We start from the raw sequence: 56546 nt of genomic DNA, 5'->3' as shown, positions 1-56546 counted from the left end.
GCCTACGGCCCCGCGCCGTTCGCGCCTGACCGAGCGCGACGAAGTGGTCATCACCGGGCACACCCTTGCCGCCCTCGACTCTACGTCCCAGCCCCGGCTACCGAGCCTGTTTCGTGGCCGATCGGCCAAGAGCCCGCCGTCCTCGGCAGGGCCAGCGACGCCCTGGACGCCATCGCCTGTCGCAGCCGCACCCCGCTGGTGCGACCCCTGGCCGGCGCGGTGGCGAGGAGCCCTGCGACTGCCCTCACCGTCGCGCCTTCTACCTCTCCGCTCCAATCCGCGCGATCCACCCACTGGATGGAGACAGGTGACCGACCAACTCGCCACAATGACGGCCACCGCTGAGAACGCCATCGACGTGCTTCTCGGCAACTTGCCGCCTCAGGCCGTGGCCGCCGACCGCCGCATCAACTCCCACAGGTGGACACTTGGTCGTGGCTATGAGCAGATCGACACCAACCCGTTCGGTGACAAGCGTGAGGCTTTGGATGCGATGGACTACCTCGCTCCGCTACTTCGGGGATGTGTGCGAATCGCTCACGCCATCGCCCGACACAATGCGGCGTGGGAGCTGTGCGAAGCGCTCGCGAGTTGGTTGGCGCGGCGCCAGGAGCTGGAGAAGTGGGAGAAGACCCATCTCCTGGGCCTTGCTTCGGCGGAGGCCTGGGGACCAAGGCCTCGCAGGCCTACATGCCCGTCGGCCTTGGCCGGTGCCTGATGTGGCAGGAACACCTCGCCGACTCTCGCTTCCTCCACGCCCAGGCGCTGTGGGCGGCCGTCCGGTACGAACTCGTGATCGTGCAGGCCGTGGAAGCGCTGCTCTTGGTACACCTCGAGATGGGCGAGGTCCAAGAAGCCGAGGTGCGCTACCGCGAAGCCCGCGGCGCCTTCGCCCGCCTGGAACGCCAGCAGGGGATCGCGCTGATGGACCGCCACATCGCCGACTGCCGCCGCGAACTCGGCGACATCAACACCGCTGAAGCACTGGGACTCCAGGCGAGGGAGTGGTTCCGCTCCCACGGCGACACCTACCAGGAGGTGCACGCGCTGCGCGGGCTCGCCCTGACCTACCGCAAGGCGCAGCGGTTCCACACCGCGCGCGAAGGGCTCCGCCTGGCCCAGTCCATCGGCGCCACGGGCGACGTGACCGAACTAGGACGCCTCATCGCCGACATGCCAACCGTCCGAGAGGAATAATAGTTCTCCGATCTATTCTCACCTATCTCGTCAGGTCCGTACCCTTCAGCAACCTGGGACGTAGAAAGTCACCACAACCTCTACAGAACCTCGTAGAACCAGAAATGACATAGATGAAGTTCTCGTCTGCGCCCATGCTGAGCACTCGCGCAGACACGTCCATGGGACTTGACTTAAGGAAGCGCTGTTCATGACTCGCGGCGAGACCAACACAGAACCGCAGGTGGCACCAGACGTCAGAGATCTTCTACCTCGGTCCGCGTCTATCATCGAAGCATTTTTCGACACCACCGAACAAAACGTGTCTCGATGTTTGGTGTTGACGACCGCATGCGCTCTGGCAGGTCTACATCAGCAGCAGTGGAACGCCGAGGAATCAAGCCGAAGGCCCGGTGCATCCGCCGATGAGATCGCTGTAAGCAAGCGCCGTATCGACGCATTCAATGCGCGCCGGATTTCTCTTGTAGAACAAATCGACACATGGGCAGGTAGCAGGGTCGCCAACGTGACAGAAGAAGCATCACTGCACACGGAGACTCTGGGATCAGTCGTTGACCGCCTGGCTATCGCGTGGGTCCGCGCTAACAACATCAGGGAATCCGGGAACCGGGACCGTGCCCGCCTCGCCCTTCGTCAGCTTATGGAGTTAGCTGACGCCTACGACGATCTCGTCCGTGACATCGGGACCGGCCATCGGCGGCTTCCGGTATGGCGCTCGCTGAAGACCTACGGTGGTGAGGCGCAGTGACGGAGAGTATCACCCCGGCTTCGGTATCGCTGAACGGTGTGGACAACATCGGCAAGACGACGAACCTCGCGTGGCTGCAACGCGGGATGCCGGCAGCGCAGTTGGTCGGCACCGTTGACGCCTGGGATTCCCGCTGGCAGGAGGTGGCGTCGGAGGATTTCGCGCATTGGTGGTTCGTCAGCTCCAGCACCGCCGAACACGTTGATCTGGTGATGCGTAGCCACGCCGCGCGTAGGGCCGGCAGCGGTACGTTCGCCTTGGAGGACCGCGGATTGCCGATGCTTCGGGCCGTCTGTGCAGCGACCTCCGTCATCAAGGACGGGCTCACCCCTGATGAAGCCTTGGCGTTGGTGGACCATATGGCTGCTGAACACGTGCCGCCTCCGGGGCCGCGCCGAGAGGTACACGTGCTACTGCGACGGTCTGCCGTTCCGGCTCACGAGGCCGATGAAGCGCTGAACCGCGAGGCAGGACCGGCGGGCGAGCGGTACCGCGCCTACCAAAGAGCACTCGCCGAGATCATGCTCGTCCAGGCTGAGCGCGGTGACTACGACGTGGTGCTCGACATCGCGGGCGCTGCCATTCTCGACGTACAAAGGCTCCTGCGGGATCGGCTCCAGGAGCACGGTTTCACCGTCCTGCCCTTACCCCAGATCCCGCTTGAGCGTCTTTGGGTGTTATCCGGCATGTCGGAGAGCGGCAAGAGCACGGTCGGCGAACTGCTGCGTAATGAGCACGGTGTGACGCGGCTGAAGATCGGCTACCTTCTGGAAATAGCCGCGCTTCGTGCCGGCGTATCCGACCCCTACCGGGTGTGGTCAGAGGTCGAGCAGGCCGAACGCCTCACCGAGGAGATTGTTCACTTCACAGCGAGCAACAAGGCTCGCAGTATCAGCGTGGAAAGCGCGCACCGCTTCGAAGCGACCGCACACTTAAAGCGTATCTGGGGCGAGCACTGCCGCGTCGTCTTCATGCAAGCAGACCTACCGGTTCGCGTCAGTCGCGCGACGGAAACGGCGATACAAGTGAAAGAGCGCGACACCATAAAAATCAGGCGAGGAGCCCATCGGATCGCGGACATCGCCGATTACGTACTCGATAACTCTGGTCCTCTGAGTGCGTTGAAGCTTGGATTGGATCGGTTAGCGACCACAACGGAACTGCGCCATATCACACCACCTACCGGTTGGCCAGCGAAACAAGACAGGTGGCTACAAAAAGCCACCGAGCATTTGTGTGATGAGGAGACCGCTCTCGTGCTGGCCACCGGAAGTACCGGAAGCCCGCACTGGCGCGAGGGGTGGAGCGATATCGATCTGCTCGTTGTCCGCGAGACTTTGCCACTGGAATGGCTGCGCGGCACGCTCGGAACCCTTCCGGCCCCGCAGGGGGTCAAAGTCGGCGTCAGCGCTTTCACCAAGGGTGACATTGCAGCGCTGCGGATACCGCCGCGTGTCGCACAATCCCTTCGACGCGCCGCGGAGGGCTTCGGTGTCCTCTATCGGCGTGTGAATTACCGAATCCCAGTGCCTACCCGCGCACATGTCGACCGTCTCAGCCGCGGAGAACTAGGGCTCGTGGCAATGACAACGCGGCGGCTGCTCACCGCCGAACAGACCGATGTCCGAGCCGTGTACAAGCACCTCGTGCTTCTGGCGAAGATCTTGCTGCGCGCCGACGGCCACCACCTCGACGCCGCCGAGGACATCCTCGCGGCGTTCACCCACCATCACCCAGCGGCCGGCTGCACGCCACCCGCCCTCAAAGACCTCATCCGCGACCCCCTCGACACCGAATCGGACCACCAACTCACCACGGCAACGCTGCGGATGCTGGCATATCTCGACAGTCTCGACCACATCGCGAGAGTGAACTCATGACGACCACGCCACACGTCCTCGGCTACCACGCGCGTCGCGTCCGCCGTCTGAACGTCGCACCCCAGAGCCGGGACGTCCGCATCGTACATGCGCTCGACGGTATTGATCGGCAAGTGGAGCCGGCAGCACTGCTGCGTGCTGGTAGCGCCCTGTGGCGAGGCTGGTGCCGTCACCCCGCCTTCGCCACCCCGGAGATGCTGCTGGGACTGGACGCGGGCGGCATCCTGCCCACCATCGCCGTGGCGCTGGCCAGCGGTGTGCCCTACCGGCTGGCCTGGAAACTCGACCTCGACCTGCCCGTCAAGCATCGCTTCACCGAACCCCATGCCCAACGCAGCGATGTCTTCGCCTATGGCGACCTCACCGAGAAGAAGGTGTTGTTGATCGATGACGAAACCACCACCGGCAACACACTCGCCAATCTTGTGACGGTGCTGCGGGGCGCGGCCGTCGAAGTGGTCGGCGTGGTCTGCCTGATCGAGGACACCACAGGCGACGCTCGATCGCTGCTGGAAGACTCACTGGAGGTGCCTCTGTGCACCCTCACCCGTATATGAACCCGTGGAGGGTCGGCGCTGTCACCACGCGCCGTGGCGGACGCGTTGTCGTCCCCCGCACATACGCACCTCTGGCTCCCTGCCTGCCGTACCGCCGCGCAGATGGGCAGCATCCACCGACAGCCGACGGCGCATCCGAAATCCAGCGACGTGGATGGTCTGTTGTCCTCGGCGAACGTGGGCTCGGCGATTCTTTGCTCGCCTTGGGGTTGCTGAATGGCCTCCTCGACGGCACGGCCAAGGGGGATGAAGCGCATTACACGGGGCCACGTCCCCGCCTGATGCAACGCTGTCGCCTCGGCCTGACCACCGACTTCACCGAAGGGCCGCACACTGTTCGCAGTACGAGAAAGGGAAACGGTGTCGTTTTCCGCGCTGTTCCCGAAGAGCCCCTGCCATGGCTTGACATCCTCGACACCATAAACGTCGAAGTCCACGATGCCCTGCCCATGCGCTACTACTTGGATGTGGAGCAGCGGCTCGGCATCCGCCTACCCGCTGATCGGTCGCCCCTGCCGTCGTTCGCCTCGTCCCAACAGGCACGCCCTTTCCACGTGGTGTTCATCATCGCGACCAGCTGGCCCACCCGCAAGGACTACAGTTCGGAACGCTTCGCTCACCTCGCAAGCCTGCTTACCACGCGGCGTGCCGCGCCTTGGTCGTTCACTCTGATCACCGGCAAGGAGACCCGGCCGGCACCACGCGCCGACATCGACGTCCTTGCCGGCATCGATGCCGTGGACTGCCTGGACGTCTTCGCTTCTGCAGAGGTCGTGATCGGGAACGACACGGGGCTGACCCACCTGGCTGCACTAACCGAACGTTCCGACGGAACCGCACCGCAGGTGGTCGGCCTCTACGGACGGCACTCGCACACCAAGTGGACCACGGGACGCGGCAATCACCACGCGATCGCGACCCCTTTTTCACAGATGCTCGCCGCCGCCGACCGCTGCCCGGTACGCGACCAACTCGACGACGCACTGTGGGGCGACGAGGGCCTGAGTCAGATTCCTGTGACGCTGATTGCCGACTTCGTCGGCCACGTGGCCAAGTGGTGGTGAGCTGATGCTGCGGATCGCGAACCATCGACGTTTCACGGCCAACCACACCTGGCACCTGGACTACCGCAACGAACGATTGTTCGTTAAAGCCAACCCCCACCAAAACGAAGCAAGGGCCGAGCGCACCGGACACGCTTGCCTACGCCCGTACTTTACGGTTCCCAACCTCCGCAGAATAAGCAGGATCGGCCGGTGGACGCTTCTCTTCTATGACCGCTGGCACCATCTTGCAACCGACTACGGTTTACTGCTGGACGAGATAACCCGTGCCGACCGTACCGGCAACCGACGGCGTTTGGACATCTGCCTCACTGAGATCTTCACGCTCTACCGGCGCATCATCGATCGGACATTGAAGCGTGTGACCAACGCCGAGACCATCAGCAAGCTCTACGGCGACCGTGCTCGAACTGGCGGACGGGTCGACTGCTACTATCGGCCAGATACGCCGTGGTCTGTGATGTATGAAGGACAGCGAGGACTCCGGCCTTCGCAATGGGCACAGACCACGTTCGCCGTCAACGGCCGCGACCATCAAATGGACTTCGATGCGCTACTGACCTGGCTGCGGGCACATTTCGCACCCCACAAGCCTGTGTGGGCCGCCATCACCCAAGGCGATCCCACCGACGTCAACATCGGCTGGTCATCCGAAGGCGGCCCGGTGTGGTTCGACTATGACACCGGAGGCCTCAACGCCCTCCCAGGCGAGTTCGCCTGCTTCCTGATCTACCAACGTCTACACGGCGCCTGGCTCACTCCACACCAGGCACCAGCCGCGTTTCGCGATCACCCCGCGGCTCTCGCCCGAGCCTCGCTTGCCGAGCCTGCAGTGCGGATTCACTACCGAGGCTCCACGCTCGTCATCCACTACTGCCATTCACCCAGTCCTGCTCGCCAGCATGTGCTCCGTCGCTATCTATCCGAGATTGTTCTCCCGCTCGCTCGACTGCTCGGCATAGAAGACCTCATGAGCTGGCTGCGCCCCTACCTGGTGATGCGGCTGTTGGCCGTCTACAACCTTGCGGAACTGAACCCACGCGAAACTGCGCTTTCTGTTGCTTTGCTCGCGGAAACCCTCGACCCTGCCACCCGGCTCGCTGATCTCCTCGCGCTGACCCCGGATCCAATGGAGGCCACCTGACATGCCACGTCCCATCGCCCTCATCACCGGAGCCGGGTCCGGGATCGGGGCGGCGATCGCCACACGCCTGGCTGTACGACACGATCTGATCCTGACCCACCTCGCCAACGATGACGGCCTCCGTCATGTGGTCGGCCAGGCGCAACAGGCGGGAGCCGACGTCGTCACCGTCATCGGAGACCTGACCCGACAGTGCACCATCGACTCGCTGGAACGCGCGATAAACCAGGTCGGCGAACACCTGGCAGTCCTTGTCTCCAATGCCGGCGCCTATCCACGCACACCATGGAACGACCTCGATCTCACTACTTTCCGCCACCAGATCGAGACCAACCTCATCACTCACGCCGCGTGCGCCAAGTTCGCCGCTCCCGTACTCACCCGGCGTGGCAACGGCCGTATCGTCGCCGTCTCCTCGGTGCTGACCCAACTCGGCCGCATCGATCTCGCCGGGTACATCGCGGCCAAGAGCGGACTAGAAGGACTCGTCCGTGCCTTGGCGCGGGAACTAGGTGTACATGGCGTCACCGTCAACTGCATTCGCGCCGGCTCCATCGAGGTCCCCGCCGAACGAGCCGTCGTCGGCGATCCCGAAGCCATGGCCGGTCGCCAACTCGAGCGCCAGTGCATCAAAAGACGCGGGCGTCCCCAAGACATCGCCGCCGCCGTCGAATTCCTCGTGTCCCCCGACGCCGGCTTTATCACCGGCCAGTGCCTCACCATCGACGGCGGCTGGTGCATGACATGAACTCAGCCATATTGTGGATGCGTCACGGCACCTGCGAAGACGGGCTGAAACGCCCGCACGCCCACCCTCGCCCGGACAGCCCGCTGATCTTCAAGGGCGCCGTCGAAGTCGAAATGACCGCACACAGTCTGCGCAGCCACTATGAACCGCCCGCTCTCGTCATCCCCAGCCCGCTACGCCGAGCCCGCCAGACCGCAGCGATCGTCGCAAGCACACTCGGTGCCCGTTTAGGCGCGCCCATAGGCGCCTTCACCGAGTGGATCGCCCCGAAATGCGTGCTCGGACGCACGCCCGAGGAGTACCCGGACGACTATCGCGCCTGGCGCAACCAGCGTGCCCAGAACACGCAGTGCGCGCTTCCGGGCGGGGAAAGCCTGCACGCCTTCAGCTCGCGGGCACAAAGCGCTGCGACCATCGCAGGTGACCTCGCATTCAGACACGGTCCAGTCCTGATCGTGTCCCACCGGCTCCTTATCGGTGCTGTGGCCGCCCTGCATATTGGAAGCCGAGATCCCGTAGCAGTATTCGATTTCGCCAAGGACTTCCACCTGGACCCATCCCGTTTATGGGCACCATTACAGGCGATCACATACGGAGATGAGCCACGTCTCTGACTGCGCTGTGCCACCTCGCGGCTCGAGCCACTTGCTCAAACCAGGGGTGCCACCTCGGCCAGGAGCGCTACGTCGTTGGCAAGGATGAACTCCTTCAAGGCCGTCGGCTTCAGATCGATCGACGCCAACTCCTGGCTCCGCAGCGGCACCCGTTCCAGCACATACCCCCCTCGAGCAGGGTCATCGAACTCCGGTCCACTGCGGGCGGACTCGTCCAACGCCGACAGCCTGGCCACGAAGAAGTGCTGCACAGCCACACCGGCATCGGATGACGAACTGAAGAGGAAAACCTGCGACGCCCCTACAGCCGTCGCCCCCAGTTCCTCGGCCAGTTCGCGGTGCAACGCCGTCTCGACGGAATCGTCGTTGGCTTCGACTCCACCGCCCGGGGTGGTCCAGTACGGCGGTTGTCCCGGCTTGGTTCGCTTTATCAGCACTAGGCGTGCCTGATCGTCGATCAGAATCGCTCGTGCCGCACGCCGCTGCACTGCCACGAAGGACTGTTCCGTCATGGCTGCACCCTACAGGGGTGACCTACTCCAGCGTCGAACTATCTCTGAGCATCGCCGCAAGCAGATGCCCCGCCGAATCAGACCTCGGACGAAGGAGCGCCAATGCCTCCTATGGGCGTGTGACATGCCGCGGTTTCCGGTTCCCCCGCTGGCGCACTTTCTTAAGCGCTACCGCAAAACCGGCCAGGCATCCTCCCCCCGTGCTGGTGTGGACTCCTGAGCAGACCGCCACTTTCCTGGAGAGGGCGCGCCGCCCCGGCATGGGTGACCGACCAGTTCACCCGGCTCGCCGCTGAGGCCGGACTGCCCCCGATCACCCTGCACGGGCTGCGCCACGGCGCCGCATCACTCAGCCTCACCGCCGGAGTCGACGTCAAGGTGGTCTCGGCCGAACTGGGCCACTCGACAGCCTTCTTCACCCAGGACACCTACCAGACGGTGTACCCCGAGGTCGCGCGGGCCGCCGCCGAGGCCACCGCCGCGCTGATCCCCCTGGACCACGCCCCATCAGGGCGTCCCCACCGGGGCGGGGAGCGAGCACGGAGCACAGAAAAGGGACGAAACAGGCGAACAGTCTGCCCGATTCGTCCCTGCATCGCGTTTGACCTGCGTTTATATGTGTGCGCCATCAGGGACTCGAACCCCAAACCCGCTGGTTAAGAGTCAGCGAACCCGAGACGGGTCGCGCCGGACTTGTTACGCAGCAGCTTCAGCTTGTCGGCGGGGAGGTTGAAGGCATCCAGGAGTTCATCCAGGTCCAGATCACGCGCCACCCCTACCGCTCCTCACCGGCCGGTCGTCTTCCCCGGGCCGTCCGCCCGGCTACCAACGATCTTCCGTGGGATCGGAGTCGGTTGTCCGAACACGGCGGCCAGGTGCAGCGGATCCGGTCCGCGAGTGAACGCCTCGTCAAGCTGCCGGTCGGTGCGGAGGCGTTCGAGCGTGGCGTTGAGGCCGCGAAAGGCCGATGTGATCCAGGCCTTGCTGACAGGCCCGGCCTCCACCGCTGTCTGTTGGTTGACGATCAGGCGCGGGTTTGCGGTGTTCGGCCAGCGGGTCCGCCGGTAGCCGAGCCATTCCATGAGCGTCTGCCGGGTCAGGTCGTCCAGTGGATGGAGTCGACCGGCGATCACCAGGCGGCGGTTGCCGGGATCCACATCATCCAGGCGCATGTGGCGAATGGCGGTGGGGTGGGCGGGTCGGTCCACCGGGAGGAGGCCGGGACGAAGTCGGCGATCTCAAGCTGCTCGGCGAGGTAGACCACGGCGTTGTTGGGGATCTCGCCCAGGTCAATGGTGAAAATACCCCATGCGCGGGCGGTGCACAGCTGTACGGCGAAGCCGAGGCGGTTGACACCGCGCCGCTTGGACGCGATCAGCTCCCAGTCGGCGCCATCGAGATGGAAGAAAGGGTCCAGGTGAGCGTGCGAGGGCGGCTCGGCATAGCGACGGTAGCGAGCCGCCTGCTCATCAGTGAGGAACTCAGCCGGCATATCCCCAGACGGTACGAGTAGAAGCGAAACGCTTAGAGCGGGGTTTCGTTCTGATGTTCCTCAGCCCCAGACCGGCGGCGCTTTCGACCGAGTGCGCACCCGCACGGGAGTACCTCGGTCGGGCGAGGCCGTACTTTCAGCCGAGGCGCGGCCGGCGCCCCTCTCCCTAACGTCGTGGCATGCGCCGAACCGCGGGCGAACCCCCGCCCCCTTCCCCGTCCTCCTCCCACCGGGCACCGGCCCGCGCGGGCGTGCGCGCCGACGAGCGCGCCCTCGCCCCCGACCTGGCCCGGGGCGTGATGCTGCTGCTCATCGTCGTCTCCAACACCGCCTTCCACCTGTGGGCCGCCGAGCACGGCCCCTCCGGTTGGCACCCGATCGACGGCGGCACGGCGGATCGCGTCGTCCAGTTCGCGATGATCGTGGCGCTGGACCTGCGCGCCTACCCGCTGTTCGCCTTCCTGTTCGGCTACGGCATGGCCGGGCTGTACCTGCGCCAGACCGCGGCCGGCACGCCGGCGCGCCGGGCGGTGGCGCTGGTGCGCCGGCGTGGTCTGTGGCTCGTCGTCTTCGGCTTCGCGCACGCGGCGCTGCTCATGGCCGGTGACATCATCGGCTCCTACGGGCTGACGAGCCTGGTCCTGGCCACGCTGTTCCTGCGGCGCGGCGACCGCCTCCTGCTGGCGGGCTGCGCGGTGGCCGCGGCGCTGGTGGCCATGTCCACGGCGCCGGCGGTGGCGGCGGTGTTCAGCGGTGACCTCGCCGGACTCGGCGCGCCCGCGGCGCAACCGTCGTTCGTGGCCTATGCGGCCGGTGAGGACGACGCCCTCGCCGCCGTCGGCACCCGTCTGGTGACATGGACCTTCGTGACACTCGGCGGTGCCGCGCTGTCGTTCGGCGGGCACCTGATGATGCTGCTGGGGATCTGGGCGGCGCGCCGCCGCGTCCTGGAGGAGCCCGGCCGTCATCTGGTCCTGCTCGCCTGGACCGCCGCAGCGGGGATCACGGTGGGGTGGCTGGGCGGTCTGCCGTCGGCGCTGGCGCACGTGGGCCTGCTGCGGGTGCCGGCGGCCGCGGTCGGGGAGCAGGGGGTCCTCCAGGTGCTCCAGAGCACCACCGGCCTGGCCGGCGGACTGGGCTATGTGGCCCTGTTCGGCCTGATCGCCCACTGGTGGTCGACGCGGTCCCGAGGGGGACCGGTGGTGACCGCGATCGCGGCGGCGGGGGAGCGGTCGCTGTCGTGCTACCTGACCCACTCGTTGTTGTTCTCGCCGTTGCTGGCCGCCTGGGGATTGGGGCTGGGCGCCTACCTGGGCAGCGCCTCCATGGCCGCGCTGGCCACGGCGATCTGGCTGGTCACGGTCGCGGGCGCCTACGCCCTGCACCGCGCGGGACGTCCGGGTCCGGCCGAGGCCCTGATGCGGCGCCTCCTCTACAATTCCCTCCGGGGTCGCTGACCCCTTCCCCACGGCCTTCCCATGTTCCTCCCCTGGGGAAAACGGCCTGGCCGGAAGCGGCGGCGCGGTGCTACTTGATCGGCGCGTGGGAATATCCGCAACGGCCGTTCAGGCGAGGAGTGGGAGGTTTCCCGTGACAACGACGATCCCTGGGCGAGCGGACGACTGGCGCCTGGAGTACCCCCGGCTGGATCGTGCCGCCGGCGCCCTGGCCGGGGCGGCGATGGCGGCCTGCCTGGCCCGGCTCCCCGACTCGGAGATCGGCGCGCTGGAGCGGCCCGACGCCGACGGGACGGGTTCCTCCTACCTGGCCTGGCTGGTCATGACCGCGCTGCGGCACCTGGACGACCCGCGGGCCGTCGCCGAGGCCGTCGACACCGAGGCCGAGCTCGCCTGGGCGCTGGCCCTGTGCCGCGCGGTCGAGGAGGGGGTGCTCATACCGGCCGCGTCCACGTCGGCCTACGGTCCGATCTCCGCGGCCTGGCGGGCGGTGACCACCACACCGGTGCCCCGGCTGGATCCGGCCCGCCGGACGTTCCCCTGCCGTCACCTGGTCGACGCGATCCGGTCGGCCCGCGCCTCTGGGGGGCCGGAGGCCGCGTTGTACGCCGGTGCCCTGGCGGGGGCGCGCTGGGGCGTCTCCGCGGTCCCGCTGGAGATCCAGCGCAGGCTCGCCGACATCCTGCCGCTGCGCCGTCTGGTCACCGGCGCGGCGGTGGCCCTTCGCGGATCCCGGCCGGATACGTGGCCCGAGGTCGACTGCGCCTCCTCCCTGCCCTTCAACCGTTACGCCCCCTTCCAGGTGCCGCACCCCCATGACCCCGGCGTGATCCTGTGCAACCTCCCCTACGTTCCCACCGCCGCCGATGCCCAGGCCGTGGTGTCGCTGTGCCAGGTCGGTGCCGGGGACATGCCCGCCCATTTACCGGCACGCGACACCGTCGAGGTGTGGCTGGCCGATACCACCGGGATCAACTCCAATCTGCACTTCGTGCTGGACCAGGCGGCGCGCGCCGTCGCAACGCTGCGGGCCGAGGGCAAGCGGGTGCTGTTGCACTGCGCGGCCTGCCAGTCGCGGACGCCCGCCGTGGCGGCGCACTACGCGGTGCTGGCACGCGGTGTCGAGGTGGTGACGGCGCTGCGTGAGGCCATTCGCGCGGTGGGCGGGCATCTGAACAACGCCGAACTGGCGCGGACCGTCGCCGTCCTCAACGGGGTCGAACTGACCGACCCCGCTGCGGTGCTGTTCCCCGAGGGCATGCCGGAGGTGACCCGCCACCGTCTGGGCTGACCTTCCGGGGCGGCCATCGGCCCACGCGGGCCGGTACCCAATGCCCTGGGGACGGGCACCGACGTCCTTCCACCGGGCGGCGTCCCCGAGCGCCGCGTCTCCCCTCGGCCCTGGCGAGGCGGCCGTCCCCGCGGCTCGCCGCGGCCGGTCCGGATCCGCTGAGCGCGGGCCGGCCGAGGAGCCCACGTCCGGGGGTCGAGGGCCACACGGTGCCGGCGCGGCGGTTGCGCGCGGCCGTCCTGGCCGTCGACCCCGCCCGGAGCCGGCCGACCTGGGCGGGGCCGGATCGCTGCGAGGTCCGGCTGTCACGGCGGGCGCTCACCCCGGGGAGGTGCCGGGGTGAGAGACGGCCCGCGCTGGAGGCGGGGGAGGCCGGGGGTCGGGGGCGTCCCTGGCCCAGCGCGCCGGAGCCTCGCTTCGCTGCTGGGCGGTGGCGCTGGAACGCGGTTCTCCTGTGCCGGGTGCGCGGGATATCGCGTCGCCGCCCCGTGGCGAAGCTGGGATGATCCCCTGCATGTCGATGCGTGAACTCGTCGTCTTGGGGACCTCCAGCGCCGTGCCGACCCGACGGCGCAACCACAACGGCTACTTCCTGCGCTGGGACTCCCACGGTCTGCTGTTCGACCCGGGGGAGGGGACCCAGCGCCAGCTCCGGCTGGCCGGGCTGGCCGCGCACGACCTGACCCGGATCTGCGTGACCCACTTCCACGGCGACCACAGCCTGGGGCTGCCCGGGGTGGTGCAGCGGATCGCGCGGGACCGGGTGTCCCACGAGGTGCGGGTGGCGTTCCCCGCGGCGGGGGAGCGGTACTGGCGCCGGCTGCGCCACGCCACCGAGTTCGCCGACACCGATTCGATCGTGGCCCAGCCCGTGGAGGGGGCGGTGGCCGAGCTGCCGGGAGAGGCCGACTTCACCTTGACCGCTCTGCCGCTGGAGCACCGGATCCCGACCTACGGGTACCGCCTGGCCGAACCCGACGGTGTGCGTATCCGCGCCGAGGGGCTGGCCGCGCGCGGTGTGAGCGGGCCGGCGGTGGGCCGTCTCAAGGCGGAGGGGTCGGTCCTGGACGCCGCGGGGGAACGGGTGTACCTGGCCGACCACAGCGAGGTCCGCCGCGGGCAGGTGTTCGCCTTCGTGATGGACACCGGGATGTGCGACAACGCGGTGCGGCTGGCCGAGGGGGCCGACCTGCTGGTGATCGAGTCCACCTATCTGGACGCCGAGGAGGAGCTGGCCGGGGCCTACCGGCACCTGACGGCCGGCCAGGCGGGGCGGATCGCGGCCGAGGCGGGGGTGCGTCGGCTGGTGCTCACCCACATCTCCGAACGCTATGAGCAGGACGCGGACGAGCGGTTCGTGGAGCAGGCCGCGCGGCACTTCGGGGGAGAGATCGTGCTGGCCGCCGACCTGGAGCGGGTTCCGGTGCCGCCACGCCGTGGGTGAGCCCGGAACCGGTGGGCCGGCGGGAGGGGTTGTCCCGTCTCGGCAAAATCGCCGCAGATCGTTGTCCCCGCTTTCCTCTCGCCGGTAGACACGTGCCCAACGCGCCGAAGCGCGGAATAGCGCCCTGTCGGCACCGTGGGTGAGGGGAGGAGGGCGGTGTGCGCATGACCGGACCGACAAAACGGGCAAAACCTGCCAAAATACGTGACTTGTCCCACAAATTCCGCCTTTCGGGTTCCGTTACTCTCCCGTTACCCATACGCTCGGACACGGCGCCCCCGAGGTCACACCGATCCCGGCGCCCCCTACGACGCCACCCCGTGCTCTGGGTGGCCGGTGGCCGTCGCCGCTCTGCCCACCCTTCGTGGAACCCCGCGCGGCCACGTCCCTTGCTCCCGATCAAAGGATCTTCGCCGTGGGCACTCACCGGCCCTCTCGCCCCGCGCCATTCGCCCGGATGAAGTCCAAGCGCCTGGTCGTCGCCACCGCGGCCGCCGGCGCCGTCGTCGTCGCCGGCGCCACCGCGGGCGCCGCCGCGTTGGACGCTCCCGCCACCACGCCCGGGGCCGCCGCCGTCCCCCAGGCCCGCACCGCGGCCCTGGCCCCGCTCTCCAACGGCGCCGTCTCCTCCCCGGACCCCCAGACGGCCGAGCGGCTACGCGCCGAGGCCGCCGACCAGGCCGTCCAGGCCTTCAACGGCTCGGCCCGCCAGGCCGAGAAGGAGGAACCCCGCGAGGAGCCCCAGGACACCGGGGAGACCGCCTCCACCGGCGCATCGGGCGACTCCGGCACCTCGCTGGCCCCCACCGGCCAGGGCGGCAGCTGCGAGGCGTCGATGTACAGCGACCCCCAGCCCACCGCCAGCGGCGAGACCTTCGACCCCTCCGCGATGACCGCGGCGCACAAGACCCTGCCGATGCACACGATGGTCGAGGTCACCAACCCCGCCAACGGCAAGAGCGTCACGGTGCGCATCAACGACCGCGGCCCCTACATCGACGGCCGCTGCCTGGACCTGTCCACGGCCGCCTTCGAGACCATCGCCTCGGCCAGCCAGGGCGTCGTCGACGTCGAATGGCAGGTCGTCGAGTAACCCGCCGCCCCGACGCCACGGCCCGCCCGTGTCACGGCCCCGCCACGGCGGGGCCGTGACACAATTCCCCGGGAGTTCCACTGCCGGGAAGGGGCGTGCCGGTGTTTCGCACCGTGTCGGGTTGGGTGATCTCCCCCACCGATCTCGTCGACGCGATGGAGTGCGACCACCGCAGCGCGCTCAAGGCCGCGCTGGCCGCCCGGGTCCCCGGCGCGCCGGTCCCCGCCGACATCGACCCCCTCGTCGCCCGCCATGGAGCCGCCCACGAGCAGGCCGAACTGGAGCGCCTGCGGGAACTGTTCGGCGACGGCGTCGTCGCCATCGACGACCCAGAACCCACCGAGGCCGCGATGACCGCGGCGGCACGCGCCACCACGGAGGCCATGGCGGCCGGCGCCCCGGTGATCTACCAGGGCGTCTTCTACCAGCCGATCGCCCCCCACGTCGCCTTCCACGGCCGCGCGGACTTCCTCATCAGCACCCGCGTGGACCCCGCCACCGGCGAACGGCGCCCCGGTGACGGCTCCTACGAGCCCTGGGACACCAAACTCGCCCGCGACCCCGGCCCCGGAGCGGTCCTCCAGCTGGCCGCCTACGCCGACGCCCTGTCCCGGGTCGCGCCACGCCCACCCGAGCAGATGCACCTGCTCACCGGCGACCGCGCCATCCGCTCCCACCGGGTCGCCGAGTTCATCCCCTTCCTCGCCCCCGTACGCGACCGCCTCGTGCGCCGGCTGGACACGCCCGCCTCACTGCCCCGGCCACTGTGGGGCGAGCCCCGGCACACCTGCGAACGCTGCGGCTACGCGGCCATGTGCGCCGAAGGCCGCTCCCGGGCCCGCCACCTGTCCCTGGTCGCCGGGATCCGCACCGACCAGGTGCGCAAGCTGCACGACGTGGGCATCACCACGATCGACGCGCTGGCCGCCGCCACCGAGGAGGACCGCCCCGCCGCCCTGCCCCGCCACTCCTACACCCGCCTGCGCGAACAGGCCGCGCTCCAGGTCCGCCAGGACGCCACCCGCACCGTCGACGACCCCGTCGGCACCGTCATCGCCGAGGTCTACGCCGAGGAGGGGCTGGCCTCCCTGCCCGCGCCCAGCCCCGGCGACGTGTTCTTCGACATGGAGGGCTACCCCTACTACGGGGACGCGGGCGAACGCGGCCTGGAGTACCTGTTCGGCGCGGTGACCGAGGAGGAGGGACAGACCCTCTTCCACCCCTTCTGGGCCCACGACCGCGCCGGCGAGAAACGCGCCTTCGAGGAGTTCGTGGACTTCGCCGTCGCCCGCATGGACGCCGACCCTGACGCCCACATCTACCACTACGCCTCCTACGAGGCCGACCGGCTCAAACTGCTCGCCGCCGCGTTCGCCACCCGCGAGACCGAGGTCGATGAACTCCTGCGCGGCGGACGGCTCGTCGACCTGTACACCGTGGTGAAGAAGAGCCTGCGCGTGTCACAGCGTTCCTACTCCATCAAGTACCTGGAGCCGCTCTACCTGGGAGGCGGACGCTCGGGCGAGGTCACCACCGCCACCTCCAGCATCGACGCCTACGCCGACTACCTCGCCGCCCGCGAGGCCGGGGAGTCCGAACGCGCCGAGAAGATCCTGGCCGACATCGCCGCCTACAACCGCGACGACTGCGTGTCCACGGCCCGGCTGCGCGACTGGCTGGAGGAACGGCGCGACGAGCACGGCATCACCGTGCGACCGCTGCGCCAGTCCGAGCTGATCGAGGAGGACCCCGAGGCGGCGGCGGAGCGGGCCCGCCTGCGCGCCGAAGTGGAGGCCCGCCTGCGCGCCCTCACCGACCCGCTGCTGGAGGGGGTCCCCGCCGACCCCGCCGCACGCGACGCCGACCAGCAGGCCCGCGCCCTGCTCGCCGCCCTCGTCGGCTACTACCGGCGCGAGGAGAACCCGTCGTGGTGGGACTACTTCCGCCGCCTGTCCGCGCCGGTCGAGGAGCTGGAGGCCGACAACGACTGCCTGGTCCCGGTGCGGGTGCGCGCGGGGGAGTGGCAGGAGCCCACCGGCCGCCAGCGCAAGTCCCGACGCGAGCTGGAGGTGCGCGCCGACCCGGCCCGCCCCCACCCCTACAGCGCAGGCGACGACGTGCGGCTGCTGTACGCGGGGCCGCCCGGCCAGCCCGCCACCGCGGTCACCGCCCGCGTCCACAGCGCCGGCCCCGACCGGGTCACGCTGGTGGAGACCGCCGACCCCGGCGACACCTACGCCCGCGCGCCGATCGCGGTGCTGCCCGGCCCGCCGGTGCGCTCGGCGCCCAAGGACACCGCGCTGCACGGGGTGGCCGAACAGGCCGTCGCCGCGCTGCCCGCACCGCGCGAGGGCGCCGGACTGGACGTGCTGCGCCGCCGCCCGCCCCGGTTGCGCGACGGCGGTGAGCTGCCCGACCCCGCCCACTACGACGGTGATCTCGTCGCCACGGTGATCGCGGCGGTGGAACGGCTCGACTCCTCCTACCTGGCGGTACAGGGGCCACCGGGGGCCGGCAAGACCTACCTGGCCGCGCGGCTCATCACCCACCTGGTCGCCCAGGGACGCAGCGTGGGCGTCTGCTCGACCAGCCACAAGGCGGTGGAGAACGTCTTGTCGGCCGCGGTGCGGGCGGCCGGCGCGGACCTGCCCTGCGCCAAGCGTCCGGCGAAGAAGGCCGACCCCGACCTGCCCTGGCACCAGCCGCGCGACATCAAGGCACTGGCGGGGTGGCGTTCGGGGCAGGAGGGCGGTTACCTGGTCGGCGGCACCGCCTGGAACTTCGCCAACGAGACGATCCTGGCCGACCCCTTCGACGTGCTCATCGTCGATGAGGCCGGGCAGTTCGCCCTGGCCGACACCCTCGCCGTCTCCGCCGCCGCCCACAACCTGGTCCTGCTCGGCGACCCCCAGCAGCTACCGCAGGTCGTCCAGGGCACTCACGGCGAGGGCGCCGACGCCTCCGCGCTGGAGCACCTGGTCGGCGACGACGAGATCATCGCCCCCTCCATGGGCTACTTCCTGGACCAGACCCGCCGGATGCATCCGGCGGTGTGCGCCCCGGTGTCGCACCTGTCCTACCGGGGGCTGCTGCACGCCCACCCCTGCGCGGCGCTGCGCGATCTCCAGGCCGCCGAACCCGGGCTGTACCGGGTGGAGGTGGAACACGCCGGGCGGGCCACCCACAGCCCCGAGGAGGTCACGGCGGTCCTCGACCTGGTCACGCGCCTGGTCGGGACGGGCTTCAGCGAACCGGGCGCGCCGCCGCGCGAGCTGACCGGCGCCGACATCCTCGTGGTGGCGCCCTACAACCTCCAGGTCCGCGCGCTGCGGCGGGCACTGGAGGAGGCCGGCCTGGAGCAGGTCAGGGTGGGCACCGTGGACCGCTTCCAGGGGCAGGAGGCGCCGGTGGTGGTCTGTTCGATGACGGTCTCCAGCGCGGCCGAGGCCACCCGGGGGCTGGACTTCGTTCTCTCGCGCAACCGGCTCAACGTCGCGTTGTCCCGGGCGCAGGTGCTCGCCGCGCTGGTCTACTCCCCGGGACTGGTCGCCGCGGCGCCCCGCTCGGTGGGCGAGCTGCGGGTGCTGGCGGGCTTCGCCGACCTGTGCGCCCGGGCCCGCCCCTGGCCGCCCGCCGGGGAAACGCGCTGGACCCCGCGCCCCTGAGACGGCCCCGCCCGACCGTCGTCTCGTCACCACGGCCCGGACCGGCGGGGACGGCACGCATGGACGCCGGGGAGGCCGACCACCACGGCGGCGCGCTGCCCGTGTCCGCCCCCGCAGTCCGCGACCGGCCATCGCCACACGCCCACGGTCTTGATCACGGCGCCGCGACCGCGTTGGATTACGCTGTGACCTCGATCCCCACCACTCCGCTGTGCCCCAAGATCATCCTGGAGGGCACCCGCCTGACCGGCAAGACCGATCTGGCGTTCGCGCTGAACGAGCACCCCCGTATCGTGGGCCCGCGCCGCTACCGCTACCACTCGCCGCTGGTCTCGGCCGAGTGGAGCGGACTGTCCAACCAGGCGTGGGGGCCCAGCCTGATCGACTTCGGCCCCGAGCTGGCGGACCCGGCGTTGGAGACCTACCGCACCTGGGTGCGGATGTTTGAGCTCCAGCGCTACTACTCCTGGATCGTCGACCGCTTCCACCTGTCGACCCGGGTGCACCAGGCCCGCCTGGGCCGCCACTACGACTTCGGCTGGCTGGAGGAGCGCCTGGCCCCGTTGGGCTTCGTGGTGGTGTTGTGCACGCGCGCGCCCGCCACCTTCCCGGCGGCGCGCGCCGAGCGGTTGAAGGTGTCGGGAAACCCCTCCCAGTACGACGACCTGTCGACGTTCGTCCGCGAACAGGAGGAGCTGCGCGCCGCCGCGGCCTCCTCGCGTCTGCCCGTGCTGGAACTGGAGGTGGCGGATCGGGGGATCCCCGAGCTCGCCGACGCCGTCGCCGACTTCCTCGACGAGCGCGACCTGCTCCGCCTTCCCGCCTGAACCACGGCGCCCATAGCGGCCACGACCTTGGAAGGGAAGAACGATGTCAACGCCCGAAGGCGGTCCCGGCGCACCGCAACGGCGCCAGCGGGGCGTGCGCCTGACCGTGGGAGTGCTCGCCGTGCTCTGCATGCTGCTGGGCCCGGTGGGCTGTCTCAACGGAATCGCCGCGACCCAGTCGGGGGAAGGCGTGCGCTCGGCCGCCGAATGGTACACGCTCGGTGTCGGCGCGGCCGTCGGCCTGCCGTTGCTGTGTGCGGCGATCGCGACGGTGGCCGACGACCCGCTCACCGCGCGCCTGTCACTGGTCCTGCTGCTGTGGCCGGTGGTGTTCGCCTCGGGAACGCTGCTCCTGCCCGGATGACCCCCCGCGCCCCGGGGTGCGGCGCGCGCTGTCGGTCATGACCGCCGCGGCGCCCTGACCCGCCCCTGGAGGCACGGGGCGAGACGGCGCCACCGTGGCCGGCGCCCCGCCTGCCCGGACGGCTCCTTCCGTGGCCGGCGCCTCGCCTGCCCGGACGGCTCCTTCCGTGGCCGGCGCCTCGCCTGCCCGGACGGCTCCTTCCGTTACCCGGGTCCGGCCTCGCCTGATGGGGCCCTGGTCTGCGCCGTGAAGCCGGTCACGCCCGATCCCCACACAGACCACCTGGGCCGTGCCCGCCCAGCCTGCGCGGCCGCAGGGACGCCGAGCCTCCCCGGCCGTCCCCCTTCCCCGCTCGCCCGGCCCCGGCGGGCCGTCCGATGCACCCGCGCGAGGTCCTAGGGTGATGCGGGGCGGCCGGCCGGCCGCCGGGAAACCAGTGCGGAGGGACGTGTGTCACCCAAGAAGAGGAAGACCCGCAGGCCCCGTGGCGCGACGCCCACGCGGGAGCAGGGCGGGCGGGCGGCCCCCACACCGACGCGGACGGTCAGGCGCGATCCGGTCGTGGTCGACATCCCCGCGCGCTGGCCGCTGCTGGTGTGGAGCGCGCTGACCCTGATATGGGCGGGCGGCTCGGCCCTCTTCTTCGTGTTCTACCTGGCCGAGGCGTTCGCGATGCTGGGGGCCGGCGAGGTCGGCGCGGGCGCCCGGCGCAACGCCGCCTGGTACCTCGTCTTGTTGGTGGTCTGCGCCCTGATCGTCCCGCTGTGCGGGGTGGCCCTCGCGCTCCGGCTGCGCCGCCGGGTCGCCGCCGTCATGTTCGCCATCGCGGCGCTGCTGTCGGGTGCCGCGCTGCTGTGGCTGGCCCCGCCGGCCGAACTCCTGTCCGCCATGACCACCGCCTTCACGGGAGCGTCGTGACCTCCGCCGAAGACCCCGAGGAGATCGGCGAGGTCCTGCCCGCCGAAGTTCGCACGGGCCTGGACCACGTGGCCCACAGCGTGCTGATCGACGTCGCGGCGCTGGAGGCGGTCCGCCGGCGCTTCGACGAGGAGCAGGCCGGCGCGCTCGGCCGCTACCTCGCCGCGGCCCAGTCGCCCAACACGTTGCGCGCCTACCGCTCCGACTGGGTGGCCTTCACCGCCTGGTGCCTGGCGGAGGGGCGCCGGTCGCTGCCGGCCGACCCGGTGGACGTCGCGGTCTACCTCGCGGCCGCCGCCGACACCGTGCGCGAGGACGACCCGCACCGCTGGGCGCTGTCGCCCTCGACCCTGGAACGCAAGGCCGCGGCGATCGCCGCGGTGCACGCCGCCCACGGCCTGGCCTCGCCCACCCGCGCCGATGTGGTGCGCATGACCCTGCGGGGCATCCGGCGACGACGCCGCGCCCGGCCCGCCCGCAAGCGGCCGGTGCTCCTGCACACCCTGGAGGCGTTGTTGGAGGAGCGTCCGGCTCCCGGCCACCCCACCGGAGCCGCGCGGCGCCGTGACGCGCTACTGCTGCTCACCGGGTTCGCCGGGGCGCTGCGCCGTAGCGAGCTGGCCGCCCTGTCCTTCGACGACGTGGCGGTGGACACCGACCCCAAGACCGGTGAACCGCTGCTCCTCGTGCGCCTGGCCGTCACCAAGACCGACCAGGAGGCCCGCCACGCCCAGCAGGTGGCCCTGCCCCGAGGCCGGCGGCCCCACACCTGCCCGGTGTGCGCCTTCGCGGCCTGGGCCGACCTGGTGGAGGCCCAGCGCGACGGCGGCCCTGCTGCGGTGCGCGCCCTCTTGGAGGCCGAGTCCGACGGGCAGGACCCGCGGGTCCACCGCTGCCACGTCTACCCCGGAACCGACCTGGCCGATGGGACCGGCCGGGCGGTGTTTCCCGCGATCGACCGCCACGGGCGTATCGGACAGCGGGCGATCTCCGGCCGGGCGGTGGCCGAGCTGGTCAAGCGCTACGCCGAGCGGGCGGGGCTGGACCCCTCCGCGTTCGGCGGGCACTCGCTGCGTTCGGGGTTTGCCACGCAGGCCGCGCTGGGGGGCGCCGGCGACCGCGAGATCATGCGCCAGGGCCGTTGGACCAACGCCCGCACCGTGCACGGCTACATCCGCACCGCCAACCCCTTGGACGACAACGCGGTGACACGCCTGGGACTGTGAGCCGACCATGCCCGGATTTGTGGAAAGATGCCCGGGTGATCGATGCGTTTCGTGCCGCCTTCCAGGAACTGATCGACGCCGCTCTGGCCGGTGCCCCCCACCGGTTCGGGCCCGCCGTGCGCAACGTGCACGGTCTCGCCTCCCAGGTGCCCACCGAGGAGCGAGCGATCGCCCTGGAGGCGCTCGCCCCCATATTCTCCGGCCACCACGCCGGGCCCGGCGTCTCCGCGGACCTGGCGGTGGTCGCGGGCGCGCTGGTGGAGATGGGGACCGACCCCGGACCCACCGCGGTGGAGATCCTGCGCCGCGCCGCCGACAGCGGCAAGGGCGCCGCGCTGTTCCTCCAAAGCTGGGAGAAGACGGGCGGCGGCACACCGCCCGAGCCCGAACAGGTCACCTCCGCCGATGAGGAGCGGGTCGCCGCGGCCCTGGGCGAGAACGCCCCCGCCGCCACCATGTGCTGGTGGACGTCGCGGCGCTATGGCCTGTCGGCCAAGACGATGCTGGGTGAGGCCGCGGTGCGAGCGGCGGTGCGCGAGGACACCGTCTTGCGCGAGGACCTCACCGCCGTCGCCGCCCACCTGGCCGCGTTCCTGCCGGAGTTCGACGAGGTCGGCGCGTTGGCGCGCATGTCCGAGGCGGCGTCGGCGCTGGTCCTCGACCGCGCCTCGGGGCGTGGTTTCCGGGTCCGTTTCGATGGCATCGGCGACAACTTCCAGCTCCACACGCTGCTGGCCGACGCCCTCATCGGAGCCGAGGGACGTGGCCTGGCGGGGGAACGGCCGGCTCCCAGCTGGGTGGCGGCGGCCTCGGGCGGGGAGATCCGTCCCGAGGAGATCGTCACCGGCTGGTGGAACCTGACGGCCGCCGACGGGTCGTGGATCTGGAACGAGGGGGTGCCCGCGGACATCCCCGAAGCCGACGGCGAGCGCGTGATCGTCCTGGACGAGCCGCCCTACCGGCGCACCTGGAACTCGGTTCGCCGCCACCCCCACGTCCAGGGGTGGCTTGAGGTCGTGGAGGAGATCGGCGCGGAGGAGGCCGCGGCCTGGTGGCAGCGGATCCCGCCCGGCGCCTCCATGCACGAGGCGTTCGCCGCCGAACCCACCGCCCCCGCCGCCGAGGCGGACACCCCCGTGGTCGAGCCCCGGCCCGACGTCGAGGCCGCACGGCAGGACCGGGAGGACGAGGCCACGCCGCCTGAGACGGCCCCTGCGCCCGAGGCGGCACCGCGGGAACAGGCGCCCGCCGCCCCCGAGGTCGCCCCCGAGGCGGTGCGGCCGGGGACCGCCCCCGTCCCGCCGACCCAGGAGATGCCCGCGATGCAGCCCGCCCCGGCCGGCGCGGAGGGGGCCGAGGGCCGGGAGGGACACGACGAGGAGCGCCGGGTCCCGGGGGCGGGATTCCTGCCGCCGCTGCCGCCGGGCGTCTCCGACAGCGCGGCCTGGTCACCGCGCCACCTGTGACCCCCGTTCGGTTCGCGTCCTCACCCCAGGGCGCGAACCGAACGGCCCGGCTCAGCCCTCCTGCCGGTAGCCGGCCAGGAAGCGGCCGATACGGCTGATCGCGACCTCCAGGTCGTCGGCGTGGGGCAGGGTGAGAACTCGGAAGTGGTCGGGCCGCGGCCAGTTGAAGCCGGTGCCCTGGACGACGTGGATCTTCTCCTGCAGCAGCAGGTCCAAGACGAAACGCTCGTCGTCGCGGATGGGGTAAACCTCGGGGTCCAGACGGGGGAAGGCATACAGCGCCCCCTGGGGCTTGACGCAGGAGACGCCGGGGATCGCGTTGAGCGCGGCCCAGGCGCGGTCGCGCTGCTCGGCCAGCCGGCCCCCGTCCAAGACCAGGCCCTGGATGCTGCGCTCGCCTCCCAACGCGGCCGGGATCGCGTACTGGGCGGGCACGTTGGGGCACAGCCGCATGCCGGCGAGCATGGTCAGCCCCTCCAAGTAGTCCTTGGCGTGGCGGCGCGGGCCGGTGACCACGACCCATCCGGCGCGGAAGCCGGCGACCCGGTAGGCCTTGGAGAGCCCGCTGAAGGTCAGGCACAGCACGTCGGGGGCCAGGGGGGCGAGGTGGTGGTGGACCAGACCGTCGTAGAGGATCTGGTCGTAGATCTCGTCGGCGAAGACGACGAGGTGGTGGCGGCGGGCGAGGTCGAGGATGCCCTCCAGCAGTTCGCGGGGGTAGACCGCGCCGGTGGGGTTGTTGGGGTTGATGACGACGATCGCCTTGGTGCGGTCGGTGATCCTCGCGGCGATGTCGTCGAGGTCGGGCCACCAGTTGGCCGACTCGTCACAGGTGTAGTGGACGGCGGTGCCGCCGGCCAGGCGGGTGACCGCGGTCCACAGCGGGAAATCGGGGGCGGGGACGAGCACCTCGTCACCGTCGTCCACCAGCGCCTGTACCGCCATGGTGACCAGCTCGGAGACGCCGTTGCCGAGGAACACGTCCTCCACGCCGACGTCGTCGAACCCGCGGGCGCGGTAGTGGTCGACCACGGCCTGGCGCGCGGGCAGGATGCCGCGCGAGTCGCTGTAGCCGTGGGCGCGGGAGAGGTTGCGGGTGATGTCGTCGAGGAGGGCCTGGGGGGCCTCGAAGCCGAACAGGGCCGGGTTGCCGGTGTTGAGGCGCAGGACGCTGTGCCCGGCCTCCTCCAGGGCGTTGGCGTGCTCGATCACCGGACCCCGGATCTCGTAGCAGACTCCGGCGAGTTTCCCCGATTGCTTGAACTCCATTGGGCGGCCTTTCAGCTCCTCGCGTCCCCGTGACACGACGATGCTACTTGGTTCTACCAAGTCAACGCTTGGAAAGTCCAACCGTGTGGTTAGACTGCTTGCCATGCCGCGCCGAAGCTACGCCCACTACTGCGCCGCCGCCCGTGCCCTGGACGCCGTCGGGGAACGCTGGACACTGCTGATCGTCCGCGAACTGCTCGCCGGGCCGCGCCGCTACACCGACCTGCACGCCGACCTGCCCGGCGTCAGCACCGACGTGCTGGCCGCCCGCCTCAAGGAGATGGAACGCGACGGCCTGGTCGAACGGCGCCGCCTACCCGTCGGCGCCCACGTCTACGCGCTGACCCCGCGCGGCCAGGGCCTGGCCCCCGTCCTCACCGCCCTGGCCCGATGGGGCGCCGACCTGCTCGGCGAACGAGGCCCCACCGACGCGCTACGCGCCCACTGGTTCGCGCTTCCCCTGCTGGAACACATCGGCACCGCAACGGCCGGCCTGGCCGGAACCGTCGAGGTCCGCCTGGACGAGGGGACGTTCCACCTGGAGGTCGGCGACGACCCGAACGCCCCCACACCGGCGCGCAAGGACCCCGCCCCCACCGTCCCCGCCGCCCGCCTGGCCATGGACACCGCCACCGCCACCGACCTGGCCGGACGCCGCGTCTCCTTCGCCGAGGCCGTGGGGCAGGGGCGGATCTCGGTCGAGGGCGCGGGGCCACTCGCCGACGCGCTGCGCGGCGTCACGGCCACCGCCTAGCCCCGGCCCTCCGCCGCCCGACGCAGCCGGACACGCAGCGCCCGCTGGGCCAAGAGCCCCAGCTCCTCCAGGACCACCGCCAACGCGGCGAGCCGCGCCAAGGCGTCCAGGGCGCGTTGCGCGCCCTGTTCGTCCACCCCCTCATAAAGCTCCAGGCCCATGAAGGAGGCCGCCACAGCGCGGGCCAGGCCGTGCACGTCCACGATCCCCTCCACCGCGCTACCGGCCAGGACCCGCTCCAGCACGCCCTCGATCTCACCGACCCACATCTGTAGCCCGGCCGCGATCGCCGCGGCCAGACGCGGATGGGTCCGAGCGCCGGCCAGCAACTGGGCCAAGACGGCGACGTGGCCCTGCTCCCGCTCCTGGGCGTGCAACCGGCGTCCCAGCTCCAGCAACCCACTCAACATCGTGACCTCGGCGAACCCGTCGCGGTAGCGCGCCACCCGCTGGCGGGCGCCATGGTGACAGGCCGCCACGAGAAGCCCCTCGACACTGCCGAAGTGGTAGAAGACGAGGGCCTGGTTCACGCCCGCGGCGGCCGCGATGGAACGGGCCGAGATCGCGGCGATGCCCTCGCGCCCCAGCGACCGCAACGCCCCCTCCAGCAGCCGGGTCCTGGTCTGCTCGCTCACAGACGGACCTCCTCGCGCCGGGGACGCAGATCCGAGCGCACCGGCCGCCCCGCGGTGGGAACGTAGTCGACGCTGAAGGAACCCTCATACCCGAACAACGGCCCGAACCAACGGTTGACGACCCTCACCCGCACCCGGAAGCACCCGGCCCGTTCGTCGTAGGACTCACACACCTCGGCGTCACCACCGACCAACGAGGGGACGCGGACGTCCACGACGCCCTCCCGGAACCGGTGCTCGCCGGAGCGGATCAGCAGCGAACCGTCCTCCCCGGCCCGCAGCTCCAGGTCACTGGCGAGGTGCTGGTGGGTGCCGAGGTAGTCGACGACGCCCCCGCGCCGCGGGTCGAACACCATGGTCGCGTCGAAGCGGCGCCGGCGGGCGGGGAAGAAGAAGGAGTGCGCGAAGGTGACGGTCTCCCTGCCGTGCGAGTCGAGGTAGGGGAAGTTGACGATGGTGAAGGGAACACCGCGTCCGGTGTCGGGGACCAGGATGTTGCGCGTCGCCCCCAGGGCCAGGAACGGCCGCACGAACGCCCCACCACGCCAGTCCCGCTCCATGGTGCCGAATCCCACGCACGCCTGCCCGCTGTCCAACCCGACGGAGAAGCGCCGTTGCAGTCGAGGGTGGAGCCGGGCGAAGTCGGGGCCGAGCGCCCGTTGGAAGATCGAGGTCATCGGGTCTCCAGACGTCGAAGGAGCGCGGTGGCGACGCCACGACCAGGCGAGTGCGCCCGGCCGAGGGAACCGGCGGCGTCCCGGCCCGCCAGGAGCCCCGTCACCGGGTGGTCAAAGACGCGCCGCCGATGACCACCGCGCCTTCCGGCAGGGCGGCCGGGGTACGCGCGGAGGGGGGCGCGACGACGCGGCGCCATCGCCACGACGCCCTGCCCCGGCGGAGCCGAAGCAGCGCGACACCACAGGCGGGGGAGAGGGGCGTGGCAGTGGCGGGTTCGGGGATCTCGGGCGCGCTCCCCGATGGAGCGGAGGTCGGCTCGGGTCCACATCTCGGCGTACAGGCCCATGGCGGCCTCCACGGGAACAGAGAGAGTTTGAGCGTTCGCTCAAACACGATCGTGAACCTAGACCTTCTTGAGCAGACGCTCAAGACCGGGTCCCTGGCCGCTTACGGCCGCGGCCCCCTCACGGAACCCGCCTCCCCACCGCCGCGGGGAGGACTCACTCGAGACGGCGGCCCGCCTCCCCGGCCCCGCCCGGCGGCTCGACCGCGGCGGCGTGCAGGCCGCGCGGCCGGTAACTGCGCCAGCGCAGGGGCAGGAACAGCGGAACGACCAACGCGAGCGCCAACGGCAGGTACAGCCCCAGCTCGGCCAGCCGCCGTGCCCCCTCCAGGCCGGGAAGCCACGACAGAGCGGCGGCCGACCCCGGACGGAGCAGGAAGGCGACACTGACGGCGGCCAGGACCAGACCGGCCCCACCCGGCAGGAGCGGCGTGAGCCGGGGAGCCACCAGGACACAGGCCACCAGCAGCGCCACCACGCCGAGCACGCCCACCACCACGACACCCTCGCCCGAGAACAGGGAGCCGCCCGTCTCCACCAGCTCCCCCAGACGAGGCGCCGACCAGCCGGTGACCACCAGGATGAACAGGGCCATGACCACGCCGGTCACACATCCCACGATGTGGCGCACGGATCCTCCCCTCGGAGGGGCCGCCACCGGCGGCCCGGCGTCACGGCCCACCACGACCGACAAAACCGCCGCCGGCGCCTTGCGGCGGAGCGGACCGTCCCCACCGCCGATCCTACGCCGCGCCCCCGCGACGAGACCGGCTCGCCCGAACCGGACGCCTCCACACCGGTCAGGGCCGCGTCCTGACCTGCCCGGGAAGCAGCGCGCACTAGGCTTGACCACGTGAACGACGCAGACAACCCCACCGACCCCGCCCAGGACCCCGGAGTCATCGAGCTGGCCGGCCGGGTCTTCAACCTCGCCCGCAGCGGCGACACCCAGGCCCTGCGTTCCTACCTGGACGCCGGCGTCCCGGCCAACCTCACCAACGACAAGGGCGACACCCTGGTCATGCTGGCCGCCTACCACGGCCACGCCGAGACGGTCGCGCTGCTGTGCGAACGCGGCGCCGACCTCGACCGGCTCAACGACCGCGGGCAGTCCCCCCTCGCCGGCGCCGTCTTCAAGGGCGAGGACGAGGTCGTGCGCACCCTCGTCGAGAACGGGGCCGACCCACGGGCCGGCACCCCCTCCGCGGTCGACACCGCGCGCATGTTCGCCAAGACCCACTACCTCGACCTCTTCGACGCCGGGCAACAGTGAGCGCGCGTCCCGGGTCTCCTCGACGACCCGGGACCGGCCGGCCCGCGCGGCCCGGCGCCATCCCGGCCGCCCCGCGCCGCGACAACAACGGCAGCGGGCCGAAACAGGCGCCCCCGCGTTCGGCGGCTCCGTAAAGGATCGGCGGGGACGACGACCCGATCACGGCGAGGCTCCCCACGCCGACCGCCGCGCATCGACGCCCCGGCCCGGAGCGCCCCCGCGAACGGTCCACGCGCCGCCGGCCCCGGATCGACGCCGAGGCAATGCCCCGCTGCCCGACGAGGGCCGAGGGGCCGCACCGTGGCCGGCCAGGCCGACCACGGTGCGGCACGGGGACGGACACCGCCGCGTACCACGGCCCGGCCCGGCCGGCGCGGGCTACCAGCGGACCGACCGCGGCGCCGCTCCACGGCTCGACCGGCTCCCCGCCACGACAGCGCCACCCCACGCCGGCACGCGGTTCCCCCGCGGCGGCCGGCAGCGCTGCCGCCGGGCCCCGGGACTCCACACCGACCGCCACCACCACGACGCCCCGGCCCCGCCTCTCCCCACCGACGTGACCGATCCCGCGCGCCTGCGATCACGTCGGATGGCCGCCTTCCGGTAAGCGCCGAGGCCGCCATGGTGCAGCCAGGCCCCTACGGGTACGTCCGGGACACGGCGGCACGGGGAGGCGGAACGCGCCGATCCGTGATCACCGCGCGATCCCGCGCTCAGCGAGAAGACGCCGGCCGGCCCCGCCTCAGCCCTCCCACGACACCTCGCGCCCGTCCTCCAGGTACAGCGTCGTGGCGGCCTGCAAACACCGTCCGATACGCCGGGCCATCGCCTCGGGCAGCAGCCGCCCCACCTCAGCGGGGGTGGCCATGACCGCCGCCGACAGCTCCTCCGCCGGCAACCGGACCCGCTCCAAGACGTCACGGGACACCGCCCCGGCGAACACGAAGATCGTCGCGGGGCGACCATCGGGGAAGGAGTGCCGCGGCAACCAGTCCACGCACACCAGTCCCGACAGCGCCGGAACGAACCCGATCTCCTCGGCGCACTCCCGGCGACAGGCCGCCAACGGCGACTCACCCATCTCGATGACCCCGCCCGGCAGACTCCAACCGGGCTTGTAGGTGGGCTTGACCAAGAGGGTCCGCCCCTCCTCGTCACGCAGCAACGCGGTGGCGGCGCCGCGGGTGCGCGGCAGGCTCTCGAAGAACTCCAGATCGCTCACGCCTTGGGTCATGGACCCGACCCTACGCCGCCCGCCCCTCACATCCCCGCCCGCCCGCGCCCCGGGAAGGGCGCGGACAACGCCGACAACGGCCCACCCGGGCAGTCCGCCACAGCGCCTCACACCCGGCACCACCGCGCCGACCAGGCAGAACACGCGGGGAACCCGCCCTACCCGACCTGGACCACCAGCTCACCTCCCGCCCCACCCCACCCGCTACGATCACGGCGTGATCTTTCCCCGCCTTTCCGCGAGGCAGCATCGTGGCTGAGTTCCGCACGTCCCGACGGGCCCAAGGACTGGGCCTGGCCATCCTCTCCGCCCTGGCCTTCGGCGGCTCCGGCGCCGTCGCCCGCCCTCTCATCGACGCCGGGCTCGACCCGCTCCACGTCACCTGGCTGCGCCTGGCCGGCGCCGCCCTGCTGCTCCTGCCCGTGGCGCTACGCCACCGCAGCGCGTTGCGCGCCCGCCCCTGGCTCCTGCTGGCCTACGGCGCCTTCCCCATGGCGGGCGTCCAGGCGCTGTACTTCGCCTCGATCGCCCGCATCCCCGTCGGTGTGGCCCTGCTCATCGAGTTCCTGGGCCCGGTCCTGGTACTGCTGTGGGTCCGGCTGGTCCGCCGCCGGCCGGTGTCGCGCGGCTCCGCCATCGGCGTGGTCCTGGCCGTGGCGGGCCTGGCCTGCCTGGTGGAGATCTGGGTCGGCATCCGCCTGGACGCGCTGGGACTGGCCCTGGCCCTGGGCGCCGCCGCCTGCCAGGCCGGCTACTTCCTGCTCTCCGACGCCGAAGGGGACACCGTCGATCCCCTGGCCGTCATCTCCTACGGCGCGCTGACCGCCACCGCGCTGATGACCCTGCTCGCCCGCCCCTGGACACTGCCCTGGAACGTGCTGATCGGCCCCGTGGAGGTCGCGGGGAGCACGGCCCCGGCGCCACTGCTGCTGGCCTGGCTCGTCGCGGTCGCCACCGTCCTGGCCTACATCACCGGGGTCGCGGCGATCCGCCGGCTGACACCGACGGTGGCCGGCGCGGTGGCCTACCTGGAGGTGGTCACCGCGATCGTGGCGGCCTGGCTCCTCCTGGGCGAGTCCCTGACCATCCCACAGCTCATCGGCGCGACCATCGTCTTGGCCGGGGCGTTCGCCGCCCAACGCTCCATCCCCGACACCACCCCCGCCACGGCGAACGCGCAGACCCGAGACGGCCACGAACCCCCCGTGCGCGCCTGAGGACGCGCCCGCCTCAGCTACGCGGGCCTTGCGCCAAGGGCCGGTCGCTGGGCGGCGTGCGCCCCAGCCTCCTGCGCAACTCATAGGCGACCAGGACCACCGCCGAACTGCCCAGCGACGCGGCCAACGGCATGCGCTGGTCGGGCAGGAACGCCATCGCGACCAGAATCGCCACCATCCCGGCCAGGGTCACCCAGGTCAGGTACGGAAACCCCCACATCCGCAGGGTCAACCGCTCCGGCTCCTCACGACGCAACCGGGCGCCCAGGACCAGCTGGGACACCACGATCGTGATGAACAGGATGAGCAGGATCGCCCCGATCGAGGCCACCAGGAACGGGAACACCGTGTCGGGCCACAGATAGTTGGCCAGCACCGACGCATAGCCGACCACGGTGCCCAGCATGATCGCGCGCACCGGGACACCACGCCGGTTCACCCGCACCAACGCCTTGGGCGCGTCCCCCTGACGGGTCAACACGTACAGCATCCGCGAAGAGGTGTACATCGCCGCGTTGAGAACGCTGAGAACCGCGACGAACACGACGATCTCCATGATCAACGGCGCGGCCGGAACCCCCACCGTCTCCATCACCGACACGAACGGGCTGGTCGTCACATCAGCGTCGTTCCACGGCAGCACCGTCACGATGACCACGATGGAGGCGATGTAGAACAGCGCGATACGCCACAAGATGTTGGTGGTGGCCCGCGCCACCCCCGTCTCCGGCTCGTCACTCTCCCCGGCCGCGATCGTGACGATCTCCACCCCGCCGAAGGAGAACAGCACGATGACGGTCGCCGCCAGCACCGCCGACCACCCATTGGGCGCGAACCCGCCGTGCGCCCACAGGTTGTCGACGGTCGCCCCCTCAGCGCCCGGCCACAACCCCAACGCGAACAACCCGCCCAGGATCAAAAAGGCCACGATCGTGGCGATCTTGATCATCGAGAACAGCGACTCGGTCTCACCGAACACGCGCACCGAGATCAGGTTCGCCCCGGTCATCACCAGCAGCAGCCCCAACGACAACAACCACGCCGGCGCGGGAACCCACTGCGCCAGCGTCGCCGCCCCCGCCACCGACTCCGCGGCGACCAGCACGCAATACAACCACCAGTACAGCCAGCCGATCGCGAACCCCGCGCGCGGCCCCAACGCCAGACGCGCATAGTCGGAGAAGGAACCGGCCGCGGGCTGGGCGACCACCATCTCGCCCAGCGCGCGCAACGTCAACAGCACCAACGCGCCGGCCAGGGCGTAGGACAGCACCGCGGCGGGCCCCGCCGCGTGGATGACTGCCCCCGAACCGATGAACAGTCCGGCACCGACGGAACCGCCGACGGCGATCATGGTCATGTGGCGGCGGCGCAGACCACGGGCCAGGCCGAGGCCCGATCCGCTACCGGCGCCGACCGGCCCTGCTGATGGAGAATCGTGCGAGGTCACGGCCATCGAGGCTACGCCCCCGCCACGACGGGAACCGCCACGGACAGGCCGCGAACACCCCGCACGGCCCCGAAAGTGAGGAAGGCAACTCCGCGAAACCCCGGCCGCGCCGGGGGAGAGGACCGCCCCATCACCCCTCAGCGCGCCGCGCGGTCCTCGACGCGGCGCCCCGTGACGCGCTCGGCGGCGATCTCGACGTAGGCCTCACGCCGCCCGCCCGCCCAGCTGCGCAACTGCACCTCCGAACGCACCCGCTCCACCCGGCCGGGGTCGGTCAACCGCCGCGCCGGACCACGCACCACAACACTCCACCCCGTACTGGACACCGTGTCCAGCCGATCCACCTCGAAGGTCACCTCCTCTCCCAGATGCCGGGAGATCAGCCCGTCGGAAAGCGTCCGAAACACCACCGCCCCGCCCACGACCGCGAAGTTGACCGGAAGGACCATTGGCGAACGCTCACCCGGCACGCAGAAGGCGACCCGGCCCACCCCGCCCTGCGCGATCAGCTCCATGCACTGGGAGCGGTCCAACTCGCACAGCACCGGATCGGCCGCCGCCGTGCTGGCCGCCCCCGGCGGCGCCTCGGAGTACGCCCCCCGCAGATCCTCCGGTGTCGTGTCCAACGCGCGCGCCAGCCGCTCCACCGCCTGACTGCTCGGATTGGCCGGACTCTCCTCCAGGTAGGCCACATACCCGGGGTCCATGTCCGCGCGCACCGCCAGCTCCTCCAGGCTGATGCCCAGCTGGGCACGGCGGTGAGCCACCCGACGCCCCAGATCGCCCGCCGTGTTCCACCCGTCCCCGTCCACGGCCACCTCCCTCACCGATCGGCACCGCCACCACGCCCTGCCCCGCTACCCGAACCTGCACCCCCATTCACCCCCTGCACGCCCCTGGGCCCCGCCCCGATCCGCCGCTCCTCGACACCGACACGCGGCGGCCCCGCCGTGCGGAGGAGAACACGCGCGACAAGCACCTCACGCAGACGGCCGGGCGGGACAACACCAGCACCGAAGACGCGCGAAACGCCACAAACCCCGCACCACCGGCCCCGCGGCCACTTCAGGCCACACCGGCCGCGTTGCCCCACGACCACCAGGGGAATCGACGTCTCAGCAGGTCAGAGCCGCTTACACACCCGACGACACAACGGGGGAGAGGCAGCCCCACCCCCGCACGAACCCCCGGAGAGCACCCATGGCAACACCCCCCGCCACCCCCGACGACGCCTCGCCCCACGCCGCCCGCCTGGAGGAGATCACCCCCGGCGTCCACGCCTGGATCCAACCCGACGGATCCTGGTGGATCAACAACGCCGGCGCCGTCACCGACACCACCGGCACCATCGTCATCGACACCTGCGCCACCGAGGAACGCACCCGACGCTTCCTCACCACGCTCACCACCGCCACCGGCGGCGCCCCCCTCCACACCGCCGTCAACACCCACCACCACGGCGACCACACCTACGGCAACAGCCTGCTCCCCGCCACCACCACGATCATCGGCCACGAACACATGCGCCGCTCCCTGCTCGCCGACACCTTCCTGGCCCACCCCTCGCCCTACTGGCAGCCCGCCCCCTCATGGGGCGACCTCACCCTGCGCCCCCCGACGCGCACCATCCGCGACGAACTGGTCCTCACCGCCGGCCGCACCCGCGTCGAACTCCACCACCCCGGCGCCTCCGTCCACACCGGCGGCGACCTCGTCGTGTGGCTTCCCCGCCAGCGCGTCCTGTTCACCGGTGACCTGCTCTTCCACCGGGTCACCCCGATGATCGCCTCGGGCACGGCCACCGGGGCACTACGCGGCCTGAACTGGCTGTCCACCTTCCCCGCCCGCCACGTCATCCCCGGCCACGGCCGCCCCATCGACGCCGCCGACCTCCCCCGCATGATCGCCGACCACGAACGCTACTACCGCCTCGTCCTGCACACCGCCCACAACGGAGTGCGCCGCGGACTGACCCCCCTCCAAGCCGCCCTCGACTGCGACCTCGCCGAATTCGCCACCTGGACCGACAGCGAACGCATCGTCATCAACCTGCACCGCGTCTACACCGAGCTGACCCGCAGCCCCTACGACACCCGACACGCCCTGGCCGACACGCTCGTCTACAACGGAGGCCCCCTGCACACCTCCGTATGACCACACCCCGCGCCGAAAACGCCTCGACCTCCACCGCGGACCCCGCACACCCACCCGGTATACGACCCCACAGCGCAACCCCGCACGGCCCCGGGCCGAGCCGAAGACGACACGGCCCGGCCCTCACCGGCCGACAGACCTCACCGGGCCTCCCGCGCCCCGGCCCGCACCGCCAACGCCCCGTCGGCCTCCACCACGCTCACCGCCGACAGATCCGCCACCACCACATCGGCCGCCAACTCCCGCGCCCCGTGCGTGGTCGTCACCGCCACCACCCGCGCCCCCGCGGCCCGCCCCGCGGCCACCCCCACCGGCGCGTCCTCGAACACCACACACCGCGACGCGGCCACCCCCAGCGACCGCGCCCCCACCACGAACGGCTCCGGATCCGGCTTGCCCCGGGTGATGTCATCGGCCGTCACCACCAGCGGCGCCTCGATCCCCACCGCCTTCAACCTCGCCTCCGCCAACGCCCGCGTCGCCGACGTCACCACCGCCCACCGCTCCCGCGGCAACGACTCCAACAGCTCGGCCGTCCCCGGCAACATCACCAACCCGTCGGTCTCGGCGATCTCCAACTCATCGATACGCGCCACCGCGGCGGCCACCCGCCCCGGCTCCACCAGCTCCGCCACGATGTCGGCCGCCGGCCGCCCATGCATGTGGACCTCGGCCAACCGCCGCGGGCTCACCCCCCACTCCTCGGCCCACCTCAGCCAGCACCGCACCGCCGCGGGGGTCGAATCGATGAGCGTTCCGTCCATGTCGAACAACAAGGCCTCGGCCGGGATCATCATGGGCACCGAGTCTAAGCACCCCCGCCACCCCGCCTCACGACGCCGGCGACCGCGGCTCCTCACGCGGCTCGATGATCCGCGCCGTCACCGCATCGGCCGCATCGGCCACGATCTTGGTGAACACCTCCGGCTGGTCCAGGTTCACCATGTGCCCCGCGCGCGGAACCGCCAACAACCGCCCGTCCACACACGCGTTCAAGAACAGCTTCTCGTGGATACGGAAATGGTCCCGGGTCCCGTTGATCAACCACACCGTCCCCGGATAAGACCCCAGGAAGCCCAGCACGTCCATGTCGGAGATCGCGTCGATCACCCCACGCGCCGCCTCCATCGCCAACCCGCCGTCCAACACCGCCTCGGCGCCCGCCGCGTCCAGCATCAACCGGTGGAACCGCTCATTGACCGCCAGCCCCTTGTCCGGCAGCCGCTCCAACAGCACCGTGGGAATCCGGTACATGTGCGCCAACGCGTTGACCGGCCGCGCCGAACAGCTCGCCGCCACCAACCCCGCCACCCGCTCGGGATAGATCGCCGCCGTCGCGATCGACACGAACCCGCCCAGCGACAGCCCCACGACCAGCGCCCGACCACCGACCTCGTCGATCGCCTCACGCACCGTCTCCACCGCCGCCTCCAGGGTGAACCCCTCCTCACCCCGCCGATGACCGTGCCCGGGAAGGTCCGGAGCCACCACCGTGCGCCCCTGCGCGCGCAGCGCGTCCAGTTGCGGCCTCCACATGCTCCCCGAAGTCCGAAGCCCGTGGACCAACACGATCGGCACCCGCATAACCGCTCCCAACCCACACGCAACCCAACCGCACGACCCTCACACCCACAACGCCCTAGACGTCGTAGTGCACCGTCACCGGCGCGTGGTCCGACCACCGCAGCCCATACTCCGCGGCCCGCTCGACCCGAGCCTCCTTCGCCTGCGCCGCCAGCCCCGGCGACGCGACGTGGTAGTCGATCCGCCAACCGGCGTCGTTGTCGAAAGCCTTACCCCGATAGGACCACCATGAGTACGGCCCCTCCGAATCCGGGAACAACGACCGCACCACATCGACGTATCCCGCCTCGTCGAAGACCCGCGACAGCCAGGCGCGCTCCTCCGGCAAAAACCCCGACTTGCGCGTGTTGGCCTTCCAGTTGCGCAGGTCCGCCTCCCGGTGCGCGATGTTCCAGTCACCGCACACCACCACCTCACGCCCCTCGGCCCCCGCCCGCTCACGCAACCCCACCAGATAGGGCAGGAACGCCGCCATGAACCGCTCCTTCTCCTCCTGGCGCGGCGTCCCCACCTCACCCGAAGGCAGATACAGGCTGGCCACCGTCACCCCCGCCACATCGGCCTCCACGTAGCGGCCCGCGTCGGCGAACTCCTCCACCCCGAACCCCACCCGCACGGCGTCGGGCCGGATCCTGCTGTACAACGCCACCCCCGCGCGCCCCTTGTCCCGCGCCGGCGCCAACGTCACATGCCACCCCGGCGGCGCGATCACCTCCTCGGGAAGCTGCGCGCGCTCGGCCCGCGTCTCCTGCAGGCACACCACATCGGCGTCCGTCGCGGCCAACCACCGCAAGAACCCCTCCTCCTTGCGCGCGGCCGCCCGCAACCCATTGACGTTGACCGTCGAGATGATCACGCAAACCCCCCTCGTCGAACACGGCACCCCCACCGACGGCCCGACCCCACCACGACGTCCACAGCCATCCGGCGGACGCGCGGGGCGAGAGCGGGGGCACGCGGCGACGGCAAGACGGCATCACAGTACGACACACCGGCCCGCCACCGGACCGTCCCGCCCCAGGCGCACCCCGCTCACCCCACAGGCTCACCCGCGGCCACACCACCACCGAGCCTGCGCACCACCCCATAGGTACGGTTCGCCCGCGCCGCCTCGCGCTGCGCCGACGCCGTCACATCGATGTAGGACTGCGACGAGGTGATCGAGGTGTGCCCCAACAGGCGCATGATCTCCGTCACCGACGCGCCGTCCTCGGCCAGCCGCGTGGCAAAGGTGTGCCGCAGCGCGTGCACCAGGGTCCCGCGCGCCACCCGGTCATAGACCCCGGCGTGCCGGTAGCACTGGCGCACCAGATACTGCAACCCACCCCGCCGCAGCGCCTGCCCCCGGTTGTCCACCAGCAACGGGTCGGCCCCGGCCGGGCGCTTCCCGAACCGCTCCGCGCGAGTCCGCAGGTACTCCTCGATCAACGCCTCCAACGGCGGCTCGATGGGCAGCGACCGGGTCCGCCCGCCCTTGCCCACCACCCGGATCCGCCGCTCACCCGGACGCCCGCTGAAAGAGTCCAACCGCAACGCCAACATCTCCGCCGAGCGCAACCCCGTCAGCAGCGCCAGCGCCAACACCGCCAGGTCACGCTGCGGCCAGGGGTCCCGCGCCTTACGCGCCCCCTGCGCCAACGCCTCCAGCAGCCGCTCGGGGGTGTCCTCACCCATCAACGGCTTGGGCTCGCGCACCGGCGCGCGGGGACGGCGCACCGCCGGCATCGGATTGCCCTCGACGATCCCCTCGGCCACCAGGAAGGTGAAGAACTGGTTCCACGTCGACCAGGCCCGCGTCACACTGGAGGCGGCCCGCTCCGCGGCGAACTCCGCGAACGCCTGCCGCATCACCCCACCCGACAGCTCCGCGACCCCCACCGCCCCGGGATCCACCCGCAGCGCCCGCGCCGCGCACCCCACCACCCCCAGCAGGTCGCGACGGTAGGCGGCGACGGTGTGGGGGGAGGGCTTGCCGGCCCGCCGCGCCACCAGGAACTCCTCGACCGCCTCGACCACCCGCATCGACGACACCCGACCCTCCTCCGCAACGTCCATGCCCTCAACCATCCCCTCCCACGGCGCCGAAAACGCCACCGCCCCATGGACACGGAACGGCGAGAGGGGGGCGGGGCATGCGCCCCGCCCCCCTCTCGCCCACCGGCTCAGGGGATCCGCCGCGCCGCCCAGGACGACACCACGTGCAACGGCCCCTCCAACGGCCCGCGCCCCACCAGCGACCGCCACAGCGTGGCGAACACCAGGGAGCCCAGCAGCACCGAAACCGACAGGTCCCAGGTCACAAAGGCCAGGGGAGTGCCCTCCAACACCCCGGTCTCGGCCACCTTGATCACCAGGATGTGCCCCACATACACCGTCAACGCCAGCGCCCCCACCGACGCCAACGGGTAGACCGCCCACTTCAGGTGGGGCGCGGCCAGCAGGCACGCCCCCAGCACCGCGATGGCCACGCCACCGGAACCATAGACCTCCACCGGCGTGCCGCTGTGGGGGGCCGCGGTCAGCAACCACATCCAATCCGACAGCGGGACGGTACCGGGGAACCCCTCGTACAGCGCCTGGCGCACCCCCTCGGTGCCGTAGGGGGCGCCCATCGTCGGGTCGAAGGCGCCGGCCAGCCGCTGCCTCCCGCCGAACACGTCCAGGGCCAGCCACGAAACGCCGTAGGCCAGCACCGCCAGCCCGGTGCCCACACCCACCAGCCCCCAGCGCACGCGCGTCGAGCGCAGGTCCAGCCGGCCGATCGCCAGGCCCGCCAGCACGAACGGCATCCAGGTGATCGCCGGATAGGCCCCGGTCAGCAGGAAGTCGACGAGCCCCTCGCCCGAGAGACGCACGAAGGGATCGTAGGAGTTGATCGTCTGGACGGGGGCGGCCAGCGGCCCCTCATCGGCGATGAGCCGGCGCAGGTGGAAGGACAGGATGGGGCCGAGGATCCCCAGCACCGCGGCCACCCCGGCGACGATGCGCCAGCGTTCGTCCATCAGGGGCGCCGCGAGCACGAAGAACACCGCGTAGTAGGCGAGGATCACCGAGACCGGTGTGCCCATCATGGTCAGGGCGGTTCCCAACGGCAGCATGATCAGGCCACGGATGACCACCCGCCACAGCGCCACCCCCATGTCCTTGCCGGTCTTGGGGCGCGCGCCCCCCGACAACAGCGCGATGGAGACCCCGGCCAGCAGGGCGAACAGCACCGCGGAGCGTCCCGCGGCGATCGGGTGCAGGGCGTTGGAGCCGTCGGCCAGCGTCCACCCCACGCCGACGTGTACGACGAACATCCCCAGCACCGCCAGTCCGCGCGCGACGTCCACGCCGACCAGGCGGCCGGTGCCGCCGGTGGAGAGTCGTCGCACGCGGGTGGCCAGCGCGTTCGCCCGTGTGGTGTCCCCGTGCTCCTGCTGCCTGCCGGGGTCGTGGTCGTGTCCGGTGGCGTGTTCGGAGAACTGTTTGGAACTGTTCGACACACACACGAGCATTCCCTGTGGTGGGGGGTGTCCGCAGGTCATCTGTCGTTTATGGCCGCTTGTGGTCGATCATCCCTTTCGCGCTTTGTGAGCGGATCGCTACAGCAGGCGACGGGATGTTCCCCGTGATCACGCCAGGGGAGGGGGATGAGAGGGGGAAGCGGGGGAGCCCTCCGCGTGGACGCCCGCGCCGGAAGGGAAGGGGCGCGAGGAGGACGCGTCCGGGCGCGTACCGGGGAGGGAAACGGGGAGGCGGGCTCGGGCCGCTGTCGACAACCGGGGAGGAGAACCCGATTGCTGCATAAATTTAATTATGCAGCAAAAATCGCCGCGACCCGCCCCCGATCCGGGGGAGGGTGGACCCGGCGCCACCTCGCCGCCACGGTCCCTCCCATCTCGACAGAGGTGATGCGCCCCAGCGAGCCGTCCGCCTCCCGCGATCCGATCTCCGCGGGGCTCGGGGCGCCGGAAGGGCCATCCGTCGCCACGGACCGCTCCGGCGAAAGCGCCCATCGCCGCCCGGCCGTTCGCCCGGCTCTCCGGCGGCGTCGGCCGGCGCACCCACGAGGCCCCGGCCGCGCACCGTCCGTCTCCAGACGGCTCGAACCCTTGCCGTGTCGGGGTTTTCGCTCCGCTCGGGGAGCGCGAGAACCCTCTACTTGACATAATGTGCATTATCGGCGAACTCCGGAAGAGGGGAAACGGCCACACCGGCCGGCCTGTCGTCACGTTCTCCTAGGGTTGCCGCCATGCCTTCGCCGTCCTCGATCCCCGCCGCCCTGCGCCTGATCCGCCTGGCCTGCCTGGGACGGCCCCAGCCGTTCACTCCGGCGGCCCTGGCGCCGGGCCTGGGGTCCGCCGCCGCGCCGCCCGCCACGATCCCGCGCCCCTACGCCGCCTTCCTGCGCCTGTGCGGCGGGCTGGTGACCGACACCGGCACGGTGCGGCTGCTGGGCCCCGCGGCGGCGTCGATGCGGGTGTTCGGCGACGGCGAGGACCTGCTGCCCGGCGGCGACGCGCGCTGGTTCCGTTTCGGCGAGGTGGCCGGCAATCCTTTGTGCCTGGAACGCGCCACCGGGCGCGTGTGGTGGTTCGGCGACCTGGACGCCGTCTGGTTCACCGCGCCGCACGCCTTCGCGCCGTTGTGTCCCTCCTTCGACGTCTTCTTCCTGCGTCTGCTGTGCGGCTCCTGGTACGGCACGGTCGCGCCGGTCGGACGTGACAGCGCGTGGTGGCGGATGGTCCTGGCCCTGGGGTGGGCCGAGGCGCGCCCCTCCCCCACCGCCTCTGATGATCTCGCCGTTCGATAACCTTGTGTTGCATTGCTTTTACTCTGCGTGACTACGGGGTGGTATCGTGCCTGCCCGCCGGGCCGTGGAGCCGGTGCCCGGTGAGGCTCGCGCTGGCCATAGCCGGACGCGCCGGACGTCTCGTTCCCGCGTGTGGCCGGCGGCCGGCGCGCCTAGGGTGTGCCCATGGTGTGGCAGCGTGACGTTGACCTGGTGGTGCCGTTGTGGCAGGGCGGCGATGACGTGCGGGTGGCCGCGGGGGCCGCCGCGCTGGCCCGGCTGGTGCCTCCCGACGGTAGCCGGCTGCACGTGTCGGTCTCCGACGGGCCGCGCGAGATGGTCGAGGGGGTCCGCAACCTGGAGGTGCTGGAGGCGACGTTGCGGCGGTTGCGCGAGCACCTGGCCCGGCGCGATCCCGCGCGGGCGTTGACGCTGGGCGGCGACTGTCTCTCCGATCTTCCGGTCGCCGGGCACCTGGCGGCGCGCCATCCGGGGATGGCGGTGTACTGGCTGGACGCGCACGCCGATCTCAACACCGCGGCCTCCTCCCCCAGTGGCCTGGCGCACGGGATGGCGTTGCGGCTGCTGCTGGGCGAGGGGCATCCCCGCCTGCTGGGGGGTGGCGGCGTGGTGGCGCCGTGGCAGGTGAGGTTGGTGGGGGGCCGCGACCTCGACGTGGGCGAGGAGGAGTTCGCGCGGGCGGTGGGGCTGGAGCGGGTGGGGACGGTGGAGCTGATCGCCGATCCCGGCCGGGTGGTGGCGGGGCGGGCGGCGGGGTCGCCGGCCTATGTCCATCTGGATGTGGATCTGTGTGATCCCGTGGACTTTCCGGCGGTGGCCTGCCCGGTGCCGCAGGGGCCGTTGGTGGGGACGGTGGCCGAGGCGCTGGCCGCGATCGCGTCCCACCATGAGGTGGTGGGGGTGGGGGTGTGCGAGTACGTGCCGGTGATCGAGCATGACGCGGCGGGGCCGCGCGCCCTGTTGGAGGCGCTGGGTCTGTCGCCGCAGGCGTGATCCCTGACGCGAGCGGGCTGTGCTGAGCGGGGCGCTTCGCCCGCGCCGTGGCTTTTGGGGCGGGCCGTCGGGGTGGTGGTGTCCGGGTGTGCCCGAGGGGTCAGGTGGGGCGTGGGCGGCGCAGGCCCGCGGCGACGGCGGCCAGTCCCCCGCCGAAGGCGACGAAGATCGCGGAGACGCCGAGGCCGCCGGCGAGCGCTCCGGCGAGCAGGGGCAGGGTGGTCTGGCCGAGCTGGTTGCCTGACATGCGCAGGGCCATGGCGGTGCCGCGGGCGGAGGGGGCGGCGGCGTCGGCGACCCAGGCCATGGTGAGGGGCTGGCCGATGCCCAGTCCCAGGCCGGCGATCGCCAGGGCGATGGCCAGTGTCCAGGTGGGCTGGGGCAGGGTGAGCGCGGCGACGGAGAGCGCCGAGACGATGAGGCTGGTCACCAAGACGCTGTGGCGTCCCTTGCGGGCGACGGCCACGCCGAGGAAGGCGCGGGAGACGACGGAGGCGCCGGCGCGCGTGGCCAGGAGCAGGCTGACGGTGGCGGCGCCGATGCCGCGTTCTTCTCCCAGGACCGGCAGGTAGACGATGATCATGTCGATGGCGGCGAGCACCATGAGGCTGGAGAGGATGGCGGGGGTGACGCCGGGGGCGCGCAGGACGTCGATGGCGCGGTGGCGGGTGGGCGCGTCGGTTGGCGTGGTGGCGGCGCGGGGTGGGGCGGCGGGCATGCCGATGAGGGCGAGCAGGGAGGCGGCCGCGGCGATGCCGGTTCCCAGGAAGGCCTGGGTGGTCAGGTCGGCGGGTTCGGTGGCGGCCAGCGCCGATAGCAGGAGGGGGCCCAGGAGTTGGCCGGCGGAGCCGGCGAGGGCGAAGAGGCCGAAGCGGGAGTCGAAGCGGTCGCGGGGAGAGCGGTTGGCGACCATGGCCTGGGCGGCGACCATGGCGAGGATGAGGCCGATGCCGGCGCTGATGGAGCAGGCGATGATGGCGGCGGGGGTGTGGGCCCAGGCCAGGGCGAGGGCTGAGGCGGTGAGGAAGGCGCTGCCGAGCAGGTAGGCGGGGCGTTCGTCGTGGAGGTCGACCCATCGGCCGATGGGGATGGCGACGAAGAGGGGGACGAGGGACAGTGCCGCGCTGAAGACGCCGATCCAGGCGGGGTCCAGGCCGGCTTCGATGGAGCGGTAGGAGATGACGGGGCGCAGGGTGGACAGCGCCCCGTGGAACAGGGTTCCGTGGATGATGACGCGGACGAACCAGCCCACTGTGGTGTGCCGACCTTTCGTGTGGGCCGTTGCGACCCCGTCGGAGTTCGTTAGCCTAACTAAGCGAATCGTCGAAAAGGTCCTACCATTTTCCGCTGCGGGCTGGCAAACCGGCAGCTCCACTCCCCCGCCCGCGGGGCCGCCCTCTAGGGTTCGGACATCGGATCGGTCTTTTGCGGAGGTGCAGTGGTGGCTGAGGACGTCGTGGCGGCGCTCGTGGCGGAACTGGGCGCGGACCAGGTGGTGAGCGACCCCCACGTGGCGGCCTCCTACGCCCATGACGAAGCCGAATGGGCGCCGTGCGGCACGCCGGCCGCGGTGGTGCGGCCCCGCTCCACCCAGGAGGTCGCCGCGACGGTGGCGGTGTGCGCGCGGCTGGGCGTGCCGCTGGTGGGGCGCGGCGCGGGCACGGGCCTGTCGGGGGCGGCCAACTCCGGCGAGGGCTGGGTGGTGGTGTCGTTCGAGCGGATGAACGCGATCGTGGAGATCGACCCCGCCGAGGCGACCGCGACGGTACAACCCGGGGTGGTCAACGACGACCTGCGCGCGGCGGCGGCCGAGAAGGGCCTGTGGTACCCGCCGGACCCGGCCAGCTCCCCGTGGTCGACGATCGGGGGCAACGTCTCCACCAACGCCGGAGGGCTGTGCTGCGTCAAGTACGGGGTGACCCGCGACTACGTGCTGGGCCTGGAGGCGGTGGTGGGCTCCGGTGACGTGGTGCGGCTGGGCCGGCGCACCGCCAAGGGGGTGACCGGCTATGACCTGTGCGGGCTGATGGTGGGGGCCGAGGGAACGCTCGGCCTGGTCACCGAGGTGACGCTGCGGCTGCGCCCGTTGCGCCAGGGCCCCCAGCACACGGTGGTGGGCTACTTCGACACCCTGGCCCAGGCCGGTGCGGCGGTGGCCGCGGTGGCGGCGGCCGGCGTGGTGCCCTCGGCGTTGGAGCTGATCGACGAGTTCTGTCTGCGCGCGGTGGACGAGTGGAAGAACATGGGGCTGGCGGCCGAGGGCGCGGTGCTGCTGCTGGGCCGCAGCGACGCGCCGGGCGAGGCGGGGATCGCCGAGGCCCAGCAGATCCTGGCGTGCTTCGAGGGGGCGGGGGCGACGTTCGCGACACGTTCGACCGACTCCCAGGAGGCCGAGGCGCTGTTCGCGGCGCGCCGGCTGGCCTACCCCGCGTTGGAGCGGCTGGGGCCGCTGTTGACCGAGGACGTGTGCGTGCCCCGGGCGAAGGTGCCGCAGATGCTGGAGCGCATCGAGGCGGCCGGCCGCCGTTTCGACACCCGTATCGGCAACATCGCCCACGCCGGTGACGGCAACCTGCATCCGCTGTTCATCGTCCCGGCCGGGGACGAGGCGGCCAAGGCGCGGGCCCAGGAGGCGTTCGAGGTGATCGTGGACGAGGCGATCGCGTTGGGCGGCACGGTCACCGGGGAGCACGGCGTGGGGGTGCTGAAGAAGCGCGGGGCGGCGGCGGAGCTGGGGCCGCGGGTGGTGGAGATGCACCAGGCGGTCAAGTCGGCGCTGGACCCGTTGGGCATCTTCAACCCGGGCAAGGTGTTCGGCTGAGCCCTCCCCGCCGTCTCGCGCGGCGGGGAGCACGGCGCCGGTCGGGCAGCTCTCCTGGGGCGTTGGCCGTATCGGAATCCGTCCTGTCCGCACGGGCGGGCCGCCGAGGGAAGGGCCATCCCCGCGCCGGCGCCGCCGCGCGCGTGACCGGTTCTTCGGCGGCCCCGCCGGGGGCGGTCTGGAAGACGCCGAGCATGCGCTTGGCGCCCCGCTGCACCGCCTCCCGATCGAGTGGCGGGGGTGCGTTCGCCGCGGGCGTGTGGAGGCGGGTGGAAGCACGGTTCCCGGCCGGTGACCGACAGCTCGCCGGGGAAGCGGCCCTAGCGGGCGATCTGGTCGAGAGGTGCTCCTGCGGCAGGGGACCGAACACGCTACAACGGCTTCGTTGGCAAACCGCGCCCAGGTCACGGCTCTACCGCCCAATTCCGTGCTCCCCTCTTTCTCGCCCCGGACTCCTCCGTCTTGCTTCGCGGCCCCCGGCCGTACCAGACCGCCGCCCCCGGCGCCCAGGGAGCAGGGGCGGCGGCCCTTAGCGGCGGCAACACGCGGTTGTCGCCGACGGGTGCACGAGTGCGGGGGCGCGCGGCCGAGGCGGTGCAGAGCGGCCGCGCGCCCGGGTGAAGCCTTCCGTGACCATTGGTCGCCCCGCTCCAGGAGTCCGGCGTGGCGGCGATCTCCCCGTTGACCGTTCCCCGGTGGCGCGCGTTCCTCCGGGACTACAGCTCCCGGTACTGGACCTCCACCGCTTTGCGGAACCTTGAGCGCACCGGGGTGGCCCACCTCGTGCCGAGCGAGGTCCAGCGCGCGTCGGGGTGGCTGGGCGGCGCCCCCGCGAGCGAGGAGGAGATCGCGGCCGTCGAGGAACGGTCAGGGGGTCGCCTGTCGCCCTCCTACCGCGACTTCCTATGGGCCACCAACGGCTTCACCGGGATCGGACGGGTCGCGCTGCTGCCCGTCGAGCAGGTGGGCTGGTTTCCCGACGCCCTACCAGGCGTGGGTGCAGGCGCCCCTCCCCCAGGTCCCCGCGCCGCTCCGGCGCTGCCTGCCGACCGGACAGACGACGGCGGCGGGTAACGGCTTGCCGCACGCCGGCAGCGTGGGCGCGGACGGCGCGTGCAGGGCGTGTGAGTGGCGGCCCGGTGAGGGGGCGGCTTCGAGCGCAACGACGACGTCGCCGCGCTGATGCGGCCGGCCTGCGACGGGCTCTCGCGGGTCGAGGAGGACCACAACGGGGTTCAGGGGGAGCGTCGTGACCTGGACGAGCCCCGCTGCGGGGGCTCCCCCGTCCTGCTTTTCGGCCGGCCGCGCCTGTGGCCCGGCGCGCACCCGCCGGGCCACAGCCGGTCAGGGCAGGCGCAACCAGCCGGTGCGCACCCGCCAGTGGCCGCCGCCGCGCAGGTGGGCGACCACCGCGCGTTCCAGGCGGGTGCGCTGGGGCACCGCGTCGAGGTCCACGCGGGGGTGGCGGAAGACGAACCGGAACACGTCACCGTCACCATCGGCGCCGTCATCGTCGATGAGGGTGAAAAGGCGTTGGAAGGCGAGAATGTTGGAGTCGGCGGGCAGGTAGCGGGCCAAGGTGGGGTCCAGCAGCCAAGAGGTGCAGGTGGCCACCGCGACGTCGGTGTCGAAGTGCTCGGCGAAGAAGGGCCGGGCCCGGCGCAGCGAGTCCTGCACCGCCGCGGGGTCCAAGGGGCCGTCTTGGGGGATGTGCAGGCGCAGCGTCGGCTGCCCCGGGCGCAGCTCGGGGGCGAGGTCCTCGTCCTGGCCGGGCCCGTACCAGGTGACGGCCCCGATCGGGCCGAGCCGGCCCGGCTCGTACTGCAACCGGCCCAGCTCATACAGGCCGCCGCGGTAGTGCAACGCCATCCACGTGGACGTCTCCAACCCGCAGCGGCCCAGCATCGTCCGGGTCTGGGCGAGGTGGCGGCCCATGTCGGCCAGCGTCGCCGCGGTGACCTCGGCGGGCACCCCGTGGCGGGCGTGGCGGGCGCGCAGCAGGGGCACGGCCGCGGCGAAGGCGAACACCGGCGCGCAGCGCACCCTCGCGTCGTCGACGTGGTCCAGGCGCGGCCAGTCCCGCCACATCCACGGGTCGTTGTCGACGTCGGCGACGATGCGCGCGTACATGCGCTCCACCAGCCACAGCGCCTCCCGCGGCCAGGAGTCGTCAGGCCACAGCGCGGCCAGCTCGGCGGCGTCTTGGGGCAGGGGCGCGAAGGGCTGCAACGCCTCGGCCGCGTCCTGCGGTGCGGGCAGGCGCAGGCCGGTGTCGGGCAGTTCGGCGATCTCCTTGAGCCACGGGGTCACATCGGCGCCCAGTCCCAGGCGCATCGCGATCGTTTCGGCGTCCATGGGCCTCATCCTGGCCTGTGCGCCGCGGCGGCGCCACGTCTTAATCCGCCGCGTCCACGGTGTGAGCCCAGGCCCTCACCGGTGAGGGGCCGCTCACACGCGGGGCATAGTCTGTATGGGCTACACCGATTCGCCTCACGCCTTAAGAAAAGGGGACGGACACCGATGGCCGATCCGGCGCGGCGGGTAGCCCAATGGCTCGCCGCCTACGACACCGCCGAAGCGTCAGTGGCCCACCTGCTGTGCGACCGCCACGACGGCGACAGCGTCGCGCTCACCGAGATCGGCCCCGACCTGGTCGGCCGCGACCTCACCTACGGCGAACTGGCCCACCGCTCCAGCGCGCTGGCCCAGGGGCTGGCCGGCCTGGGGGTGGGTCCCGGCGGCCGCGTCGCCACCCTCGTGGGCAAAGGCCACGACCTGGCCGTCGCCGCCCTGGCCATCTGGCGGCTGGGCGCGGTCATGGTCCCCCTGTTCACCGGCTTCGCCCCCTCCGCGATCGCGCTGCGCCTACGCGGCTCGGCCGCCACCGTCGTCATCGCCGACGACGACCAGCGTCCCAAGCTCGACCCGGGTGAGGACATCCCCGCCGCCGCCCCCTGGCGGGTCGTCACCACCGGGCCCGCCCCGCTGCGCCCCGGCGACACCACCACCGCCGAGCTCTCCCACGGCCACACCGGCCTGCTCGCCCCGGCCGCCACCGGCGGCCACGCCCCTTTCATCCAGATCCACACCTCCGGCAGCGCCGGCCCGCCCACCAGCGTCGACGTGCCCGTGCGCGCCCTGGCCGCCTTCCACGCCTACCACCACTACGGTCTGGACGCCCGCCCCGACGACGTCTACTGGAACGCCACCGACCCCGGCTGGGCCTATGGCCTCTACTACGGGCTGGTCTCGCCCCTGCTCACCGGGCAGCGCAGCCTGCACCTGCGCGCCGGGTTCGACCCCGAGCTGACCCTGGAGGTCTTGGAGACCTTCGCCGTCACCAACTTCACCGCGGCCCCCACCGTCTACCGGGCGCTGCGTTCCACCGTGAAGACCCTGCCGCCCGGCATCGTCGTGCGGCACCTGTCCAGCACCGGCGAACCCCTCACCCCCGAGATCACCGCCTGGGCCCATGACACTTTCGGGGTCGCCGTCCACGACCACTACGGCCAGACCGAGATCGGCATGTGCGCCGGCGTGCACAACCACCCCGACCTGGCCGGGGCCGGCCCGGCCATGACCGCGCTACCGGGGTTCGACGTGCGCGTCTTGGACCCCTTGTCCGACAGCGAGGCCGCCCCCGGCGCTTTCGGCCGCCTGGCCGTGCGCGTGGACACCAGCCCCGCCATGTGGTTCACCGGCTACCACGAGGGCCCCCTCCCCAGCTCGCGTAGGTTCAGCCCTGATGGGCGCTGGTACCTCACCGGCGACACCGGCACCCGTGACCAGGCCGCGGGGCTGTCGCTGTTCTCCCGCGACGACGACGTCATCCTCACCTCCGGCTACCGGGTGGGCCCCTACGACGTCGAATCGGCGCTGTTGCACCATCCGGCCGTCGCCGAGGTCGCCGTGCACGGCGAACCCGACGAGCTGCGCGGGCGGATCATCGCCGCCCGCGTCGTCCTCAACGACGGGTTCTCCCCCAGCGACGAGTTGGCCGCCCGCCTCCAAGACACCGTCGAGACCCGGTTCGCCGCCCACGCCCGCCCCCACCGCATCATCTTCGTCGACGCCCTGCCCAAGACCCCCAGCGGCAAGATCCAACGGCTGCGGTTGCGGGCCTAGGCTCGCGGGGGCCTCACCGCTGCGCGACGATGCGGTCGATGCGCGCCGCCAGGTCGATGTCGCGTTCGGTGATCGCCCCCACCGCGTGCGTCGTCAACGCGAAGGTCACCTGGTTGTAGCGGATGTCGATGTCGGGATGGTGGCCCGCCTCCTGGGCGGCGTGGGCCACCGCGTTGACCCACTCGATCCCGCCGGGGAAGTCGGGGGCGTGCACGGTGCGGCGGATCTCATCGCCCACCCGCTCCCACCCGTCCAGGCCCGCCAGGGCCGCGGTGATCTCGGCGTCGTCCATGACCGCCATGACGACCACTCCTCAATCTCACCTCGCCCGGGCCGCCGCCCGGGTCCCTCCATGTCCACCGTGATACCCGGCCCCGGCCACTTCCTCCCACCCAGGAACAGCCTCGCCCTCCCGCATGTTGTCCCCGATCGCAGCCCACCATGCCCATTGTGAAAGGACCCCTGTGAAGATCGACGTCTACTCCGACATCGCCTGCCCGTGGTGCTATGTCGGCACCCGCCGTCTGCACCGCGCCCTGCAGACCTGGGGCCACCAGGCCGAGGTCACCTACCGGCCTTTCCAGCTCGACCCCACCGCGCCCCTGCGCCCCCGCCCGCTCAGCGACTACCTGCGGGAACGCTTCGGTGAGGCCGCCACGCAGATGAACGAGCGCCTCGCCTCCCTGGGCGCGGCCGAGGGCATCGACTTTCGTATGGAGCGCGCCCAGGCGGTCAACACCCTCACCGCCCACCGGTTGCTGCACCACGCGCTCACCGACTACGGCCGCCCCACCCAGGCCCGCCTCAAGGAGGCCCTGTTGCGCGCCTACTTCACCGACGGCGTCAACGTCGCCGACCACGCCGCCCTGGCCGCGCTGGCCGGCGAGGCCGGCATGGACCGCGAGCGCGCCGAGGCCTACCTGGCCGGCGGTGCGGGCCTGGCCGAGGTGACCGAGGACATCGACCAGGCCCGCCGCATCGGGGTGCGCGCGGTCCCCACCTTCGTCTTCGCCTCCACCCACGCTTTGCAGGGCGCCCAGCCCGTTGAGACGTTCCTGCAGGCGCTGGAGCAGATCGGCGGCGAGCACGGCCACACCCCCGAGGCCGGCTGCGCCGATGGCACCTGCGCCGTGCCCTCCGGCGGCTGATCGGCGCCCCGCCCCGGCCAGCCGCGCCGGGGCGGGGCCTTAAGCGTCCATGGCCAGGGGCTGCTTCCCGCGCCGCGACACGGCGCCGCGCTCGAAAGACTCCGCCCCGGCAAGCGCCCACAGGCCCGTCCTTGCCTCCTAGGCCCTGTCCGACAGGTGATCACCGGGTGGGAGCGAGGCGCGCTCCGTTCGCCTTGCCGTTGTGGCGCCGGCCGGTGATCCTGGGGAGATGCCAGGGCAGAGGAAGAGAAGGCGGCGGCAGGAGGCCGCGAGTCGGCGGCTTGCCGCTCGCGGCGTCCCGGAGGCCGGACGGTGGGAAGTGGTCCTGGAGACCGGGGACGGCGCGCAACTGCGCGCCCACGTGCGGCGTCTTCAGGAGGCGGGATGGGACGCCTCGCTGATCCGGATCGACACGCTCTGTGGCCGCCTGGAGTATCCGTCCCAGTACCGCCTGAGCCGGTTCGTGACGGGCCCCGCGTCCGGCTCCGGCGAGGAGCACGCGGATGGTTGATCTTGGGACGGGCCGGGGTGAGGGGCGCGGCATGGGGGCGCGTAGGGCCCTTGCCGCCCCGCGTGGACGGGCGTGACCGTCCACGGCGGCAGGTGGTCGACGGTGTGCCGTGGTAGCCGCGGACCGGGGTCTGCTGGCGTGATCTCCCGGAAAGGCAGGGGCCGCTGCGGGGTGTCCCGCAGCGGTTCGCCCGGAAGGCGGAGGGCACCTGGGGTTCGTCTGGGGCCGCGGCGACGCGGCGGGCCGTGAATTCGAGACCCCGGAGAACGCGGCGCGCCGCCGTGGCGTCAGGACCGTCCGCCCGTACGCGGCAACCAGCACCCCCGGTCCGCGAACAGCCACGTTCCCTGACCGGCCCGGTGAACCGGGGCCGCGCCCTCGCGTCGCGACACCGCCGTGAGCCCGGTCCGCTGACCAGGGCCGCCCAGGAGGTCTCCGACGCCGTGATCAGTCACCGCGCGGTCCTCCCGCCGCCCCAGCCCCTTCTTCCCGCTCCAACGCGATGCGGCAGCGTTCGACCTGGTCGGCCACCTGTTCCATGAACCAGCGCATGATCTCGTAGGGGACGACGCGCTCGGCCGGGCTGTGGACGCGGACGGCCGGCTCCAGATCCGGGTCCTCGTCCGCGACAAGCGCGACCAGGAAGGCCGGGCCGGGCACGTGGGCCACCGCGGGCTCCTCGGCCCCCGTGGCCGGCGCCGGCACGGCCTCGCTCAGCTCCACGGCCCAGGCGTCCTCGGGCGAGGCGTAGTGGAAGAGGACGGCGTAGTGACGACCTTCGTGTTCCCGCAGCTCCCATGGCATGTCAGCGGGCTGCCATAGTGGCCGGAGCGGAGTCTCGCGGGTATCGGGCTCTCCCCCGGGCACAGCGGCCCCCGGTTGCGGGGCGTCCCTTAGGCGAGGTCCTGCGGATCGGTCGGCTCCACCGGCATCCCCTCGACGTCCTCGTCGTCCAACGGCACCGACGGCACCTCGGAAGGCCCCGGCGAGACCCGCGGCTCCTGCGTCCCCTCCTCCTGGGGCCGGCCCGGGGAGGGCTCGCCGCTGTCCCCCGGGGAGGAGCTCGGCGACGGCGACGGCTCGGCCGACTCCGTGCCTCCCCCTTGGGGCGTCTGCTCCCGGCCCGGCTCCTGCCCGCCCAGGGCCGACAGGTAGAGGTACAACAACACCAACAGCACCAGGAACAACAGCAGCAGCACCACCAGGCCCGCCACCACCCGCCGGTCCGGTTCGGCGTGCACCACCCCCGAACCCGCGCGGCCGGGAAGCCGGCCCCACCGCGGCGCGCCCCCACCGCCCTCGCCCGCCCAATACGGTGCCAGCCTCACCCCGCCGGCCGAGGCTCCCCCCGCGCCGACCGGCTCCAAGAACACCTCCGCGCCGCGCCCGCCCTCCGCATAGGGCACCGCCACCCACGGAGCCGACAACGATGAGGTGGCCGCGGCCACCACCCGCGGCGGGCTCGCCACGCCGGCCCCCTTGGTCACCGCCGCGACGAACCGGTCGCGCGCCGCCGCGTCGGCCGCCGCCCCCCGGCTCAGCATCGCCACGCTCACCGCCCGGCCGCGCCGGTCACGCGCCAGGTAGACCACGCCCACCGGACTGTCGGCCAGCCGCCCCTGCAGCCGGAACGCGCCCAACTGTCGCGGGTCGGCGTCACGCAAAGCGGCCACGTCCCGCACCCCATCAGCCACCCCGAGGCCACCTCCCGTGCAACCCGCGCGGCACACCCACCCCAGCCACCCGTCCGGCCGCGTCCACAGCGGGTAGTCTCGCCGTTGCGTGACCACCAACGTACCCGGCCGCCGCCGGCACCGGGGAGCGCCCAGCCAGGAGAACGCCCATGCCCGAGCCCGCCACGCCCCGCTCGCCCGCATCCCCGCCGCCCGGTGACGCCACCCGCCTGCTGCGCGCCGCCCTGCACGAGGTCTCCACGGTCATCGTCGGTCAAGACCACATGGTCGAACGCACCCTCATCGCGCTCATCGCCCAAGGCCACTGCCTGCTCGAAGGCGTCCCCGGCGTCGCCAAGACCCTGGCCGTGTCCACCCTGGCCACCGTCACCGGCGGCACCTTCACCCGCATCCAGTTCACCCCCGACCTCGTCCCCTCCGACATCGTCGGCACCCGCATCTACCACCCCTCCACCGAACAGTTCGACGTCGAGCTGGGCCCCGTCTTCGCCAACTTCGTCCTCGCCGACGAGATCAACCGGGCCCCCGCCAAGGTCCAGTCCTCCCTGCTGGAGGTCATGGCCGAACGACAGGTCTCCCTGGGCGGCACCACCCACCCGCTGCCCGACCCCTTCATCGTCATCGCCACCCAAAACCCCGTCGAGTCCGAAGGCGTCTACCCGCTGCCCGAGGCCCAACGCGACCGGTTCCTCATGAAGGTCGTCGTCCCCCACCCGCGCGCCCACGAGGAGATGGAGATCCTGCGGCGCATGAGCACCCGCCCGCCCCGCCCCCAACGTGTCCTGGACCCCCTCACCCTCAAGGAACTGCAGGCCGACGCCGAGGCCGTCCAAGTCCACCAGCTCATCGCCGACTACGTGGTGCGCGTCATCATGGCCACCCGCGAACCCGAGTCCTACGGCCTGCCCGAACTGCGCCGCGTCATCGACGTCGGCGCCAGCCCGCGCGCCACCCTGGGCCTGGTCGCCGCCGCCCGCGCCCTGGCCCTCATCCGTGGCCGCGACTACGTCCTGCCCGACGACGTGCGCCTGCTCGCCCGCGATGTCATCTCCCACCGCCTCATCCTCACCTTCGACGCGCTCGCCGATGGCATCACCACCGACCAGGTCGTCGACCGGATCCTGGCCGCCGTGCCCCCGCCCCGCGTCATCTGGGACGAGCCGGCCGGCCCCGATGCCGCCACCGCCACCAGGTGAGAACCGTGGACCATCCCGCCGCGCCCATCGACCCGCGCCGCCACGCCGCGCTGCGCCGCCTGGAGCTGCGCGTGGTGCGCCGCCTCGACGGCCTGCTGCACGGCGAGCACCTGGGGCTGCGCCTGGGCCCCGGCTCCGAGCCCGCCGAGGCCCGCCTCTACCAGCCCGGCGAGGACGACGTGCGCCACATGGACTGGTCGGTCACCGCCCGCACCACCGTCCCCCACGTCCGCGACCTCGTCGCCGACCGCGAACTCGAAAGCTGGACCCTGCTGGACCTGTCGCCCAGCATGGACTTCGGCACCGCCCAGGCGCAAAAACGCGACGTCGCCATCGGCGCGCTGGCCGCCGTCACCGTGCTGACCCAGCGGGTCGGCGACCGCTTCGGCGCCCACCTCCTGCACGACGGCCGCATCCGCCGCTGGCCCGCGCGCTCGGGCAAGAACGCCTTGTTGTCCCTGCTGTCGGCGGTGGCCGCCACCCCGCACGCCGGCGCGGCCCCCCGCCCGGACCTGGCCGAGGCCATCACCGACCTGGCCCGCACCCGGCCCCGCCGCGGCCTGCGCGTCATCATCTCCGACTTCCTCGACCCCACCGCCGACCCCGCCGCCCCCGCCCCGTGGGAACGGCCCCTGCGCCGGCTGGCCAGCCGACATCAGACCCTGGCCGTGGAGGTCATCGATCCGCGGGAACTGGACCTGCCCGACATAGGATTGATCACCATGGCCGATCCCGAGACCGGACGCACCCGCGAGGTCCACCTGTCCGCCCGGGTGCGCCGCCGCTACGCCCACGCCGCGGCGGCCCAACGCGAGGCCGTGCGTTCGGGCCTGCTGCGCTGCGGTGTTCCCCACCTCACCCTGCGCACCGATCGCGACTGGGTCCGCGACATCGCCCGCTTCGTCATCGAACAGCGCCGCACCGCCCACCGGCTCGCCCGCCACACCCCCGCCACACCCCGCTGAGACCCGGGCCGTCCGCCCACCTCACCGCAGAAGGAGAAGCGCGTGACGTTCCTATCCGCCGGCCGGCTCTGGCTGCTCCTGGCCGTCCTCGCGCTCGTCGCCGCCTACCTGCTGCTGCAAAGACGCCGCACCCACTACGCGCTGCGCTTCACCAACCTCGCCCTGCTCGACCAGGTCGCCCCCGCCCGGCCGGGGTGGCGCCGCCACGTCACCGCCGCCCTGTTCCTGGCCACGTTGACCGTCCTGGTACTGGGGTTCGCCCGCCCGGCCATGCCCGTCGAGGTGCCCCGGGAACGCGCCACCATCATCGTCGCCATCGACGTCTCCCCCTCCATGGCCGCCAGCGACGTCGACCCCGACCGTCTCACCGCCGCCAAGGAGTCCGCGCAGCGTTTCGTGGAGGCCCTGCCCGACCGGTTCAACGTGGGCCTGGTCGCCTTCTCCTCCACCGCCGCCGTCATCTCCTCGCCCACCCACGACCACCAGGCCGTCGCCGATTCCATCGCGACCTTGCAGATCTCCCCGGGCACCGCCATCGGCGAGGGGGTTTTCACGTCGTTGCAGTCCATCTCCTCCTTCGACGAGGAGGCCGCCCAGGATCCGCCGCCGGCCGCCATCGTGCTGCTGTCGGACGGGGAGAACACCAGCGGACGCCCGGTCAGCTCCGCCGTGGACGCCGCCGCCGACGCCCAGGTGCCCGTCTCCACCATCGCTTTCGGCACCGGCGCCTCGATCATCGAGATCAACGGGCAATACGTCGAGGCCAACATCGACAAGGCCGCCCTGGAGGATCTCGCCGAAGGCACCCAGGGCCACTTCTATGAGGCCGAGTCCGAGGCCGAGCTGGAGGACGTCTACGACGACATCGGGTCCTCGCTGGGCACCGAGACCATCCACGAGGAGGTCGTGACCCTCTTCGTCGGCGTGGCCCTGGCCCTGGCGGCGGCCACCGCGGTGGCGTCCCTGCTGTGGTTCCAGCGCCTGCCCTGACCTCGCCCGCTCCCTCCCCCAATGATGCCCGGTATAGCCTCTTTGCCCGCTAACGTGGTGCCGTTTGCCCCGACAACCACGCAACGGAGAATGCTCATGCCGGCCCCCACCACCCTCTTCTTCGACCTCGACGACACCCTCCTGGACGACCACGCCGCCAGCAGCGCCGGCCTGCGCACCCTCATGGACCGCCTCGGCCACCCCGACTACAACGCCGCCCGCCGCCTCTGGGACATCCAGACCCACATCTCCTTCAGCGCCTACGTCGCCGGCCGCATCTCCCTCACCCAACAACGCCGAGAACGCATCCGCGCCCTGGCCACCCACGCCGGCCACCCCTGGATCTCCGACGAGCACAGCGACGACCTCTACCACAGCTACCTCGACTCCCACCGAGCCGCCTGGCGCGCCTTCCCCGACGTCGTGCCCACCCTCAACCGCCTCACCGCCGCCGGCATCACCCTCGGCGTCATCACCAACGGCCCCGAAGCCATGCAACGCGACAAACTCGCCGCCCTCGACATCACCCACTACTTCAAGATCATCGTCTGCGCCGACACCGCCGGAGCCGGCAAACCCGACCCCCGCATCTTCCACACCGCCTGCCACCACCTCGGCGTCACCCCCGACCGCTGCTGGCACATCGGCGACCAGCTCAAAGCCGACGCCATCGGCGCCCTGGCCGCCGGCATCCGCCCCATCCTCCTGGACCGCCACCGCCTCCACCCCGGCCAAGCCGACATCACCACCATCACCACCCTCGACGACCTGCCCCGCCTCCTCGGCCCCGCCGTCTCCGCCTCCACGGGGCTGCTGTGAACCCCCCCGCCCACGACCCGGCGCGCCCCCTGCGCCGGGTCACCGCCCACCTCATCGCCACCACCCCCCACCACACCACCGCCATCACCCACGGCAACGGCGCCCCCGCCCTCCCCGGCGCCCGCGTCCCCTTCGGCGCCGACCCCGCCGACATCGCCCGCACCGCCGCCGGCCTTCCCCCCACCACCCCC

At 71.8% G+C, this 56546-nt stretch carries 54 protein-coding genes and 2 pseudogenes (1 of these 56 running past the window's edge); 36 read left to right on the top strand and 20 right to left on the bottom strand.

Annotated features, from left to right (window positions below; all coding sequences use genetic code 11):
- From ACYVHU_RS10945 to ACYVHU_RS10905, 9 genes are all read left to right on the top strand, one after another.
- Window positions 1-718, top strand: the 3' portion of a protein-coding gene (locus tag ACYVHU_RS10945) for a lantibiotic dehydratase (RefSeq protein ID WP_498948256.1). Its footprint begins 158 nt before the window's first position; the window shows 718 of its 876 coding nt (coding positions 159-876); its start codon lies off the left edge, out of view; its stop codon occupies window positions 716-718.
- Complete coding sequence (locus ACYVHU_RS10940; protein ID WP_498948255.1) at window positions 718-1197, top strand: hypothetical protein; 480 nt, start codon at window positions 718-720, stop codon at window positions 1195-1197. The genes ACYVHU_RS10945 and ACYVHU_RS10940 overlap by 1 nt, the downstream gene beginning before the upstream one ends.
- A 190-nt stretch (window positions 1198-1387) precedes the next feature.
- Window positions 1388-1945, top strand: coding sequence for a DUF4254 domain-containing protein (locus ACYVHU_RS10935; RefSeq protein WP_498948254.1), 558 nt, complete (start codon window positions 1388-1390; stop codon window positions 1943-1945).
- The gene (locus ACYVHU_RS10930) at window positions 1942-3825 is read left to right on the top strand and encodes a hypothetical protein (protein ID WP_498948253.1); all 1884 of its coding nucleotides are present in this window, start codon (window positions 1942-1944) and stop codon (window positions 3823-3825) included. The genes ACYVHU_RS10935 and ACYVHU_RS10930 overlap by 4 nt, the downstream gene beginning before the upstream one ends.
- Window positions 3822-4382, top strand: a complete 561-nt coding sequence (locus tag ACYVHU_RS10925; protein ID WP_498948252.1) for a phosphoribosyltransferase — start codon at window positions 3822-3824, stop codon at window positions 4380-4382. The genes ACYVHU_RS10930 and ACYVHU_RS10925 overlap by 4 nt, the downstream gene beginning before the upstream one ends.
- A gap of 203 nt (window positions 4383-4585) precedes the next feature.
- Window positions 4586-5446: a glycosyltransferase family 9 protein gene (locus ACYVHU_RS10920; protein WP_498948251.1), complete on the top strand. Its 861-nt coding sequence runs from the start codon at window positions 4586-4588 to the stop codon at window positions 5444-5446.
- A 4-nt stretch (window positions 5447-5450) separates the two neighbouring features.
- Window positions 5451-6590, top strand: coding sequence for a hypothetical protein (locus ACYVHU_RS10915; RefSeq protein ID WP_498948250.1), 1140 nt, complete (start codon window positions 5451-5453; stop codon window positions 6588-6590).
- A gap of 1 nt (window position 6591) precedes the next feature.
- On the top strand, window positions 6592-7338 hold the full coding sequence (locus ACYVHU_RS10910; protein WP_498948249.1) for an SDR family NAD(P)-dependent oxidoreductase: 747 nt from the start codon (window positions 6592-6594) through the stop codon (window positions 7336-7338).
- Window positions 7335-7952 carry a histidine phosphatase family protein gene (locus ACYVHU_RS10905; protein WP_498948569.1) on the top strand — a complete coding sequence of 206 codons (618 nt, stop codon included), beginning with the start codon at window positions 7335-7337 and terminating at the stop codon, window positions 7950-7952. The genes ACYVHU_RS10910 and ACYVHU_RS10905 overlap by 4 nt, the downstream gene beginning before the upstream one ends.
- Before the next feature lie 35 nt (window positions 7953-7987).
- Here ACYVHU_RS10905 and ACYVHU_RS10900 read toward each other — a convergent pair whose 3' ends face one another.
- Window positions 7988-8464: an NUDIX hydrolase gene (locus tag ACYVHU_RS10900; protein ID WP_498948248.1), complete on the bottom strand. Its 477-nt coding sequence runs from the start codon at window positions 8462-8464 to the stop codon at window positions 7988-7990.
- A 255-nt stretch (window positions 8465-8719) separates the two neighbouring features.
- Between ACYVHU_RS10900 and ACYVHU_RS10895 the strand changes: the two are divergent.
- Window positions 8720-8968 (top strand): annotated as a pseudogene (locus tag ACYVHU_RS10895) (tyrosine-type recombinase/integrase); the annotation flags it as partial.
- A gap of 281 nt (window positions 8969-9249) precedes the next feature.
- Here the strand turns inward: ACYVHU_RS10895 and ACYVHU_RS10890 are convergent.
- The gene (locus ACYVHU_RS10890; protein WP_498948247.1) at window positions 9250-9636 is read right to left on the bottom strand and encodes a hypothetical protein; all 387 of its coding nucleotides are present in this window, start codon (window positions 9634-9636) and stop codon (window positions 9250-9252) included.
- Window positions 9594-9956: a DUF4158 domain-containing protein gene (locus tag ACYVHU_RS10885; protein WP_498948246.1), complete on the bottom strand. Its 363-nt coding sequence runs from the start codon at window positions 9954-9956 to the stop codon at window positions 9594-9596. The genes ACYVHU_RS10890 and ACYVHU_RS10885 overlap by 43 nt, the downstream gene beginning before the upstream one ends.
- A gap of 179 nt (window positions 9957-10135) precedes the next feature.
- Here ACYVHU_RS10885 and ACYVHU_RS10880 point away from each other — a divergent pair, with 179 nt between their 5' ends.
- The 10 genes from ACYVHU_RS10880 to ACYVHU_RS10835 all read left to right on the top strand — a co-directional run bounded on the left by ACYVHU_RS10880 (window position 10136) and on the right by ACYVHU_RS10835 (window position 23707).
- The gene (locus tag ACYVHU_RS10880) at window positions 10136-11413 is read left to right on the top strand and encodes a DUF418 domain-containing protein (protein WP_498948245.1); all 1278 of its coding nucleotides are present in this window, start codon (window positions 10136-10138) and stop codon (window positions 11411-11413) included.
- Window positions 11414-11546: 133 nt separating this feature from the next.
- Window positions 11547-12704 carry a protein-tyrosine phosphatase family protein gene (locus tag ACYVHU_RS10875; RefSeq protein WP_498948244.1) on the top strand — a complete coding sequence of 386 codons (1158 nt, stop codon included), beginning with the start codon at window positions 11547-11549 and terminating at the stop codon, window positions 12702-12704.
- A 514-nt stretch (window positions 12705-13218) separates the two neighbouring features.
- Window positions 13219-14148, top strand: a complete 930-nt coding sequence (locus tag ACYVHU_RS10870; RefSeq protein WP_498948243.1) for a ribonuclease Z — start codon at window positions 13219-13221, stop codon at window positions 14146-14148.
- A 457-nt stretch (window positions 14149-14605) separates the two neighbouring features.
- On the top strand, window positions 14606-15241 hold the full coding sequence (locus ACYVHU_RS10865) for a septal ring lytic transglycosylase RlpA family protein (RefSeq protein ID WP_498948242.1): 636 nt from the start codon (window positions 14606-14608) through the stop codon (window positions 15239-15241).
- Window positions 15242-15342: 101 nt separating this feature from the next.
- Complete coding sequence (locus ACYVHU_RS10860) at window positions 15343-18906, top strand: TM0106 family RecB-like putative nuclease (protein WP_498948241.1); 3564 nt, start codon at window positions 15343-15345, stop codon at window positions 18904-18906.
- 59 nt (window positions 18907-18965) lie between these two features.
- On the top strand, window positions 18966-19733 hold the full coding sequence (locus ACYVHU_RS10855; protein ID WP_498948240.1) for a hypothetical protein: 768 nt from the start codon (window positions 18966-18968) through the stop codon (window positions 19731-19733).
- Between the two features lie 43 nt (window positions 19734-19776).
- A complete protein-coding gene (locus tag ACYVHU_RS10850) occupies window positions 19777-20097 on the top strand; it encodes a hypothetical protein (protein ID WP_498948239.1) in 321 nt (106 codons plus the stop codon).
- 450 nt (window positions 20098-20547) lie between these two features.
- Window positions 20548-21015, top strand: coding sequence for a hypothetical protein (locus tag ACYVHU_RS10845; RefSeq protein WP_498948238.1), 468 nt, complete (start codon window positions 20548-20550; stop codon window positions 21013-21015).
- Complete coding sequence (locus ACYVHU_RS10840) at window positions 21012-22241, top strand: site-specific integrase (RefSeq protein WP_078761320.1); 1230 nt, start codon at window positions 21012-21014, stop codon at window positions 22239-22241. Before ACYVHU_RS10845 ends, ACYVHU_RS10840 begins: the two co-directional genes overlap by 4 nt.
- Before the next feature lie 35 nt (window positions 22242-22276).
- The gene (locus ACYVHU_RS10835; protein ID WP_498948237.1) at window positions 22277-23707 is read left to right on the top strand and encodes a hypothetical protein; all 1431 of its coding nucleotides are present in this window, start codon (window positions 22277-22279) and stop codon (window positions 23705-23707) included.
- Window positions 23708-23758: 51 nt separating this feature from the next.
- On the opposite strand, the gene ACYVHU_RS10830 is transcribed toward ACYVHU_RS10835, so the two are convergent.
- The gene (locus ACYVHU_RS10830) at window positions 23759-24976 is read right to left on the bottom strand and encodes a pyridoxal phosphate-dependent aminotransferase (protein WP_498948236.1); all 1218 of its coding nucleotides are present in this window, start codon (window positions 24974-24976) and stop codon (window positions 23759-23761) included.
- Between the two features lie 103 nt (window positions 24977-25079).
- On the opposite strand from ACYVHU_RS10830, the gene ACYVHU_RS10825 reads away from it, so the two are divergent.
- Window positions 25080-25730 carry a winged helix-turn-helix transcriptional regulator gene (locus ACYVHU_RS10825; RefSeq protein ID WP_498948235.1) on the top strand — a complete coding sequence of 217 codons (651 nt, stop codon included), beginning with the start codon at window positions 25080-25082 and terminating at the stop codon, window positions 25728-25730.
- On the opposite strand, the gene ACYVHU_RS10820 is transcribed toward ACYVHU_RS10825, so the two are convergent.
- The 3 genes from ACYVHU_RS10820 to ACYVHU_RS10810 all read right to left on the bottom strand — a co-directional run bounded on the left by ACYVHU_RS10820 (window position 25727) and on the right by ACYVHU_RS10810 (window position 28017).
- Window positions 25727-26365, bottom strand: coding sequence for a TetR/AcrR family transcriptional regulator (locus ACYVHU_RS10820; protein WP_498948234.1), 639 nt, complete (start codon window positions 26363-26365; stop codon window positions 25727-25729). The two genes, ACYVHU_RS10825 and ACYVHU_RS10820, sit on opposite strands and share 4 nt — an antisense overlap.
- Window positions 26362-27042 carry a DUF4166 domain-containing protein gene (locus tag ACYVHU_RS10815; RefSeq protein ID WP_498948233.1) on the bottom strand — a complete coding sequence of 227 codons (681 nt, stop codon included), beginning with the start codon at window positions 27040-27042 and terminating at the stop codon, window positions 26362-26364. Before ACYVHU_RS10815 ends, ACYVHU_RS10820 begins: the two co-directional genes overlap by 4 nt.
- 501 nt (window positions 27043-27543) lie before the next feature.
- The gene (locus ACYVHU_RS10810; protein WP_498948232.1) at window positions 27544-28017 is read right to left on the bottom strand and encodes a hypothetical protein; all 474 of its coding nucleotides are present in this window, start codon (window positions 28015-28017) and stop codon (window positions 27544-27546) included.
- 222 nt (window positions 28018-28239) lie between these two features.
- On the opposite strand from ACYVHU_RS10810, the gene ACYVHU_RS10805 reads away from it, so the two are divergent.
- A complete protein-coding gene (locus ACYVHU_RS10805) occupies window positions 28240-28659 on the top strand; it encodes an ankyrin repeat domain-containing protein (RefSeq protein ID WP_498948231.1) in 420 nt (139 codons plus the stop codon).
- A gap of 742 nt (window positions 28660-29401) precedes the next feature.
- Here ACYVHU_RS10805 and ACYVHU_RS10800 read toward each other — a convergent pair.
- On the bottom strand, window positions 29402-29893 hold the full coding sequence (locus tag ACYVHU_RS10800) for an NUDIX domain-containing protein (RefSeq protein ID WP_078761328.1): 492 nt from the start codon (window positions 29891-29893) through the stop codon (window positions 29402-29404).
- A 251-nt stretch (window positions 29894-30144) separates the two neighbouring features.
- On the opposite strand from ACYVHU_RS10800, the gene ACYVHU_RS10795 reads away from it, so the two are divergent.
- Window positions 30145-31110 carry an EamA family transporter gene (locus ACYVHU_RS10795; RefSeq protein WP_498948230.1) on the top strand — a complete coding sequence of 322 codons (966 nt, stop codon included), beginning with the start codon at window positions 30145-30147 and terminating at the stop codon, window positions 31108-31110.
- A gap of 13 nt (window positions 31111-31123) precedes the next feature.
- On the opposite strand, the gene ACYVHU_RS10790 is transcribed toward ACYVHU_RS10795, so the two are convergent.
- Both ACYVHU_RS10790 and ACYVHU_RS10785 read right to left on the bottom strand, forming a co-directional pair.
- On the bottom strand, window positions 31124-32470 hold the full coding sequence (locus ACYVHU_RS10790) for an amino acid permease (protein WP_498948567.1): 1347 nt from the start codon (window positions 32468-32470) through the stop codon (window positions 31124-31126).
- Window positions 32471-32697: 227 nt separating this feature from the next.
- On the bottom strand, window positions 32698-33372 hold the full coding sequence (locus ACYVHU_RS10785) for a helix-turn-helix domain-containing protein (RefSeq protein WP_498948229.1): 675 nt from the start codon (window positions 33370-33372) through the stop codon (window positions 32698-32700).
- 388 nt (window positions 33373-33760) lie between these two features.
- On the opposite strand from ACYVHU_RS10785, the gene ACYVHU_RS10780 reads away from it, so the two are divergent.
- Window positions 33761-34714 (top strand): MBL fold metallo-hydrolase, encoded by a 954-nt coding sequence (locus ACYVHU_RS10780; RefSeq protein WP_498948228.1) that lies wholly within the window; start codon window positions 33761-33763, stop codon window positions 34712-34714.
- Window positions 34715-34854: 140 nt separating this feature from the next.
- On the opposite strand, the gene ACYVHU_RS10775 is transcribed toward ACYVHU_RS10780, so the two are convergent.
- The 5 genes from ACYVHU_RS10775 to ACYVHU_RS10755 all read right to left on the bottom strand — a co-directional run bounded on the left by ACYVHU_RS10775 (window position 34855) and on the right by ACYVHU_RS10755 (window position 39783).
- A complete protein-coding gene (locus ACYVHU_RS10775; protein ID WP_078761392.1) occupies window positions 34855-35511 on the bottom strand; it encodes an HAD-IA family hydrolase in 657 nt (218 codons plus the stop codon).
- A gap of 34 nt (window positions 35512-35545) precedes the next feature.
- The gene (locus ACYVHU_RS10770) at window positions 35546-36298 is read right to left on the bottom strand and encodes an alpha/beta fold hydrolase (RefSeq protein WP_078761332.1); all 753 of its coding nucleotides are present in this window, start codon (window positions 36296-36298) and stop codon (window positions 35546-35548) included.
- A gap of 55 nt (window positions 36299-36353) precedes the next feature.
- Window positions 36354-37154, bottom strand: a complete 801-nt coding sequence (locus ACYVHU_RS10765; protein ID WP_235000894.1) for an exodeoxyribonuclease III — start codon at window positions 37152-37154, stop codon at window positions 36354-36356.
- Between the two features lie 176 nt (window positions 37155-37330).
- Entirely contained in the window at window positions 37331-38353 is a 1023-nt protein-coding gene (locus ACYVHU_RS10760; RefSeq protein WP_432940306.1) for a tyrosine-type recombinase/integrase, read from the bottom strand.
- Window positions 38354-38460: 107 nt separating this feature from the next.
- Window positions 38461-39783, bottom strand: coding sequence for a DUF418 domain-containing protein (locus tag ACYVHU_RS10755; RefSeq protein WP_432940303.1), 1323 nt, complete (start codon window positions 39781-39783; stop codon window positions 38461-38463).
- Window positions 39784-40532: 749 nt separating this feature from the next.
- Between ACYVHU_RS10755 and ACYVHU_RS10750 the strand changes: the two genes are divergently transcribed.
- Together ACYVHU_RS10750 and ACYVHU_RS10745 are read left to right on the top strand one after the other, a co-directional pair.
- Entirely contained in the window at window positions 40533-41093 is a 561-nt protein-coding gene (locus ACYVHU_RS10750; RefSeq protein ID WP_078761335.1) for a hypothetical protein, read from the top strand.
- A gap of 165 nt (window positions 41094-41258) precedes the next feature.
- Window positions 41259-42086, top strand: a complete 828-nt coding sequence (locus tag ACYVHU_RS10745; RefSeq protein WP_078761336.1) for an arginase family protein — start codon at window positions 41259-41261, stop codon at window positions 42084-42086.
- Window positions 42087-42186: 100 nt separating this feature from the next.
- Here the strand turns inward: ACYVHU_RS10745 and ACYVHU_RS10740 are convergent, their stop codons facing one another.
- A complete protein-coding gene (locus ACYVHU_RS10740; protein WP_498948227.1) occupies window positions 42187-43338 on the bottom strand; it encodes an MFS transporter in 1152 nt (383 codons plus the stop codon).
- Between the two features lie 189 nt (window positions 43339-43527).
- Between ACYVHU_RS10740 and ACYVHU_RS10735 the strand changes: the two genes are divergently transcribed.
- Both ACYVHU_RS10735 and ACYVHU_RS10730 read left to right on the top strand, forming a co-directional pair.
- Window positions 43528-44907 (top strand): FAD-binding oxidoreductase, encoded by a 1380-nt coding sequence (locus tag ACYVHU_RS10735; protein WP_498948226.1) that lies wholly within the window; start codon window positions 43528-43530, stop codon window positions 44905-44907.
- A gap of 663 nt (window positions 44908-45570) precedes the next feature.
- A complete protein-coding gene (locus ACYVHU_RS10730; RefSeq protein ID WP_498948225.1) occupies window positions 45571-45981 on the top strand; it encodes an SMI1/KNR4 family protein in 411 nt (136 codons plus the stop codon).
- A 270-nt stretch (window positions 45982-46251) separates the two neighbouring features.
- Here the strand turns inward: ACYVHU_RS10730 and ACYVHU_RS10725 are convergent, their stop codons facing one another.
- Window positions 46252-47262: an acyltransferase domain-containing protein gene (locus tag ACYVHU_RS10725; RefSeq protein ID WP_078761338.1), complete on the bottom strand. Its 1011-nt coding sequence runs from the start codon at window positions 47260-47262 to the stop codon at window positions 46252-46254.
- A 165-nt stretch (window positions 47263-47427) separates the two neighbouring features.
- On the opposite strand from ACYVHU_RS10725, the gene ACYVHU_RS10720 reads away from it, so the two are divergent.
- Complete coding sequence (locus tag ACYVHU_RS10720) at window positions 47428-49032, top strand: acyl-CoA synthetase family protein (protein ID WP_498948224.1); 1605 nt, start codon at window positions 47428-47430, stop codon at window positions 49030-49032.
- A 13-nt stretch (window positions 49033-49045) separates the two neighbouring features.
- On the opposite strand, the gene ACYVHU_RS10715 is transcribed toward ACYVHU_RS10720, so the two are convergent.
- Complete coding sequence (locus ACYVHU_RS10715) at window positions 49046-49333, bottom strand: 4a-hydroxytetrahydrobiopterin dehydratase (RefSeq protein ID WP_078761340.1); 288 nt, start codon at window positions 49331-49333, stop codon at window positions 49046-49048.
- A 163-nt stretch (window positions 49334-49496) separates the two neighbouring features.
- Between ACYVHU_RS10715 and ACYVHU_RS10710 the strand changes: the two genes are divergently transcribed.
- Window positions 49497-50180: a DsbA family oxidoreductase gene (locus ACYVHU_RS10710; RefSeq protein ID WP_498948223.1), complete on the top strand. Its 684-nt coding sequence runs from the start codon at window positions 49497-49499 to the stop codon at window positions 50178-50180.
- Between the two features lie 319 nt (window positions 50181-50499).
- Window positions 50500-50691: a hypothetical protein gene (locus tag ACYVHU_RS10705; RefSeq protein WP_200813589.1), complete on the top strand. Its 192-nt coding sequence runs from the start codon at window positions 50500-50502 to the stop codon at window positions 50689-50691.
- A 447-nt stretch (window positions 50692-51138) separates the two neighbouring features.
- Here ACYVHU_RS10705 and ACYVHU_RS10700 read toward each other — a convergent pair whose 3' ends face one another.
- Together ACYVHU_RS10700 and ACYVHU_RS10695 are read right to left on the bottom strand one after the other, a co-directional pair.
- Window positions 51139-51495, bottom strand: coding sequence for a hypothetical protein (locus tag ACYVHU_RS10700; protein ID WP_498948222.1), 357 nt, complete (start codon window positions 51493-51495; stop codon window positions 51139-51141).
- An 89-nt stretch (window positions 51496-51584) separates the two neighbouring features.
- Window positions 51585-52385, bottom strand: a complete 801-nt coding sequence (locus ACYVHU_RS10695) for a hypothetical protein (RefSeq protein WP_498948221.1) — start codon at window positions 52383-52385, stop codon at window positions 51585-51587.
- A 149-nt stretch (window positions 52386-52534) separates the two neighbouring features.
- Between ACYVHU_RS10695 and ACYVHU_RS10690 the strand changes: the two genes are divergently transcribed.
- The 5 genes and pseudogenes from ACYVHU_RS10690 to ACYVHU_RS10670 form a co-directional block, all read left to right on the top strand.
- A complete protein-coding gene (locus ACYVHU_RS10690) occupies window positions 52535-53581 on the top strand; it encodes an AAA family ATPase (protein ID WP_078761344.1) in 1047 nt (348 codons plus the stop codon).
- Window positions 53578-54546: a DUF58 domain-containing protein gene (locus tag ACYVHU_RS10685; RefSeq protein WP_432940280.1), complete on the top strand. Its 969-nt coding sequence runs from the start codon at window positions 53578-53580 to the stop codon at window positions 54544-54546. Before ACYVHU_RS10690 ends, ACYVHU_RS10685 begins: the two co-directional genes overlap by 4 nt.
- Before the next feature lie 42 nt (window positions 54547-54588).
- Window positions 54589-55536: a VWA domain-containing protein gene (locus tag ACYVHU_RS10680; RefSeq protein WP_078761345.1), complete on the top strand. Its 948-nt coding sequence runs from the start codon at window positions 54589-54591 to the stop codon at window positions 55534-55536.
- Window positions 55537-55632: 96 nt separating this feature from the next.
- Complete coding sequence (locus ACYVHU_RS10675; RefSeq protein ID WP_078761346.1) at window positions 55633-56355, top strand: HAD family hydrolase; 723 nt, start codon at window positions 55633-55635, stop codon at window positions 56353-56355.
- A pseudogene (locus tag ACYVHU_RS10670) lies at window positions 56352-56546 on the top strand (hypothetical protein); the annotation flags it as partial. The gene ACYVHU_RS10675 and the pseudogene ACYVHU_RS10670, both read left to right, overlap by 4 nt.

It is taken from the genome of Marinactinospora endophytica (assembly GCF_054780875.1).
The sequence above is the reverse complement of the archived record's forward strand: the minus strand, read 5'-3'. Positions and strand labels throughout refer to the sequence as shown.

Bases quoted from the DNA above. Each gene is read 5' to 3' on its own strand.
- ACYVHU_RS10890 (WP_498948247.1), bottom strand. From the start codon at position 9,636: ATGCGCCTGGATGATGTGGATCCCGGCAACCGCCGCCTGGTGATCGCC.
- ACYVHU_RS10775 (WP_078761392.1), bottom strand. From the start codon at position 35,511: ATGATGATCCCGGCCGAGGCCTTGTTGTTCGACATGGACGGAACGCTC.
- ACYVHU_RS10760 (WP_432940306.1), bottom strand. From the start codon at position 38,353: ATGGACGTTGCGGAGGAGGGTCGGGTGTCGTCGATGCGGGTGGTCGAG.
- ACYVHU_RS10910 (WP_498948249.1), top strand. From the start codon at position 6,592: ATGCCACGTCCCATCGCCCTCATCACCGGAGCCGGGTCCGGGATCGGG.
- ACYVHU_RS10750 (WP_078761335.1), top strand. From the start codon at position 40,533: ATGCCTTCGCCGTCCTCGATCCCCGCCGCCCTGCGCCTGATCCGCCTG.
- ACYVHU_RS10715 (WP_078761340.1), bottom strand. From the start codon at position 49,333: ATGGCGGTCATGGACGACGCCGAGATCACCGCGGCCCTGGCGGGCCTG.
- ACYVHU_RS10900 (WP_498948248.1), bottom strand. From the start codon at position 8,464: ATGACGGAACAGTCCTTCGTGGCAGTGCAGCGGCGTGCGGCACGAGCG.
- ACYVHU_RS10700 (WP_498948222.1), bottom strand. From the start codon at position 51,495: ATGCCATGGGAGCTGCGGGAACACGAAGGTCGTCACTACGCCGTCCTC.
- ACYVHU_RS10790 (WP_498948567.1), bottom strand. From the start codon at position 32,470: ATGACCATGATCGCCGTCGGCGGTTCCGTCGGTGCCGGACTGTTCATC.
- ACYVHU_RS10940 (WP_498948255.1), top strand. From the start codon at position 718: ATGTGGCAGGAACACCTCGCCGACTCTCGCTTCCTCCACGCCCAGGCG.
- ACYVHU_RS10745 (WP_078761336.1), top strand. From the start codon at position 41,259: ATGGTGTGGCAGCGTGACGTTGACCTGGTGGTGCCGTTGTGGCAGGGC.
- ACYVHU_RS10915 (WP_498948250.1), top strand. From the start codon at position 5,451: ATGCTGCGGATCGCGAACCATCGACGTTTCACGGCCAACCACACCTGG.
- ACYVHU_RS10725 (WP_078761338.1), bottom strand. From the start codon at position 47,262: ATGGACGCCGAAACGATCGCGATGCGCCTGGGACTGGGCGCCGATGTG.
- ACYVHU_RS10865 (WP_498948242.1), top strand. From the start codon at position 14,606: ATGAAGTCCAAGCGCCTGGTCGTCGCCACCGCGGCCGCCGGCGCCGTC.
- ACYVHU_RS10935 (WP_498948254.1), top strand. From the start codon at position 1,388: ATGACTCGCGGCGAGACCAACACAGAACCGCAGGTGGCACCAGACGTC.
- ACYVHU_RS10905 (WP_498948569.1), top strand. From the start codon at position 7,335: ATGAACTCAGCCATATTGTGGATGCGTCACGGCACCTGCGAAGACGGG.
- ACYVHU_RS10850 (WP_498948239.1), top strand. From the start codon at position 19,777: ATGTCAACGCCCGAAGGCGGTCCCGGCGCACCGCAACGGCGCCAGCGG.
- ACYVHU_RS10675 (WP_078761346.1), top strand. From the start codon at position 55,633: ATGCCGGCCCCCACCACCCTCTTCTTCGACCTCGACGACACCCTCCTG.
- ACYVHU_RS10770 (WP_078761332.1), bottom strand. From the start codon at position 36,298: ATGCGGGTGCCGATCGTGTTGGTCCACGGGCTTCGGACTTCGGGGAGC.
- ACYVHU_RS10690 (WP_078761344.1), top strand. From the start codon at position 52,535: ATGCCCGAGCCCGCCACGCCCCGCTCGCCCGCATCCCCGCCGCCCGGT.
- ACYVHU_RS10825 (WP_498948235.1), top strand. From the start codon at position 25,080: ATGCCGCGCCGAAGCTACGCCCACTACTGCGCCGCCGCCCGTGCCCTG.
- ACYVHU_RS10925 (WP_498948252.1), top strand. From the start codon at position 3,822: ATGACGACCACGCCACACGTCCTCGGCTACCACGCGCGTCGCGTCCGC.
- ACYVHU_RS10720 (WP_498948224.1), top strand. From the start codon at position 47,428: ATGGCCGATCCGGCGCGGCGGGTAGCCCAATGGCTCGCCGCCTACGAC.
- ACYVHU_RS10870 (WP_498948243.1), top strand. From the start codon at position 13,219: ATGTCGATGCGTGAACTCGTCGTCTTGGGGACCTCCAGCGCCGTGCCG.
- ACYVHU_RS10885 (WP_498948246.1), bottom strand. From the start codon at position 9,956: ATGCCGGCTGAGTTCCTCACTGATGAGCAGGCGGCTCGCTACCGTCGC.
- ACYVHU_RS10830 (WP_498948236.1), bottom strand. From the start codon at position 24,976: ATGGAGTTCAAGCAATCGGGGAAACTCGCCGGAGTCTGCTACGAGATC.
- ACYVHU_RS10880 (WP_498948245.1), top strand. From the start codon at position 10,136: ATGCGCCGAACCGCGGGCGAACCCCCGCCCCCTTCCCCGTCCTCCTCC.
- ACYVHU_RS10780 (WP_498948228.1), top strand. From the start codon at position 33,761: ATGGCAACACCCCCCGCCACCCCCGACGACGCCTCGCCCCACGCCGCC.
- ACYVHU_RS10815 (WP_498948233.1), bottom strand. From the start codon at position 27,042: ATGACCTCGATCTTCCAACGGGCGCTCGGCCCCGACTTCGCCCGGCTC.
- ACYVHU_RS10855 (WP_498948240.1), top strand. From the start codon at position 18,966: ATGGACGCCGGGGAGGCCGACCACCACGGCGGCGCGCTGCCCGTGTCC.
- ACYVHU_RS10800 (WP_078761328.1), bottom strand. From the start codon at position 29,893: ATGACCCAAGGCGTGAGCGATCTGGAGTTCTTCGAGAGCCTGCCGCGC.